Source organism: Streptomyces gardneri (assembly GCF_006539185.1).
In the GTDB taxonomy this organism is placed as follows: domain Bacteria; phylum Actinomycetota; class Actinomycetes; order Streptomycetales; family Streptomycetaceae; genus Streptomyces; species Streptomyces gardneri.
This window is the reverse complement of sequence record NZ_BJMN01000011.1, coordinates 284,624-340,385: the sequence shown is the minus strand read 5'-3', so window position 1 is coordinate 340,385 and position 55,762 is coordinate 284,624. Positions and strand designations below refer to the sequence as shown.

The following is a 55,762-nucleotide window of genomic DNA, read 5'->3' as shown; positions in this document are numbered from 1 at the left end:
CGTCCGGCAGTCGGACGAGGGCGATGCGGCCCTGGACTCCGGCGGCCTTGAGCTCCTCCGGGGTGCCGGTTCCGGCGTCGACGAGGCGGGCGGAGCCGGTCCCGTCGAGGTTGTCGGAGGCGATGGAGGCGGTGAGCGGGTGCAGGGTCAGACCGTCGGCGGTGCGCAGCGAGGTGATCTGCGGGGCGGCGGCGCGCCAGTAGCTGCCGAACTCGAAGTCGCCTTCGTCGGCCCGCCCTTCGACCGAGGCGTAGTAGCCGCGGATGGTCCGCGGTCCCGCGGCGGTTCCGGCGTGCAGCCAGAAGTCGTCCCAGGAGCGGGAGAACGCGAGGGTGGCGCCGCGGAGTTCGGAGCTCTTGTCGGTCTTGACCGACAGCTTGTGGGCCTGGCGGGCGTCGAGGACGACGGTGGTGTCCTTCTTCAGCTCCATCTGCGGGCGGCCGAGGTAGCTGAGCGAGTCGTTCAGCGTGGCGCCCTCGCCGGCGTCGGGCGTGGTGACGAAGGAGGAGAGGAAGTAGCTGCCGGGGCGCAGGCGGTAGACCTGGTCGGCGGCGCCTTCGTTGAAGCGGCGCTCGCCGCTGGCGACGTCGGTGCCGATGACGTCGAGGGAGGACGCGCCGTCGGCGGGCTTGCCCTGACGGTCGATCAACTTGACGCGCAGGGTGACGGTTTCGGGCTCGACGTAGAGCGAGAAGGGGGTCGAGACATGGACGCCGCCGGGGCCGGTGGCGAGGACGCGGCCGGTGACGTCGCCGTACTGGGCGCGGTCCAGGCGGGCGGTGGGGTCGAGCTCCAGCGGGACCTGGACGGTGGCGCCGGCCGGTACGGTGACGGTGCGCTTGGCGAGGCGGGCGACCGAACTCCGTACGCGGGAGCCGTCGTTGCCGGTGACCTTCTCGACCGAGAGGTTCAGGGTGACGGGGGCGTCGGAGGTGTTGGTGTACGGGACGGAGACCGTGGTGCGGTCGGTCCTGTCCTGCGGCCAGTTGAACGTACCGCCCTGGACCGCGGAAGCGCCGAGGACCGTCTGGTCGATGGCCGCCTTGACGTCGAGGCGGCCGCCGCCGACCTCGCGGACGTCGCCGGGGAGGTCGCTCTCGGCGGAGGAGACGAGGGCGGCCTTGATCTGCTGGGCGGTCCAGTCGGGGTGGCGCTGCTTGACGATGGCGGCGGCGCCCGCGACGTGCGGGGTGGCCATCGACGTACCGGACATGGACTGGTAGGCGTAGACGCCCCGGCCACCGGCCGCGGCGGCGGAGATGCCCACGCCGGGCGCGGCTATCTCCGGCTTGAGGGTGTGGTTGACGATCGTCGGGCCGCGGCTGGAGAAGTACGCGGTGGAGTCGTCGCGGTCGGTGGCTCCGACGGTGAGGACGCTGGGCGCGCAGCCGGGCGAGGAGACCGTGTTGAGGGTCGGGCCCGAGTTTCCGGCGGCGATGACGAACAACGTGCCCTTGCTGCGGCCGAGTTCCTCGGCGGCGACGCTCATCGGGTCGGTGCAGTCGGTGGGGACGGGGCTGCCGAGGCTCATGGAGACCACGTCGGCGCCCTGGGCGACGGCCCATTCCATTCCCGCGATGATCCAGGAGGCGGCGCCGGAGCCCGAGTCGTTGAGGACCTTGCCGTTGAGGAGGTCGGCGCCGGGGGCGACGCCCTTCTTCCTGCCGTCGCTCGCGGCGCCGGAGCCGCCGACGGTGGAGATGGTGTGGGTGCCGTGGCCCTGGCGGTCGTCGGCGGTCTCGGAGTCGGTGAAGTTCTCCGAGGCGGTGACGCGGCCCTTGAGGTCGGGGTGCTCGGTGTCGGCGCCGGTGTCGAGGACGGCGACCTTGGTGCCGGTGCCGTCGTAGCCGGCGGCCCAGGCCTCGGGGGCGTGGACCTGCTTCGTGGACTGCTCCAAAGTGGCCTGAACCTTGCGGTCCAGCCAGAGCTTCTCGATGCCGGCGGCGGAGCGGGCCTGCGGGGTGTTCACGTCGGCCCAGAAGGTGCCGGCCTGCTTCTTCTCCGCCTTGAGCGCGACGCCGTCGACGGTCCTGAGGACCTGGCCGCGCTTGGCGCCGCGCGGGGCGGCGGGCGTCGAGCGGGCGAGGTCGGAGCCGTAGACCGCGATGAGGGGCAGGGTGGTGGTGGAGGCGTCGTCGTAGCCCTGGCGGATGAGGCCGGTGACGTTGAAGAGCTCCTCGTCGACGCGGCCGGCGGCGAGCGCGTCGGTGGCGTCCTCGGGGTATACGTACAGGTCATGGCCGGAGCGGCGGGTCTGGACGAGGGGGACGGTGCCGTCCTCGCGGGGCAGCGCCGTGGCCGCCGGGTTCCCGTCGGCGTCGTGGCTGACCAGGACGCGGTCCCCGGTGACCAGGGTCACCGTGGCGGTCCGGTCCCCGGCGCTGGCCGAGGCCTCGCTGCCGACCAGCGGTCGCTTGCCGGCCGTGCCGTCCTGCGGCTCATTCGCCATGGACGGCGCGACCGCGGTGACGGCCAGGACGGCGGCGGTCGCCGCCCCCAGTGCCGTACGCGAAATCGGGCGCATCGCTCTCCCCATCTGATTCCGGAAAAAGGGCACAAGACGCCCGTCTCCGGAGGCTGTTGGTGCTGCGGTGGCGCCACATTGGCAGAGGTGAGGGCGGTACAGGGATGATGGGCAAGGCGGGAATACGCCGTGGCCGTTTCCCGCCAGGTCACCAACGGAACGAATGCCTCCGGTGAAGGTCCCGGGAAGATCCGGGGTGCCCGATCGGATGCACGGCGAGGGGTGGGGCAACCATGCTGGGAGCGATAGGGCTCGACGAACGCCAGGAGTCCGCGTACCGCGCCCTGGTCGCGCTGGGCGCGGCCGAGGTCACCGATCTCGCGCACCGGCTCGCCCTGCCCGAGCGGGACACCGAGCGGGCGCTGCGCCGGCTGGAGTCCCAGGGGCTCGCCGCGCAGTCCTCGGCCAGGACCGGACGGTGGGTGGCGGCGCCGCCCGGGGTGGCGCTGGGCGCCCTGCTGACCCAGCAGCGCCACGAGCTGGAGCAGGCGGAGCTGGCGGCGAAGCTGCTGGCCGAGGAGTACCGGGCGGAGGCGGCGGAGTCGGCCGTCCACGACCTGGTGGAGGTGGTGACCGGTGCGAGCGCCGTCACCCACCGCTTCCTCCAGCTCCAGCTGGGCGCGCAGGAGGAGGTCTGCGCCCTGGTCACGGGGAAGCCGATCGCGGTCTCCGGGATGGAGAACGACGCGGAGGAGCAGGCCGCCGGGCGCGGGGTGCGCTACCGGGTGGTGCTCGAACGCGAGGTGCTCACGCTCCCTACGGGGCTGCTCGAACTCTCGGCCGCGCTCGGCCGTGAGGAGCGCGTCCGGGTCGCGGACCGGGTCCCCACGAAGCTGGTGGTCGCCGACCGCTCCCTGGCCATGGTGCCGCTGACCGGACGGGGCGCGGAACCCGCGGCGATCGTCGTCCACGCGAGCGGGCTCCTCGAATCGCTGATGGGCCTCTTCGAGTCGGTGTGGCGGGAGGCCCTGCCGCTACGGCTCGGCGCGGGCGCCCAGATCACCGAGGACGAGGCCCCGGGCCCCGACGTGATGGACCTGGAGATCCTGTCGCTGCTCCTCGCCGGGATGACGGACGCGAGCGTGGCCAAGCAGCTGGACCTGGGCCTGCGGACGGTCCAGCGCCGGGTCAAGGGCCTGATGGAACTGACCGGCGTGACGACCCGCCTCCAGCTGGGCTGGCACGCGTACGAGAAGGGCTGGGTGGCCCGCGGCTAGGCCCTGTCCGGCGGATCAGGGTCGGGGCCCTCAGGGGGTGTGCCGGGCGTCGCGGAATCCGCGCAGCCGGGGGTGGCGTACGGCGGGCAGTCGCACCAGGGTGCCCTCGAAGGCGTGGCGGTCGGCCGCCAGCAGGCGCCAAGGGCGCTGCGGCAGGGGGTAGTCGTCACGGAGGACGCCCTCCGGGAGCACCCCGGTCGCGGGCAGCGGAGAGGTCTCGCCCGGGTGCGCGAGGTATGCCCAGACCCCGCTGTCCAGCGGGACCACGGCCCCTTCGTCGCCGGGCGGGCTCCAGGGGTCACCCGTGAGGGGGTGGCGGGGGACGAGGAGGACGTCGGGGCGGGGCCGAGGTGCACCGATCCCCGGACCGGCCAGCCCGACGGACCAGGTCGCGAGCCCGGATTCGGGACCGAGCCCTGATTCGGAACCGAGCCCGGCTTCGGAACCGAGCCCTGCTTCGGCACCCAGCCCTGATGCGGTACCGAGCCCGACTTCGCGCCCGGCCGCGGTCCCTGACCCGGACACGGGCCCGGACACGGGCCCGGGCCCGACGGGCAGGCGCCGGGCGACTGCGTGGCCGAGCAGCTCGGCGACCGGGCCGGCGGGGAGGGTCACCGGGCGGTTCCCGGTGACCGCCACGAGGTGGGCCAGCGCGACCCCGAGCGCCGCCTCCCACCGGGGGCTCCACGACCCGTCGGGGTCGACGGGCGGGACGCGGTGCTCGGCGCACTCCAGGTCGTCCCAGTCGGGAGGCGGACCGGCCGGGAGCCCCGAGGGGCGGCGCTCGACCGCGTCGGGCTCCAGCCACACCGTCTGCCACATGCCGCAGTCGTCCCTGCGGGTCGCCACGGCCCGCCCGCAGCCCTCGCACGCCAGGTTGGGGCCGTCCCGGCCGTCCACGCCCCGGCAGTCGCCCGCGCACTTCTCGGGGATCAGGGACATGGACCGGGAGTCTCCGGGGGCGATGACGATCCTGTTCCGCGCGCCGAACGAGACGGAGTACACCGGCGCGTACACGCCCTGCCGGGCGGCCTCGTCCTCGCCGACCTCCCCCCACCTCCGCCAGGGCGGTCCGGTGGGCAGGGGCTCGACGGCGTACGTCGCGGGCTCCATCAGCGGAGGGTGGAGTTCCTCCCACGCCCCGTAGTGGGTGTGGACGGGGAGGGCGACCCGGGACACCGGCGCCGTCAGCTCCGTGCCGCACCCGGCACACGTGAACACGTACAAACAAGCTCCCCCTCGCCCCGATTCCTCGGGGATTGTGCCTCGCCCGCCGCGGCGGATCCACCGGATTTCCGCACCGGCCCTAGGGCCTGTCCGGCGGATCAGGGTCGGCCCCCGGCCATGATCCGCCGGACAGGCCCTAGGCGCCCTCCTGACCCGTACGGGTCCTGCGACCTGCGGGGACGCGGTTTCTGGGGGACGCTGGGCAGCGTGGGTGTGTGGCAGCTCCTGATGGTCGCGACGGTGATGCTGCTCGGTCTGTTCGGGGTGCTGACCCCCGGCGTGCCGGGAACGTGGCTGGTGTGGGCCGCGATGCTCTGGTGGTCGCTGCACGAGCGGTCGGACCTCGCCTGGATCCTGCTGGCCTCCTCGACCGGTCTGCTGCTCCTCACACAGGTGGTCGTCTGGCAGCTCCCGCCACGCCGGTTCCGGGGGGTCGGCATCACCCGGCGGATGATCGTGTACGCGGGTCTGGGCGCGCTCCTGGGCTTCGTCCTGGTCCCCGTCCTCGGCGCGATCCCCGGCTTCGTCGGCGGGGTCTACCTCTCGGAGCGGCTCCGGCTCGGCGGCCACGGCCAGGCCAGGGCGGCGACCCGGACGGTCATGCGGGCGGCCGGTACGAGCGTCCTCGTCGAGCTCTTCTCGTGCCTGCTGATCGTGGGGGCGTGGGCGGGTGCGGTGATCTGGGGCTGAGACCTCAGGCCGCGGTCGCGAGGTAGCGCGCCGCGTACGAGCGCCAGGGGCGCCACTCCTCCGCCTCCGGGGCGTCTCCGGGGAGGACGTCCGGGTCGCCGAGGGCCCGCATCCGGATGAGGGCGGCTGCTTCGGGGCCCACACCGGGGACGGCGAGCAGGGCGCGCTCGGCCTCGTCGCGGTCGGCGCCGGGGTCGAGGCGTACGGCGCCGTCGGCGAGCGCGCGGGCCAGCGGCCCCGCGACGGGGTGGCCGGTCAAGTCGGCCGGGGCGGGGAAGAGGTGGGTGAGGCCGCCGCAGGCGGTGGCCAGGGGCGTACCGTGCGCCTCGACGAGCCGGGCCGACTCCGCGGGCCCGAGGAGGGTCCGCAGCGCGAACTCCTCCGGTTCGGCCGTCCCCGGGGACCGCACGCCGGGCCGGGCCGTCACCTCGGCGGCGAGCCCCGGGTCGGCGCCGAGCCGCTCGGCGACCGCGTACGGGTCGGCGTCGAGGTCGAAGAGGCGGCGCAGCCGGTGCACGGCGGTGGTCAGGTCGCGCAGCTCGGTGAGGTGGATGCGGGCGTCGAGCCAGCGGCCGGCGGACCCCTCGTCGACGGAGACGATCCCGGTGCCGTACGGAAGGCGGAGCGTGCGCCGGTAGGTGCGGGCGCCGTGGGGGCCGACGACCTCCTCGACGCGGGGCACGGCCTCGGCGGCGAGCAGGTCGAAGACCTCCCCCGCGGCGTACGGCCCCCGGTGGGCGAGCCGCAGCGGGACCCCGGCGGCGAGCGCGGTACGGCCTCCGGCGCCGCTGCCCGCCTCTTCCCGCAGGGCGGTGGGGGTGCGGGCGTAGACGGCGCGGATGGTCTCGTTGAACTGGCGGACGCTGGCGAAGCCGGCCGCGAAGGCGATCTCGGTGACGGGCAGGCCCGTCGTCTGGAGCAGCAGCCGCGCGGTGTGCGCACGCTGGGCGCGGGCGAGGGCCACAGGTCCGGCGCCGAGCTCGGCGGTGAGCTGGCGCTGCACCTGGCGGGTGCTGTAGCCGAGACGCCCGGCGAGGCCGGGCACGCCCTCGCGGTCGACGACCCCGTCGCCGATCATGCGCATGGCCCGGCCGACGACGTCGGCCCGTACGTCCCACGCGGCGGAGCCAGGCACGGCGTCCGGCCTGCAGCGGCGGCAGGCGCGGAAGCCGTGGCCCTGGGCGGCGGCCGCCGTGGGGAAGAACGAGACGTTCCGCCGCTTCGGGGTGACGGCGGGGCAGCTGGGCCGGCAGTAGATGCCGGTGGTGCGGACGGCGAAGAAGAACTCTCCGTCGAACCGCGCGTCCCTGCTGCTGACCGCCTCGTAGCGGGTGTCGTCGTCCGTCATGTCTCCCAGTGTGCGGGACCCGACGGGACCCGACTCGCGGGTTTCGGACATGGCGCTGCGGCCCGGGAGCGGGTCCGGACCGCGGCGCACCGCCGTGGGCCCTGTCCGGCGGATCATGACCGGACAGGCCCCGGAACGCCCGCTAGCGGACGCGTCCGCGCTTGGCGTCCATGGCGGCGCGTCCCTCGGCGCCCTTGCGCTTCCAGTCCTTGAGGATCTCGGAGCGCACGCGCGCGTCGGTCTTGGCCACGATCCGCTGGTTCTCGCGGAGCAGCTTGCGGTAGCTCTCCAGTCGGCGCACGGGCAGCGAGCCGTCCTCGATCGCCGCCGCGACCGCGCAGCCGGGCTCCGACTCGTGGGCGCAGTCGTGGAAGCGGCACTCCGCCGACAGCTCTTCGATCTCGGAGAAGACCTGGCCGACGCCGGTCTCGGCGTCCCAGAGGCCGACCCCGCGCAGCCCGGGGGTGTCGATGAGGACTCCCCCGCCCGGCAGGACGAAGAGGTTGCGGGTGGTCGTGGTGTGGCGGCCCTTGCCGTCGATGTCCCGGGCGGCCTGGACGGTCATCACGTCCGCGCCGACGAGCGCGTTGGCGAGGGTCGACTTGCCGGCGCCGGAGACGCCGAGCAGGACGGTCGTGCCGCCCGCGACCACCGCGGACAGCACGTCGATTCCCTCGCCCGTCTCGGAGCTGAGGGGCACGACCTGGACGCCGGGTGCGACGGTCTCCACGTCCTCGACGAGGTAGGAGAGACCGACGGGGTCGGGCACGAGGTCCGCCTTGCTGAGGACGATCGTCGGCTGGGCGCCGGACTCCCAGGCCAGGGCCAGGAAGCGCTCGATCCGGCCGAGGTCCAGCTCGACGGCGAGCGAGACGGTGATGACCGCGTGGTCGACGTTGGCCGCGAGGATCTGCCCCTCGGACCGCTGGGAGGAGGTGGAGCGCGCGAAGGCCGTACGGCGCGGCAGCAGCGTCCGTACGTAGCGGGGGTCGCTGACGCCCTCGGGGTCGACGGCGGCCCAGTCGCCGGTGCAGACGACCCGCAGCGGGTCGTGCGGGGTCACGAACGCCGTGTCGGCGCGCACGATCCCCTCGGGGGTGGCGATGTCGCACTGTCCTCGGTCGACGCGGACGACCCGGCCGGGGAGCAGTCCCTGAGCCGCGTACGGAGCGAAGGCCTCGGCCCAGCCGGCGTCCCAGCCGTGGGCGTCGAGCAGCGAGGAAGAGGAAGACGAAGCAGAAGAAGACGAAACGGAAGAACCGAAAGACAAGGGGGACCCTTCACAGGGGCGGCCCCGGCGCTGAAAGACGGAGAGTGAGGTCAGCCGGTGGCCGCGGAGGTGGTGTGGACGAACATCCGCGAGTGGGCGAGGCCCTTCGTGATGACAGCCATCGGTCACACCTCCTGTGTCTTTTCGCGATCTTGTACGAGAAGCACCTTAGCGGGAGCCTCGGAGAACCCGCCACGGGTTTTTTCGCGGCGGATTTCCCGGGGCGCCCGTGGGCGTCAGGTCAGGGTCACGACCGTCAGCAGGACGGCTGCGAGGACCGTTCCGGCGACGAGGGCCGGGGTCCCGGGGGCCGGGGCGCCGATCCGGGGTGCCGTCGGCAGGTCGTCCGTGCGGACGGCGGCGCGGGCGCGGGCCAGTTCGGCGGCCGGCGGGTGCTGGGGGAGGTCGACGAGCCAGGGGCGGCGCGGGTCGTGGCGGACGAGCGCCGCGCGGTGGACCCGCACGTCCTGGAGGTCGAGGGGGTGCTCGACCTCGATCCGGTACGGGGCGCCCCCTTCGGGGAGCACGGTCAGGTCGAAGACGAAGTCGGTGCCGCGCGTGGTGAGGGAGTGGAGCCGGGCCGGCGCGTGCACGGCCCCCTCGCCGGAGAGGAGCCGCCCGGCCACGCCGGGGCGGTGCCGCAGCCGTACCGTGCCGAGCGCGAAGAGCAGGGCGACCGTGCCGTTGAGGCCGAGCATCATGACCCAGCGCGGCCCGTCGAGCGCCCCGTGGACGAAGCCGGTGACGACGACGGCGGCCGACGCGGCCACGAGGAGGGTGCCGGGGGCGAGGACCCGGCGGAGCAGGGCCCGGACGGGGACGCCACCGCCGCCCTGGGCCGGAGCCTCGGCCTCGGGGTCCCGGCGCCCGAGCGACCGCACGGCTCCCGCGACGACGAGGACGACGCCGAGCCCGGCGAGGCCGTACGCGGCGACGACCGCGTGGTCGTCCTCCCGGCCCACGAGGAGCCCGAAGGCGGCGAGCAGCACCGCGAGACCGGCCCCCCAGAGGCCCAGGAAGGGCGCCGCGAACACGGCGGCGCCCAGGGCCGAGGGGGCGGCGAGGAAGAGCGCCCCGCCCGCGAGCTGGTCGGTGCCGCAGCCCTCGGTGTCGCAGGCCCAGCGGACGCCCGAGCGCTCGGTGGCGTGGACGTGGCAGAGGAACCAGGTCTGCCAGAACAGCAGGACGGCCGCGGCGGCCCAGGGCCAGGACGTCCTGCCGTACGCGCGCGTGGTCATGGCCCCGACCGTAGCCCGCGGCTCGGACGGTCCGACAGACCCGGGCGTCGACGGCTCGGACGGTCGGCGCGCGTCCGTTTCGTTCAAGACGGGGCCGTCCTGCAGGTCCTAGCGTGCGGGACATGGACACAGCACCTCGCCTCACGCCCCGCCTCGACCTCGTCGGCATCGTCGTCTCGGACATGGCCGCCTCGCTCGCCTTCTACCGCCGTCTCGGCCTGGACGTCCCGGCCGGGGCGGAGACCGCCCCGCACGTGGAGGCCGCCCTGCCCGGTGGACTGCGTGTCGCCTGGGACACGGAGGAGACCGTGCGCTCCTTCGATCCTTCCTGGCGGCGGCCCGAGGGCGGGACCCGGATCGAGCTCGCCTTCCGGTGCGCCACGCCCGCGGACGTGGACGCGGTGTACGAGGAGCTCGTGGGCGCGGGCCACGGCGGGCATCTGAAGCCCTGGGACGCCGTCTGGGGCCAGCGTTACGCGGTGGTCCGGGACCCGGACGGCAACGGGGTGTCCCTGTTCGCGGACGCGCCGGCGGACGCCTCGTAACCGCTCAGGCCGATGCCACGTACTCGCTCAGCGTCGTACCGGCCAGGGCTCTCGTCTCGCGCGCGAGATGGGCCTGGTCGGCGCAGCCCGCGCGGACGGCGGCCTCGGCGTACGGCAGCCCGGCCCTGACCAGGGTCAGGGCGCGCTGGAGGCGGAGGATCCTGGCGAGTGTCTTGGGGCCGTAGCCGAAGGCCTCCAGCGAGCGCCGGTGCAGCTGTCGGGCGCCGAGTCCGACCGCGTCGGCGGTCTCGGCGACCGGGCGGCCCGCGTCCAGGCGGGCGACGACGGCCCGCAGCAGCGGGTCGGGGGCGGGGGCGCGGGCCGCCGTGCGCAGGGCCAGGGCCTCCAGGGCGGCGGCCGGGTCGGGCGCCTCCGAGATCCGCTCGCCGAGCCGCCGCGCCTCGGCCTCGCCCCAGAGCGTGCCGAGGGCGACCCGCCGGTCGCGCAGTTCGTGGGCCGGTACGCCGAGGATCGCCGGTGCCTCTCCCGGGGCGAAGCGGATGCCCGCGTACCGCGTGGCGGTCTCCCCCGGTACGTACGCCCGCGTGTCGGGTCCGGCGACGAGGAGCCGGCCGTCGGCCCAGATCAGGTCCATGCAGCCGTCGGGCAGGACGGGGCGGTCGGGGCGGTCGGGAAGGTCGAGGCGGGCTGGAGCGTCGAGGGAGCCGGGAGGATCGGGGCGGTCGGGGCGGGAGGCCGTCGTCAGGGTCCTCGTCCACAGGACGGCTCCGTCGAGCAGGGCCGGGCGCTCCTCGTACATCCTCCGAGCCTACGACCGGAGGGTGCGCCGCCTCATTCCTTCTCCCAGCCCGAGTGGATCCGCGACTTCACGTCGTCCGGGGGCAGGAACTTGGACCAGCGTTCGGGGAACTCGGAGGGCATGTCCGGGTCGTCCTCGTCGACGTCCTCCGCCTCAGCGCGGACGCGGGCGACCAGCTCGGCGGCCTGGACGGCGCGGGCGCGTTCGTTGGCCTCGCGGGCCGCGGCGGTGGCGACGGAGGGCCAGACGCGGTCGATGGCGGCGTTGACCGCGGCGCCGACGAGGACCGCGAAGGCGGAGATGCCGATCCAGAGGAGGACGGCGATGGGCGCGGCGAGGGAGCCGTAGATGGTCGGTCCCTCGACCTGGCTGGTGAGGTAGATCCGCAGGAGGAAGCTGCCGAGGACCCACATGCCGAGCGCGACGAGGGCGCCGGGGATGTCCTCGATCCACGGCGATCTGACGGGTACGGACACGTGGTAGAGCGTCGTGAGGAAGGCGATGGAGAGCAGGATGACGGCCGGCCAGTACAGGACGGCGACGACCTCTGTCCCCCAGGGCACCAGTTCGACGACGCGGTCGGGGCCGACGACCGCGAGGGGCAGGACGACGGCTCCGATGATCAGGGCCACGATGTAGAGCAGGAAGGCCAGGAGCCGGGTCTTGACGATGCCGCGATGGCCGTCGAGCCCGTACATGACGGTGATGGTGTCGATGAAGACGTTCACCGCGCGCGAGCCGGACCAGAGGGCGATGGCGAAGCCGAGGGAGACGAGTTCGGGCCGTTTCCCCTGGGTGACGTCGTCGAGGAGGGGCTTGGCGATGTCGTGGACGCCCCGGTCGGAGAGGACCGTTCCGGCGGCGCGGAGGATGTTCTCCTCGATGCTCGCGACGGTGTCGGTGTTGGTCCAGTCGTCGGCGTAGCCGAGGAGGGCGATCATGCCGAGGAGCAGGGGCGGCAGCGACAGCAGCGTGAAGAACGCGGCCTCGGCGGCGAGGCCGAGGATCCGGTACTCGATGCACGAGTTGACGGTGTCCTTGAGGAGGAGCCAGGCCATCTTCCGCTTGGAGACGTTGCGGTAGAGGACGCGCGCTCGGTGGAGCCTGCTCCAGGGCCGCCGCTCGGGCCGATCGGGTGTTTCGCTTGCTGCCTGCACCTGCTTACCGTATCGGCATGGCAGCGAGCACCCACACCGTGACCAACCAGGCTCCGCCCCTGGTGGGATACGACGTCTTCACGTGCGATCGGACGCTGGCGGAGGCGGTCGAGCGGCACCTCGCGCCCGAGGTCCTGACGGAGGCCCGCGAGGAGCTGAGCCTGCTGGGCAGGGCGTGGGGATCCGAGCAGGTCAGGGAGTGGGGAGAGCTCGCGAACACGAACGCGCCGCGGCTGCGGACCCACGACCGGTACGGGAACCGGATCGACGAGGTCGAGTTCCATCCGTCCTGGCACCGGCTGCTCGGCAAGTCGGTGGGGGCGGGGCTCACGGATGCGTGGGGCCGTCCGGGTGGTCATGTGCGGCGCGCCGCCGGACTCCTGGTGGTGTCGCAGGCGGAGGCGGGGCACGTCTGTCCGCTGTCGATGACGCACGCGTCGGTGCCCGCGCTGCGCGCCGAGCCGGAGCTCGCGGAGGTGTGGGAGCCGGCGGCGACCTCGCACGTGTACGAGCGGGAGCTGCGTCCCGTCGCCGAGAAGCCGGGGGCGCTGCTAGGGATGGCGCTGACGGAGAAGCAGGGCGGCAGCGACGTACGCGCGAACACGACGGAGGCGCGTCCGCTGGGGACGGACGGGGAGTACGTCCTGACGGGGCACAAGTGGTTCTGCTCGGCTCCGATGTCGGACGCCTTCCTGGTCCTGGCGCAGGCACCGGCCGGGCTGACCTGCTTCCTGCTGCCGCGGGTGCTCCCCGACGGCTCGCGCAACGCGTTCGCGATCCAGCGGCTGAAGGACAAGCTGGGCAACCGCTCGAACGCCTCCGCCGAGGTGGAGTTCGACGGGACGACCTGGGCGCGCCGGGTCGGCGAGGAGGGGCGCGGGGTCCGGGCCGTCATCGGCATGGTGGCGGCGACACGCCTCGACTGTGTGCTCGGCTCGGCGGCGCTGATGCGGCAGGCGGTGGCGCAGGCCGTGCACCACTGCGCGTACCGCGAGGCCTTCGGCGGGGTGCTGATCGAGAAGCCGCTCATGCGGAACGTCCTCGCCGATCTGGCCCTGGAGTCGGAGGCGGCGACGGTACTGGGGATGCGCCTGGCGGCGGCGTACGACGCCGTCGAAGGCACCACAGCAACCGACCGCGCCGGTGAAACCGACGGCAACAACCACGTCGAGCGTGAGCGGGCCTTCCTCCGTATCGCCGTTCCGGTGGCGAAGTACTGGGTGACGAAGCGGTGTACGCCGGTGGTGGCGGAGGCCCTGGAGTGCCTGGGCGGCAACGGGTACGTGGAGGAGTCGGGGCTGCCGCGGCTGTTGCGCGAGTCGCCGCTCAACTCGGTCTGGGAGGGGTCGGGAAACGTCCAGGCGCTCGACGTGCTGCGGGCGCTGCGGACCGGGCCCGGGGCGTTCGACGCGTTCCTGCGGGAGGTGGGGGCGGCGCGCGGCGCGGACCACCGGCTCGACCGGGCGATCCGGGACCTGCTGGGCGAACTGGCCGACCTGGAGGGGATCGAGGCACGGGCGCGACGGCTCGTGGAGCGGATGGCGCTGGTGCTGCAGGGGTCGCTGCTCGTGCGGTGGGCGCCGCCGGAGGTGGCGGACGCGTACTGCGCGTCGCGGCTCGGCGGGGACGGGGGATCGACGTTCGGGACGCTGGCGCACACGCTCGACCTGCGGGCGGTGGTGGAGCGGGCGCGGGTGACGGTCTGACACGTCGCACTCGTTCGCAGCCGCTGTGTCGGGGCGTCGTGCCGTCGCGTCGTATCGGCTCACGCGGGCCGGAGTGTTGAGCCGCGCGTACCAGGGGTGGGCCCGTCAAGGCCGGCACGCGCGGAGAGCGGGGGTGGTGCTGCGCCGACACGGCACCACCCACCGCTCACTCCACCCTCGGGCACGGGACGGGGAGGTCGCCAGAGTTGCAAAGGGTTGCAGGATTACCCGAACCGGGCCGCGCCGGGCGGCCCCGAACGGCACCATGGGCACCGACACTCCGGACATCTGCCCTATGCAGAACCGATACAGCACCACGGGTGGCTGGGAGAGACCGATGAAGAACACGCAGCTCGACATGAAGCGGCTGGCCGCCATGGACGCCGCTCAGGCCGCCCGCCTGCTGCACCGGGTCCGCGACGAGACCCTCGCGGGCCGTACGCCACCGATCGCGCCCCGCGCGGTGATCGACGCGTCCTGGCAGCGGATGGCCCGGCTGGGACTCGACCCCGACCAGAGCACGAGCAGCGTGCTGCTCCAGCGGGACGAGCTGGAGCAGCGGCGCAGGAGCACGCTCCTGGCCGAGGTGATGCAGACGCTCAGCGGCGGCCTCGCCGGTATCGCCGACACCTCTCTCCAGATCATGGTGGTCACCGACGAGCACGGCCGGGTGCTGTGGCGCCAGGGGAACCTCGCGGTGCTGCGCCAGGCGAACGGCATCTGTCTGGAGGAGGGCGCGGCCTGGACCGAGCACGCGACCGGGACGAACGCGGTCGGCACGGCGCTCGCCATGGGCCGGGCCGTGCAGGTGCACTCCGCCGAGCACTACGTGCACACCCTGCACAACTGGACCTGTGCCGCCGCGCCCGTGCACGATCCGCGCGATCAGCGGCTCCTGGGGATCCTGGACGTGAGCGGTCCCGCGTCCAGTTTCCATCCGGCGATGCTGGCGCTGGTCGCCTCGGTCGCCCAGCTCGCCGAGGCCGAGATGCGGGAGCGGCACCGGCGGTCGGTAGAGCGGCTGCGGGCGGTGGCCGCGCCGATCCTGTGCCGGGTGGGCGGCCGGGCCGTGGCGGTCGACATCCACGGCTGGACGGCGGCGGTGACCGGCCTCGCGCCGATGGACCGGATCCCGCTGCCCAAGTCCTTCCGCGCGGGCCGGGTGTGGCTGCCCTCGCTGGGCCTGTGCGCGGTGGAGCCGCTGCCCGGCGGCTGGCTGCTGCGGGTGGAGGAGGAGACCCGGCCGGTGGAGTCCGGCGCGGCCGCGGCGAGCCGGGTGGTCCTCGACCTGAGCCGGCCGCGCCGCTGGACGGTGGCCGTCTCGGGGGAGGCGGGCAGCTGGCAGCAGGAGCTCAGCCCCCGGCACGCGGAGCTCCTCTACGTCCTGGCGCTGCACCGCGACGGCCGGACGGCGGCGGAGCTGGCGGACGACGTCTTCGGCGACCGTACGAGGACGGTGACCGTGCGGGCGGAGATGTCCCGGGTACGCCGGAACCTGGCGGGTGTCCTGGCGCACCGCCCGTACCGCTTCCGCGAGGAGGTGGCGGTGGAGCTCCTCCGCCCGGAACGCCCGGCGGACCTCCTGCCCCACTCGACGGCCCCGGCGGTCAGAGCGGCCCGGACGGCCACGGAGGCGTGAGCCGGACGGCCGGGAAGAGCAGAGGCCGAACGGAACCGCGCGGACCCCCGTCCCACTCCTTGGACACCCTGCCCACCGGGCCCCGGAACGCGGCCTCCGACCCCGGTCGCCTCCCCGTCGGGGCTCGTGATGCGATGGGCCCATGCACATCACGCTCACCACCTGGTCCCTCGAACAGACCTCGCCGTCCGATCTCCGTCCCTCCCGGGTCCCCGAGGGCGACGACATCACGATCGCCCGGGCCGCGGTGCCCTCGGCGGAGTACAGCCGCTTCCTCTATACGGCGGTCGGTGGCGACATCCGCTGGAACGACCGGCTGGCGCTCACGTACAAGCAGTGGCAGGAGATCGTCGAGAAGCCGGGCGCCGAGATCTGGGTGGCGTACGACCGGGGGACGCCGGCCGGGTACGTGGAGCTCGACCCGCAGCCCGACGGTGTCGTGGAGATCGTCTACTTCGGCCTGGTCCCCGCCTTCCGCGGACGCGGGATCGGCGGCCACCTCCTCTCCGAGGGCGTCCGGCGCGCCTGGGACCTGGCCGAGCGCTGGCCGGACCGTGAGGCCACGACGCGGGTGTGGCTGCACACCTGCTCGCTCGACGGTCCGCACGCGATGGACAACTACGAGCGGCGCGGCTTCCGGCTCTTCGACACGAAGGTGGAGGAGGTCGAGGAGTCGGAGACCCCCGGCCCCTGGCCCGGCGCCCATGCCTGAACCACGCACCGACTACGTTGAAGGGGCCCCCGCCGGGGCCCCTTTTACGTGACCTGGAACACAGCATCTCGCGCATCGAGACAGTTCTGTCCAAATTACGGACGATGCTGGACTGGGTCCAAAGTCCCGTGACACGCTTCCGTCATGTCTGGAACTGGAACTGCCTTGGTGAGTCGGCGGCACGTCGACCTCGGCCGCATGTCCAGCGCCATCTGTCCGGCGCGCTGAGACCACCAGCACCGCCGCGATCTCTCTTCTGCCCGACCCTGCTGCGCACTGACGCGCCACCCTCTGACCTCAGCGCGAGTGTGCAGGTCAGAGCCGCCCTCTCGCAGTCCCGAAGGACAAAACGCCATGGCCGCCACCCCGGAAAACCCCACACCCGCCGCCGCCCGCCGCAAGACCGGGCGCCACCGTGGCGAGGGTCAGTGGGCCGTGGGGCACTTCACCCCGCTGAACGGCAATGAGCAGTTCAAGAAGGACGACGACGGTCTCAATGTGCGGACACGCATTGAGACGGTCTACTCGAAGCGCGGTTTCGACTCCATCGACCCCAACGACCTGCGCGGCCGCATGCGCTGGTGGGGCCTCTACACCCAGCGCAAGCAGGGTCTGGACGGCACCAAGACGGGCGTCCTGGAGCCGGAGGAGCTGGACGACGAGTACTTCATGCTCCGGGTGCGCATCGACGGCGGCCGGCTGACCACGCAGCAGCTCCGGGTGATCGGCGAGATCTCCGAGGAGTTCGCCCGCGGCACCGCCGACATCACCGACCGGCAGAACGTCCAGTACCACTGGATCCGCATCGAGGACGTCCCCGAGATCTGGAACCGCCTGGAGGCGGTCGGCCTGTCGACCACCGAGGCCTGCGGCGACACCCCGCGTGTCGTCCTCGGCTCGCCCGTGGCCGGGATCGCCGAGGACGAGATCATCGACGGCACGCCCGCCATCGACGAGATCTACCGGCGGATCGTGGGCAACAAGGACTTCTCCAACCTGCCCCGCAAGTTCAAGTCCGCGATCTCCGGCTCGCCGCTGCTCGACGTGGCGCACGAGATCAACGACATCGCGTTCGTCGGCGTGCGTCACCCCGAGCACGGCCCCGGCTTCGACGTGTGGGTCGGCGGCGGCCTCTCCACCAACCCGAAGCTCGGCGTCCGGCTCGGCACCTGGGTCTCGCTCGACGAGGTCCCGGACGTGTACGAGGGCGTCATCTCGATCTTCCGCGACTACGGCTACCGCCGGCTGCGCAACCGCGCCCGTCTGAAGTTCCTCGTCGCCGACTGGGGCCCGGAGAAGTTCCGCCAGGTCCTGGAGGACGAGTACCTGAAGCGCAAGCTGACGGACGGCCCCGCCCCCGAGCAGCCTGCCGGCCAGTGGCGTGACCACGTCGGCGTCCACCGCCAGAACGACGGCCGGTTCTACGTCGGTTTCGCGCCGCGCGTCGGCCGGGTCGACGGCGCCACCCTGACGAAGATCGCCGAGATCGCCGAGACGCACGGCTCCGGCCGGGTCCGTACGACCGCCGAGCAGAAGATGCTCGTCCTCGACATCGAGGAGTCGCAGGTCGACGGCATCGTCTCCGCCCTGGAGGCGCTGGACCTGCGGGTCACCCCCTCGCCGTTCCGGCGCGGCACGATGGCCTGCACCGGCATCGAGTTCTGCAAGCTCGCGATCGTCGAGACGAAGGGCCGCGGCTCCTCGCTCATCGACGAACTGGAGCGCCGCATCCCGGAGTTCGACGAGCCGCTGACGATCAACATCAACGGCTGCCCGAACGCCTGCGCCCGTATCCAGGTCGCGGACATCGGTCTCAAGGGCCAGCTGGTGCTGGACGACGAGGGCAACCGCGTCGAGGGCTACCAGGTGCACCTGGGCGGCGCGCTCGGCCTTGAGGCCGGCTTCGGCCGCAAGGTCCGCGGCCTGAAGGTCACCGCCGCCGAGCTCCCGGACTACGTGGAGCGGGTCCTCAAGCGCTTCCAGGCGGAGCGCGAGGACGGCGAGCGCTTCGCGACCTGGACGGCCCGCGCCTCGGAGGAATCCCTCTCATGAGCGAGCGAGCCGCACCGTTCCACTGCCCCTACTGCGGGGACGAGGACCTGCGTCCGAACGAGCAGGGTCATGGCGCCTGGGAATGCGCCGCGTGCAGCCGGGCCTTCCAGTTGAAGTTCCTGGGGCTGCTCGCCCCGGGCGCTTCGGGCACCACCCCTGGGAGGGAAGAGATATGACGGTCACTCAGCACGAAGAAGGCAGCCAGGACGACACTGCCGACGCCGCCGACACCGCGGCCGACCTCAAGGCACTCGCCGAGCAGGCCGGCCGCGACCTGGAGGACGCCTCGCCCCTGGAGATCCTCCGGTGGGCCGTAGACACCTTCGGAGCGCGCTTCTGCGTCACGTCCTCCATGGAGGACGCCGTCGTCGCCCATCTCGCCTCGCGGGTCCGGCCCGGCGTGGACGTCGTCTTCCTCGACACGGGCTACCACTTCGAGGAGACCATCGGCACCCGGGACGCCGTCGACGCCGTCATGGACGTCAACGTCATCACCCTGACCCCGCGTCAGACCGTGGCCGAGCAGGACGCCGAGCACGGCGCGAAGCTGCACGACCGCGACCCCGACCTGTGCTGCGCGCTGCGCAAGGTCAAGCCGCTGGAGGAGGGCCTGACCGCGTACAGCGCCTGGGCCACCGGCCTGCGCCGCGACGAGTCCCCGACCCGGGCGAACACCCCGGTCGTCGGCTGGGACGAGAAGCGGCGGAAGGTCAAGGTCTCCCCCATCGCCCGCTGGACGCAGGACGACGTCGACGCGTACGTCATGGAGCACGGTGTCCTCACCAACCCGCTCCTGATGGACGGTTACGCCTCCGTCGGCTGCTCCCCCTGCACCCGTCGCGTACTGGAGGGCGAGGACGCCCGCGCCGGACGCTGGGCGGGCCGCACCAAGACCGAGTGCGGGCTGCACGGCTGATGACCCCCACCCCTCAGACCTCCCCCGAGATCTCCCACACCTCCCAGGAGAACCACGTGACCGGTGCCACCATCTGGCTCACCGGCCTGCCGAGCGCCGGAAAGACCACCATCGCGTACGAGCTGGCCGGCCGCCTCCGCGAGGAAGGCCACCGCGTCGAGATCCTCGACGGCGACGAGATCCGCGAGTTCCTCTCCGCGGGCCTCGGCTTCACCCGCGAGGACCGGCACACCAACGTGCAGCGCATCGGCTTCGTCGCCGAGCTGCTCGCCTCGCACGGCGTGCAGGTCCTGGTGCCGGTCATCGCCCCGTACGCCGACAGCCGCGAGGCGGTCCGCAAGCGCCACGCCGCCGAGGGCACCGCCTTCGTCGAGGTGCACGTGGCCACCCCCGTCGAGGTCTGCTCGGTCCGCGACGTCAAGGGCCTCTACGCCAAGCAGGCCGCCGGCGAGATCAGCGGCCTGACCGGCGTCGACGACCCGTACGAGGCCCCCGAGACGCCCGATCTCCGGATCGAGTCCCAGAACCAGACCGTGCAGGAGTCCGCGGCGCAGCTCCACGCGCTGCTCACCGAGAGGGGTCTGCTGTGACCACCGTCGTCAACGTCCACGAGACGACCGACAGCCCGTTCGCGCTGTCGCACCTCGACTCCCTGGAGTCGGAGGCCGTCCACATCTTCCGCGAGGTGGCGGGCGAGTTCGAGCGGCCGGTGATCCTCTTCTCCGGCGGCAAGGACTCCATCGTCATGCTGCACCTGGCGCTGAAGGCCTTCGCCCCGGCGCCGGTCCCCTTCACGCTGCTGCACGTCGACACCGGGCACAACTTCCCCGAGGTCCTCGCCTACCGCGACCGGGTCGTGGCCGAGCACGGGCTGCGACTGCACGTCGCCTCCGTGCAGGAGTACATCGACGCGGGCAAGCTGCGCGAGCGCCCGGACGGCACCCGCAACCCGCTGCAGACCGTCCCGCTGACCGAGGCGATCCAGCAGCACCGCTTCGACGCGGTCTTCGGCGGCGGCCGCCGCGACGAGGAGAAGGCCCGCGCCAAGGAGCGGGTGTTCTCGCTGCGCGACGAGTTCTCCCAGTGGGACCCGCGCCGCCAGCGCCCCGAGCTGTGGCAGCTCTACAACGGCCGCCACGCGCCCGGCGAGCACGTCCGGGTCTTCCCGCTCTCCAACTGGACCGAGCTGGACGTCTGGCAGTACATCGCCCGCGAGGGCATCGAGCTGCCGGAGATCTACTTCGCGCACGAGCGCGAGGTCTTCGCGCGCAGCGGCATGTGGCTGACCGCCGGCGAGTGGGGCGGCCCCAAGGACACCGAGACGGTCGAGAAGCGGCTCATCCGCTACCGCACCGTCGGTGACATGTCCTGCACCGGTGCCGTCGACTCCGACGCCACCACGCTCGACGCCGTCATCGCCGAGATCGCCGCCTCCCGCCTCACCGAGCGGGGCGCGACCCGCGCCGACGACAAGATGTCCGAGGCCGCGATGGAAGACCGCAAGCGCGAAGGGTACTTCTAGCCATGACGAACACGACCGAACAGTTCGCCGAGTTCGCCGACGTCTCGGCGACCACCCTGCTGCGCTTCGCCACGGCCGGCTCCGTCGACGACGGCAAGTCCACGCTCGTGGGCCGTCTCCTGCACGACTCCAAGTCGGTCCTCACCGACCAGCTGGAGGCCGTCGAGGCCGCGTCCATCAAGCGCGGCCAGGAGGCGCCCGACCTCGCGCTCCTCACCGACGGACTGCGGGCCGAGCGCGAGCAGGGCATCACGATCGACGTGGCCTACCGCTACTTCGCCACCGCCCGCCGCCGCTTCATCCTCGCGGACACCCCCGGCCACGTGCAGTACACCCGGAACATGGTCACCGGCGCCTCCACCGCCGAGCTGGCCGTCGTCCTGGTCGATGCCCGCAACGGCGTGGTCGAGCAGACCCGCCGGCACGCCGCCGTCGCCGCGCTGCTCCGCGTCCCGCACGTGGTCCTGGCCGTGAACAAGATGGACCTGGTCGACTACCGGGAGCCCGTCTTCGCCGCGATCGCCGAGGAGTTCACGACGTACGCCTCCGAGCTGGGCGTCCCGGAGATCACCGCGATCCCGATCTCGGCGCTCGCCGGCGACAACGTCGTGGAGCCCTCCGCGAACATGGACTGGTACGGCGGCCCGACCGTCCTGGAGCACCTGGAGACCGTCCCGGTCAGCCACGACCTGACGGCCTGCCACGCGCGCTTCCCGGTCCAGTACGTGATCCGCCCGCAGACCGCCGAGCACCCCGACTACCGGGGCTACGCCGGTCAGATCGCGGCGGGCGCCTTCCGCGTCGGCGAGCAGATCACCGTCCTGCCGTCGGGCAGGACCTCCACGATCAGCGGGATCGACGCGCTCGGCGAGTCCGTGGACATCGCCTGGGCCCCGCAGTCGGTCACGATCCGGCTCGCCGACGACATCGACATCTCGCGCGGCGACCTGCTCGCCCCGGTCGGTGACGCCCCGGCGACCAGCCAGGACGTCGAGGCGACGGTCTGCCACGTGGCCGACCAGCCGCTCGCCGTGGGTCAGCGGGTGCTGCTCAAGCACACGACCCGCACGGTCAAGGCCATCGTCAAGGAGATCCCCTCGCGGCTGACCCTGGACGATCTCTCCCAGCACCCGAACCCCGGGCAGCTGGTCGCCAACGACATCGGCCGGGTCGTCGTGCGCACGGCCGAGCCGCTCGCGCTCGACGCGTACGCGGACTCGCGCCGTACCGGTTCCTTCCTGCTGATCGACCCGGCGGACGGCACCACGCTCGCGGCGGGCATGGCGGGCGAGTCCTTCGCCACCACCAAGGCCGTCGCGGTCGTCGAGGACGAGGAGGGGTGGGACTTCTGATGTTCCAGGACATCTACGCCACCTTCGCCAAGGAGGGTGGACGCGTGGGCGGCGGCACCCTCGGCACGGGCCAGGGAGGTGTTGCGCGATGTTGCGCGCCGACCTCCACGCACCGCGCGAGCGGTGCGACGCGGCTCCACCCGATCCACCCCGAACGACATAAACGCAGACTTCGCAGAAGTTGACATCGAGGGGAACACTTCCCGTGCCTGCCACCACCCGTACCACCCTGCGCCGCGGCCTGGCCGCCGCCGCCCTGCCGCTGCTGATCGGCGCTCTCGCCTCCTGCGGCTACGGCTCCGACGCCAAGAACGACGAGAAGAAGGTGGCCGCCGAGGGCGAGAAGCTCTCCGCCGACACCGTACGGCTCGGGTACTTCCCCAACCTCACGCACGCCACCGCGCTGGTGGGCGACCAGGAGGGCATCCTCCAGAAGGAGCTGGGCGGCACGAAGCTGGTGCCCACCACCTTCAACGCCGGCCCCTCCGAGATCGAGGCGCTGAACGCCGACTCGATCGACATCGGCTTCATCGGCCCCTCGCCGTCCATCAACGGCTACGTCAAGACCAAGGGCACCAACCTCCGCATCATCGGCGGCTCGGCCTCCGGCGGCGTGAAGCTCGTGGTGAACCCGGCGAAGATCAAGACCCTGGACGACCTCAAGGGCAAGAAGATCGCCACGCCGCAGCTCGGCAACACGCAGGACGTGGCCTTCCTCAACTGGATCTCCGAGAAGGGCTGGAAGGTCGACGCCCAGAGCGGCAAGGGCGACGTCTCCGTGGTCCGCACGGACAACAAGGTGACCCCGAACGCCTACGCCTCCGGCGCCATCGACGGTGCCTGGGTGCCGGAGCCGACCGCATCGAAGCTGGTCAGCGACGGGGCGAAGGTCCTGCTCGACGAGTCCGACCTGTGGCCGAACAAGAAGTTCGTCATCACGAACATCATCGTGTCGCAGAAGTTCCTCAAGGCCCACCCGGACGTCGTCGAGGCCTTCCTGCGCGGCGCGGTGAAGACCAACGAGTGGATCAACGCCAACCCGGACAAGGCGAAGGCCTCGGCCAACGCCAAGCTGAAGGGCCTCTCGGGCAAGGCGCTGGGCGACAAGGTGATCGACGCCGCGTGGCCGTCCATCCAGTTCACCAACGACCCGCTGGCGGCCACCCTCCAGTCGCAGGCCGACCACGCGGTGAAGGCCGGTCTCCTGAAGAAGCCCGAGCTCGCCGGGATCTACGACCTGAAGCCGCTCAACAAGGTCCTGAAGGCCGCGGGGCAGCCCGAGGTCTCCGACGCCGGTCTCGGCGCGAAGTAACCAGCCCGCAGCTCATACCCAGGAGGTGACGACCATGGCCACGACCGCGACGCTCGCCAAGGCCGAGGACCGCACGGCGGTGACGCATGCCGCCCGTATCGAGCATGTCTCCAAGTCCTTCGGCGGACCCGCCGGCGGACAGCTCGTCCTCGACGACATCTCGCTCGATGTCGCTCCCGGCGAGTTCGTCACCCTCCTGGGTGCCTCGGGCTGCGGCAAGTCCACGCTGCTCAACCTGGTCGCCGGGCTCGACCGGCCGTCCGCGGGGTCCATCGAGACCCCCGGCGGCCGGCCGGCCCTGATGTTCCAGGAGCACGCCCTCTTCCCGTGGCTCACCGCGGGCAAGAACATCGAACTGGCCCTGCGACTGCGCGGGGTGCCCAAGGCCGAGCGGCGCGAGGAGGCCGAGCGGCTGCTCGACCTCGTGCGGCTCGGCGGCTCGTACGGCAAGCGGGTCCACGAGCTGTCCGGCGGCATGCGCCAGCGGGTCGCCCTGGCGCGCGCGCTCGCCCAGGACAGCGACCTGCTCCTCATGGACGAGCCGTTCGCCGCGCTCGACGCCATCACCCGGGACGTGCTGCACGACGAGCTGACCCGGATCTGGCGGGAGACGAACGTGTCGGTGCTCTTCGTCACCCACAACGTCCGCGAGGCCGTGCGGCTGGCCGAGCGCGTCGTCCTCCTCTCGTCCCGGCCCGGCCGGATCGCCCACGAGTGGAAGATCGACATCCCGCAGCCGCGCCGCATCGAGGACTCCGACGTCGCGGAACTGTCCCTCGAGATCACCGAGCACCTGCGTGGGGAGATCCGCCGTCATGGCCAGCACTGACACCACTCCTAAGGCCCCGAGCAGGGGGAAGGCCGACGACCTCGCCGGCCTGGAAGCCGGTCTGGACGCCCTGGACAGCGTGCAGATCCGGCGGACCCCGGTCCGTGAGGTCCTCCTCAAGAAGGTGTTCCCGCCGGTCATCGCGGTCGCGCTGATCCTGGTCGTGTGGCAGCTGCTGGTCTGGGGCAAGGTCACCGACGAGTACAAGCTCCCCGCCCCGTCCGCGGTCTGGGACAGCCTGACCACGATGTGGCTGGAGGGCACGCTCCTCGAAGTCCTGTGGACCAGCGTGTCCCGGGCCCTGCTCGGCTTCCTCATGGCGCTCGCCATCGGCACCCCGCTGGGACTGCTGGTCTCCCGGGTGAAGTTCGTGCGCGCGGCGATCGGCCCCATCCTCTCCGGTCTCCAGTCGCTGCCCTCGGTGGCCTGGGTGGCACCGGCCGTGCTCTGGCTCGGCCTGAACGACAGCATGATGTTCGCGGTCATCCTGCTCGGCGCCGTCCCGTCGATCGCCAACGGCCTCGTCGCGGGCGTCGACCAGGTCCCGCCGCTCTACCTGCGGGCCGGCCAGACGCTCGGCGCGACCGGGCTCAAGGGCGCCTGGCACATCGTGATGCCGGCCGCGCTGCCCGGCTACCTCGCCGGTCTCAAGCAGGGCTGGGCGTTCTCGTGGCGCTCGCTGATGGCCGCGGAGATCATCGCCTCCTCGCCCGACCTGGGCCTCGGCCTCGGCCAGCTCCTGGAGAACGGCCGCAACAACATCGACATGGCGGGCATCTTCCTGGCGATCATCCTGATCCTGATCGTCGGCATCGCCATCGACCTGCTGATCTTCAGCCCGCTGGAGCGTGCGGTCCTGCGCCGCCGTGGCCTGCTCACGAAGAGCTGAGTCGCACCATGAACAGGCCTGTCCTCCTCGTCATCGCCCACGGCAGCCGCGACCCGCGGCACGCGGCGACCGTCCAGGCGCTCGTGCGCCGGGCCGGCGCGCTGCGGCCGGGGCTGCGCGTGGAGACGGCGTTCCTGGACTTCAACCTGCCGTCGGTGCCGGGCGTGCTCGACCGGCTCGCCGCCGACGGGGTACGGGACGTGGTGGCCCTCCCCCTCCTCCTCACCCGCGCCTTCCACGCGAAGGCCGACATCCCCGCCGTCCTGCGCCAGGCGCCTCCGTCCCTGAGCATCCGCCAGGCGGAGGTCCTCGGCCCCTCGCCGCTGCTGATCGCGGCGGTGGAGCGGCGGCTGTACGAGGCCGGGCTCACCCCCGGCGACAAGAGCGCGACCGGGGTCGTCCTGGCCTCGGCGGGCTCCACCGACCCGGAGGCGATCGCGGTGATCGCAGAAACGGCGCGGGAGCTGCGGCGCACCGGTTGGTGCTCCGTGCGGCCCGCGTTCGCCTCCGCATCTCTCCCGCGCACGGAAGAGGCCGTACGGCTCGTCCGTACCGACCCGGGTGTCCGCCGGGTCGCCGTCGCCCCGTACGTGATCGCCCCCGGCCGCCTCCCGGACCGCATCGCGGCGGGCGCGGCCGAGGCGGACGTCCTGGCGGACGTCCTGGGCCCGTCGCCCGAACTGGCCGCGCTGCTCGTGGAGCGGTACGACGGCGCGACGGCGCGCGCGACGGACCGCGTGGCCGCGGCCGTCTGACCCCTGCCGCCGGAACCGCGCCGGACGTTTCCGCGTTCTCCCGTACGTCTGTCCTGCCTAGCCGAAGTCGAGCCCGCCCGTGCGGGTCCTCTTCAGTTCGAAGAGGTCGGGGTGGGCGGCCAGGACGCGGAAGCTGTCGAAGAGTTCGGCGGCCTTCTCGCCGCGCGGGATCGCCCGGAGGACCGGGCCGAACCAGACCGTGCCGTCGACGTGGATCGTCGGCGTACCGACGTACGCCCCGGCGTCGGGGTCCTTGCCCGCGTCGTGGCTGCGGCGGACGGTCTCGTCGTACGCCGGGTCGTGGGCGGCGGCGGCGAGTTCGGGCGGCAGGCCGAGTTCGGTGAGGGACTCGGCGATCACGGCGTCGAAGTCCTTCTGCTTCTTCTCGTGGATGCGGGTGCCGTAAGCGGTGTACAGCGGGCGCAGGATCTCCTCGCCGTGCTGCTCGGCGGCGGCCGCCGCCACGCGGACCGGGCCGATCGAGGCGTCGACGAGCTCGCGGTACCAGTCGGGCAGGGTGTTGCCCTCGTTGTGGAAGTACAGGCTCATGACCTTGAAGCGGAGGTCGATCGGCCGGTGGCTTTCGACCTCCAGGATCCAGCGGGAGGTGATCCAGGCGAAGGGGCAGGCGGGGTCGAAGTAGAAGTCGACGGTGGTGCGGGGCTCGGTGGCGGTCTCGGTGCTCGTGCTCACGCTCGTGCTCGTCATACGACCGAATCTAGTCAGCGGGTGGCCCGTCGCCCTGGGCCAATGGGCGGCCCTTCGGCTGGGCCACTTAACCTCTGTCAGTCCTCGTGGGTCATCTCGACGAGCTTGACGACGGTGTTCCAGTTCCGGGCCGTGGCCACGAGCCCCTTCACCACCGACGGGCGGGTCACCACGTCGCCCAGCTTGGAGCGGCCGAGGCCCTCGGGGACGTAGAGGTAGAGCACGCGGTCGCCGAGGGCGAACTCCTCCGGGAGGTACGCCTCCCGGTCGATCGCGGCGAAGCGTTCGGGCTCGGCGGGTCCGGAGTAGTAGATCGCGTGGAGTTGCTTGCCCTCCAGCTCGGCGGCCGGGAAGGGGCAGGCCTCGGCGACGGCCGCGAGGTAGGCGCCGTCGCGGACGAGGCAGTCGACGCGGAAGCCGAAGCGTTGCTCGATGGCGTCCTCGAGCGCGGTGGTGAGCTCGGCGTCGGAGGCGGTCGAGTCCGTGGTGAAGACGGCGTTCCCGCTCTGGAGGTAGGTGCGGACGTCCCGGTGGCCGAGGTCTTCGAGGACGGAACGGAGCTCCGCCATGGGGACCTTGCGGTGTCCGCTCACGTTGATGCCGCGGAGCAGGGCCGCGTATGTCTTCGCCATGGGGTTCACCTTAGGGCGGCCACCGCGCCTCGTGGGGGGCGGCACGGTGGCCGGTTCGAACACTCGCGGATGGGAGCGATCCGGGAGAAGACCCTTCACCCATCTGTGACTTATTCAACAAGGTTTCGTAATGACGAATCCATCATTTGCGTTGATAGCGGGCGAGCACCCGATTGCCGTCCTCCACCAGTCGTCTGCGGAGCTCGGCGCCGTCGATGGCCCCGCTGTAGTACTCCTGGAAGGCCGGTGTCGCCACCTTGTCCTTCCATTCCGGATAGCCGCGCACCCCCTGGGCGGGGGCGGGCCGCAGCCGCTCGGCCACCTCCGCTCCGACGGCCCAGCCGTCGCGGGCGGTGCGCAGGGACGGGTCGGCGAGCGCCGCCGTGCCGGTGGGCAGCATCCAGTCGCCACGGGCGAGCCGCACCATGTTCGCCGGCCGCAGGAAGAAGTCGAGGAACTCCATCGCCTCCTTCTTGTACGGGCTGTCCTCGGCGATCGACAGGGTCTGCGGGGAGACGCCCTGGGCGAGCCCCTCGCTCCCTGCGGGGGCGGGCAGCACCGTCCAGTCGAAGCCCTTGGGCGCCTGCTGGGCGATCTGCTGCCGGTAGGCGAAGCCCAGCGGGACCATGGCGTACTTGCCGGCGAAGAAGCCGGGCAGGGTGTCGGAGCCGCCGCTGCCGAGGGTCGTGCGCGGGGCGGTCCGGTCGGTGACCACCTGGTCGTGGACGGTGCCGGGGACGACGGCGTCGGCCTCGGCGAAGTCGACGGTGACCCGGCCGTCCGCGCCGCGGTGGAACAGGCCGCCGCCGGTCGAGACGCCGAGGTTGAGGCTGACGGAGACGGGCTCCTTGAGCGGCCAGGCGACCGCGTACCGGCCGGGGCCCATGGCGGTGGTGAGGTCCCGGGCGATCTGCCGGAACTCGGTCCAGGTCCAGGGCTTCCCGGGGGTGGGGACACGGACGCCGGAGGACTCCAGGATCTTCCGGTTGGCGATGATCATGCGGGGTTCCTGGAGGAACGGGATGCCGTGGATGCCCTCGCCGAAGGTGGTGGTCTCCCAGCTGCGGGCGGGGATGTCGGCGCGCAGCCGCTCGGACAGGAGCGGGCGCAGATCGGCGAGGTCGCCGCCGTAGGCGAAGTCGGCCAGGTCGTCGGAGGCGTCGTGGATGATGTCCGGCGCCTCGCCGCCCTCGAAGGAGGTGAGGAGCTGGTCGTGGACGGAGTCCCAGCTGCCCTGGACGTAGTCGACCTGGACCTTCGGGTGGGCGGCGTTCCACTCCGCCACGAGCTGCTTGTTGGCGTCGACGGACTCCTTCTGCCAGGCGAGGGACTGGAAGCGGAGCCGGACGACGCCGTCGTCGGGGCGCTCGTCGCCGCCGGCGCAGCCGGTGAGGAGCAGGGCGAGCGCGGCGGCGCAGGTCAGAAGGCGTCTCATGACTTCACCGCCCCGGCCAGCATGCCGCCGGCGATCCGGCGTTGGAGGACGCCGAAGACGACGAGGGAGGGCAGGGTGGCGAGGAAGGCCGCGGCGGCCAGCGGGCCGAGGTCGGCGACTCCCTCGGCGCCGAGGAAGTGGGTGAGGACGACCGGCAGGGTCTGCTTCTCGGGGGTCTTGAGCAGGACGAGCGCGAAGAAGAACTCGTTCCAGGCGGTGACGAAGGCGAAGAGGGCGGTGGCGACGATGCCGGGGACGAGCAGCGGGGCGGTGACGGAGACGAGGGTACGGAGCCGGCCGGCGCCGTCGACGGCCGCGGCCTCCTCCAGCTCGGCCGGCACGGCCCTGACGTACCCCATGAGCATCCAGAGCGCGAAGGGCAGCGACCACACCACGTAGACCATGACGAGGCCGAGGACGCTGTTGATCAGGTGCAGGTTCTTGAGGACCAGGAAGAGCGGGATGATCACCAGCACGAAGGGGAAGGCCTGGCTGATCACGACCCAGCCGGTGGCCGCCGTCGCGAGCCGGCCCCGGTGGCGGGCGGTGACATAGGCGAGCGGGGTCGCGACGACGACCGCGATCAGGGCCGCGGCGAGCGCGGCGACCAGGCTGTTCCCGGCCGCCCGGAGCAGCGGCTGCTCGTCGAAGGCCTGCCGGAAGTTGGCGAGGGTCGGCTCCTCCGGGATCCAGGTGGGGTGGAGCGAGGCCAGCTCGGGGGCGGGCTTGAAGGCGGTGGAGACCAGCCAGAGGAAGGGGAAGGCGAGGAAGACCAGGTAGGCGAGGAGGGCGAGGTACTGGCCGATCCGCGCGGGTCTGCTCGTCCGGAGGGCGCTCACCGGTCCTGGTCCCCTTTCAGCCGGCGTACGAGGGAGAGGGCGATGAGCACCGACACGGCGGCGACCATCACGCAGCCCATCGCGGCGGCGTAGCCGAACTGTCCGTACCGGAAGGCCTCTTCGTAGGCGAAGAGCATGGGGAGCCGGGTGCGGCCGCCCGGTCCGCCGCTGGTCAGGACGTAGACCAGGGCGAAGGAGTTGAAGTTCCAGATGAGGTTGAGCGCGGTGATGGCGAGGGCCACGGGTCTCAGCGCGGGCCAGGTGACGGTGCGGAAGCGGCGCCAGGCGCCGGCGCCGTCGAGGGCGGCGGCCTCGTGGAGTTCGCGCGGGGTGTTCTGGAGTCCGGCGAGCAGGGCGACGGTGGTCTGCGGCATGCCGGCCCAGACGCCGACGACGATCACGGCGGGCAGGGCGGTGGCGAGGCCGGAGAGCCAGTCGTGGCCCTGGCCGAGGCCGAGGTCGCGGAGGGTCTCGTTGAGGACGCCCGCGTCGGGGTTGTAGACGAGCCGCCACATGATGCCGACGACGACCTCGGGCATCGCCCAGGGGACGATCGCGAGGGCCCTCGCCAGCCAGCGGAAGCGGAGCTTCTCGTTGAGGAGGAGGGCGAGGCCGAGGGCCAGCAGGAACTGGGGGACGGTGACACCGACGGCCCAGACCAGGCCGATGCGGAAGGAGTCCCAGAAGAGGGTGTCGTGCAGCAGGTCCTGGAAGTTGAGGGTGCCGACCCAGCTGGTGGCCTGGGTGCGGCCCGACTGGGCGTCGGTGAAGGCGAGCGCGATGCCGTAGAGGAGCGGGCCGACGCTGAGGACGAGGATCGGCAGGAGCGCCGGGAGCACCAGGAACCAGGCGCCGAAGTCGGGCCCCCGGGGTCGTGCCGAGCGGACGGTCCGCGGTGTCCGCGTCCCGCCCGGCCGCTTCGTCGCGGTCGCCGAGCTCATCGATCCGATCCCCCGTCTGCCGCCGGTGAGGAACCCCGTCATGGTCCTGACGGGCCGTAAAGCCGTCAAGGCGACCAGCGCGGCGACCTGGACGGATGCGAGACTTTGGCTCAAACGCACAGGTAGGGAGTGGTCGATGGACGAGGCGCGGGCGCGGGAGATCCTGGCGGCGGCGGGGCTGCCGGTCGCGGAGGCGCGGTTGCTGGCGCTCGGGGAGAACGCGGTCCTCGCCGTGGGCGACCTGGTGGTGAAGGTCGGCAGGGACGCCGAGCTGTTCGAGCGGGCCGAGCGGGAGATGGCGCTGGCCGGCTGGCTCGCCGAGGCGGGGGTGCCGGCTCCGCGGGCCGCCGAGGAGAAGCCGCGGCTCGTCGAGGGGCACCCGGTCACCTTCTGGCACCGGCTGCCCGATCCGGTCCGGCCCGCGGAGCCCCGTGATCTGGCCCCGCTGCTGCGGGCCGTGCACGCCCTGCCCGAGCCGGTGGGGTTCACGCTCCCCCGGCGTGAGCTGCTCGGCGGGGTCGAGCGGTGGCTGCGGCTCGCGGGCGAGGCGATCGACCCGGCGGACGCGGCCTTCCTCCGGGAGCGTCGCGACGCCTTCGCCCCGGCGGCCGCCGCGCTCACCCCGCGTCTGGCGCCGGGTCCGATCCACGGCGACGCCCTCCCCAGGAACGTGCTCGTCGGCCCCGAAGGCCCGGTCCTGATGGACCTGGAGACCTTCTCCTCCGACCTGCGCGAGCACGACCTCGTGGTGCTCGCGCTCTCCCGGGACCGCTACGGGCTCGACCCGGCGGCCTACGAGGCCTTCACGGAGGCGTACGGCTGGGACGTCCGGGAGTGGGAGGGGTGCGCCGTGCTGCGGGGCGCGCGGGAGACCGCGAGCTGCGCGTGGGTGGCCCAGCACGCGCCGGCGAACCCGAAGGCGCTGGCCGAATTCGAGCGGCGGGTGCGCTCGCTGCGGGACGGTGACCCGGAGGTCCGCTGGTACCCGTTCTGACATCATGTCCGGGCCGGGTGACCGGCCCGGATTCCTGCTGTGGAACGGGGTGTTGCGATGCGTGTGGAACTTTCCGAGGTGACGCTCGACGTCCAGGTGACCGGCGAAGGCCCGGCCGTCCTCCTGGTGCACGGCTTCCCTGACAGCCATGACCTCTGGCGGCATCAGGTCCCGGCGCTGACCGCGGCCGGCTTCTCCTGTGTCGTGCCCACCCTGCGGGGCTTCGGCGGCTCGGACCGGCCCGAGGGCGGTCCGGAGGCGTACCACCCGGGCAAGCACGTCCGCGACCTTCTCGAACTGCTCGCCCGGCTGGAGCTCGACCGGGTCCATCTGGTCGGCCACGACTGGGGCTCGGGCATCGCCCAGGGGCTCGCGCAGTTCGCGCCGGACCGGGTGCGGAGCCTGAGCCTGCTGTCGGTGGGGCACCTCGGTGCGATCCGGGCGGCGGGCTGGGAGCAGCGGCAGCTGTCCTGGTACATGGTGCTGTTCCAGCTGGCCGGGGTGGCCGAGGAGTGGCTCGTGCGGGACGACTGGGCCAACTTCCGCGAGATGCTCGCCGAGCACCCGGACGCGGAGGCCGTCCTCGAACCGCTGCGCGCGCCGGGCGCGCTGACGGCGGCGCTGGACATCTACCGCTCGGGCCTGCCGCCGGAGGTGCAGTTCGGACCCGATCCGGTGCTGTCGCCGCTGGCGGAGTCGATCCCGGTGATGGGCGTCTGGTCGACGGGCGACCGCTTCCTCACGGAGCGCTCGATGTCGGGCACGAGCGAGTACGTCGCCGGGTCCTGGCGCTACGAGCGCGTCGAGGAGGCGGGTCACTGGCTCCAGCTGGACCAGCCGGAGAGGGTCAACGAGCTGCTGCTCTCCTTCTTCAAGGAGAACTCCTAGCCGGCCGCCAGGACCGCCGGGCGCAGGGGCCAGGTGGATTCGACGACCGCTTCCGGGTCTCCCTTGCGGCGCAGGAAGGCCTGGAAGTCCTCGGCCCAGACGCGGTACCAGGAGATCTGCCGCTCGTGCAGCTCGGCCGGGTGCAGTTCGGCCACCTGGCGGTGCCGCTCGGCTATCGCGACGGCGACCCGGACGGCGGCGAGCGCGTCGGCGGCGGCCTGGTGGGCGGCTTCGAGGACCACGCCGTACTCCCCGCAGACCGCCTCCAGGGTCCGCTTGCCGCGCCGGTAGCGGTCGACGGCCCGGTCGATCGTGTAGGGGTCGACGACGGGGCCGATGTCGACGCCGCCGAGCCGCTCGCTCAGCGAGGGCAGCCCGTGGCGGCGCAGCTCGGCGGAGAGGAGCGTGAGGTCGAAGGAGGCGTTGTACGCCACGATCGGGACGCCGTCCTCCCAGTAAGCGGCGAGGGTCTTCGCGATCTCGTCGGCGACCTCGCGCACCGGCCGGCCCTCGGCCGCCGCGCGCTCGGTGCTGATGCCGTGGATCGCGGAGGCCTGCTCCGGGATGCGGATGCCGGGGTCGGCGAGCCAGTCCCGTCGTCGTACGACGTCTCCCCCGCCGTCGACCTCGATGATCGAGGCCGTGACGATACGGGCCTCCAGCGGATCGGTGCCGGTCGTCTCCAGGTCGAAGCCGACCAGCGTGTCGCCGTGCCAGGCCATCGGGTCCTCCTTACGTGATCTCCCCCGTGGTGGTGACCACCCTCGCACGCACCACTGACAACGCCTCCGGCGGCGGTCCCGGACCGGTCAGGAGACCGGGCGGGAGTCGAGCCACACCGACTCGAACTCCTCCCGGTATGTCGCGAAAAGTCCGTGTTCGCCGTCACCGCCCGGCTGGCCGTGGCGGACCACACTCCGGCCGCCGCCGCGCAGGACGAGGACCGGGGCCTCCATGCCGCGGGCCTTGCGCAGGTAGGACTGCACGACGCCCACTCCGTCCGGGCCGTCGCCGTCCACCAGGTACGCGGTGAAGCGGGGGGTCTCGTCGAAGACGTGGATCTGGAAGGCGCCCGGGTCGCGCAGCTTCGAGCGCACCCGCCGCATGTGCAGGATGTTCATCTCGACGGAGCGGCTGAGCTCGCCCTTCTTGAGGCCGAGTTCCCGCTCACGCCGCTTGACCGCGCTGCTCGCCGGGTTGAGGAAGAGCAGCCGCGTCCGGCAGCCGGACTCCGCGAGCCGGACCATGCGGCGGCCGGAGAAGTTCTGCACGAGGAGGTTCAGGCCTATGCCGGTGGCGTCGAGGCGCCGGGCCCCGCCGAACAGGTCCTCGGCGGGCAGCTGCCGCTGGAGCCGCACCCGGTCGGGGTGGACGGAGACCACGTCCGCGTACCGGTCGCCGACGAGGTCCTCGACCGCGTCCACGGGCAGCCGGTCGGCGGACGGCACGCCCGCCCCGCTGCCGAGGATCTCCAGGAGCCGCGCCGACGCCCGCTCGGACTGGGCGAGCACGGTCAGCGAGAGCGCCCGGTTGCGGGAGACGACATTGCGCGTGACCTCCAGCTCGTCCAGGGCGAGTTCGACCTCGCGCCGGTCGTCGAAGTAGGGCTCGAAGCAGGGCCAGTGCTGCACCATCAGCTCGCGCAGCTGCGGCAGCGTGAGGAAGCTCAGGACGTTGTCGTCGGCCGGGTCGAGGAGGTAGCCCTTGCGCCGGGAGACCTCGCGGACGGCGACCGCCCGCTGCACCCACTCCTGGCCGGCGGGGCCGGCCGCGGCCACGACCCAGTCCTCGCCGTGCACGGGCTCGTACACGGGCCGGAGGACGGCCGCGACCACGGCCCGCAGGCGCTGTTCGACCAGGTTGAGCCAGATGTAGGCGCGCCCCGCGCGCTGGGCGCGGGTGCGCACCTCGCCCCAGGCCTCGGCGCCCCAGTCGAGCTCGGCCCCGATCTCCACCGGCCGGGTGACGGAGACCGTCCCGGGCGGCACGACCGTCCCCGGCGGGATCGCCGCGCCGGGCGGGATCACCGCTCCGGGCGGCGCCTCGGCGGGGTCGGCCGGACCCCCCTCGCGACCCGCGTCACCTGGGGGCAGCTCCAGACCTCCCGAGCTCACCCGCGCACCGCCTTCTGCTCCTGGAAGCCCGCTTCTTCGACCATTCCGACAACGATCAAGGAAGGGTACTCCGCGAGCGGGAGGCGGTGCAGCAGGATCGTCAGGCTGCTTGCTCAACTACCCAGATCGGGCTGCCCGTTCTGGGAGGCGAGATCGGCCGGAGTGAGCGGATTCATAGCGGTTAGGTCCCGGGGCGCCAGCTGGAAGCCCTGCCAGTGGACCGGCATCGGCTGCTGGTCCTCGTCCCGGGCGATGTGGTGGAACCCGATGTTGACCCAGACCGACGGCTTGGTCAGGGTCTCACCGTTGACCCATTTGTCCACGCTGTCACCGGCGTTGGTCCCGCAGTTGCCGATGTTGTTGCTCGCGAACTGCTCGCAGGCCCGCGACTGGGTGAAGTACACGTCGTGCTTGGTGAAGCCACGGCCGGCGTGGGTGTTGGTGTGGCCGGGCACGATCTCGTACGAACGGGCGTGGCCGTCGGCGTTCTTGCCGGTGCCGCTGACCACCCGCCACCAGCGCATGTTCTTCGCGTCGCCGGCGAGTTCCTTGGTGACGACGGTGCGCTTCGTCTTCACGGTCGGTCCGCCGCCCGTGGCGGGCGGCGCGGTGACGGTGGAGTCGAACTGCTCGATCCGGTCCTTGGTGGAGCCGTCGAGGCCGAAGTCGAGCTTCCAGAAGACGTTGTGGGCGTGGCTGGTGGCGTAGGCGCGGGCGCCCTTGCCGATGGGCCAGCCGCGGCCGTCGGTCGCGTTGTAGTCGACGGGCGAAAGGCTGCCGGTGGCCCCGACGTTGGCGCCGATGGTGCCGTCGGCGGAGAAACGCCACTCGGAGATGTACTCGTACCAGCCGACCTTGTTCACGGTGTAGACGAGCAGGTCCTTGCCCTGCACCTGGTAGACCTTGTCGCCGCCGTCCGCGGCCATGCGGTACGCGTGGCCGCGCGCCCTGGTCGTGGTGCACAGCCCCTTGACCTGGCCGACCTCGGGCACCTTGACGGTGGAGATGGTGCCGCCGGGGCACTCGGCGGCCTTGAGGTTCTGCAGGCCCCAGCCGAAGCCGGCGCCGGTGAGGTCGTCGTACTCGGCGACGCCGTCGTCGTACGGCACGTGGATCTGGGCGAGCCGGGCGCTGGTGAGGACCTTGACGGGCGCGGCGCCGGGCGCCTGGTAGGTGACGCCGTCGAGCGTGAGCCCGGCGTCGGTGTTGTAGCGCCAGCACATGTTCCAGACGGCGCCGCCTTCGAGCTTCTGCGTGATGCGGTAGGCGGCCGAGCAGGCGGGCTGGACGGGCGGTTGCGGCGTGGCCGTCGGCGGCGGGGCGGGCGCGCGGGGCGCGGCGGTCGCGGGTCCGGCGGCGGCCGTGGCGGCGCCGAGCAGGACGGCCGCGGTCAGGGCTGCGCCCCTTCGGCGGGTTCGCGTGGTTCGCTGGGTGGACATGGGAACGTACTCCCTCGTACGGAGATGTCGTGGAACGGGAGGACCGTCGGCGGTGGTCAGCCGACGCGCGTGACGGTCCTCGCGGAGAGGTCGACGATGATGTTCCGGGTGTCGATCCAGGCCCCGTTGAGGACCTTGGTGACGAGGCGGACGCAGCGGTGCTTGCCGCACTCCTTGAGCTGCGCGGGCACCTTCGCCTCTCGGTAGGGGCGGTAGACGTCGCCGTTGAACCACAGCTGCTCGGTGGAGGTGAGCTGCTTGCCCGTGGCGTCCTTGTAGTCCTCCTTGACGCCCTTGCCGAGCGGGCTCGCGAGGATCAGTTCCAGGGCCTCGCGGAGCTCCTCGGGGTGGGCGGAGGGCTGGACCCCGCGCTGCGCCGCGGACCTCTCGATCTTCCCCGTGCCGAGGTTGACGGTGCGGGTGACGAGCTCGTCCCGCGCGTAGTCGTAGAACCGGACCTCGGCGCGGCGCGAGCCGTCGCCCGGCAGCGGGTCGGCGAGGACGGTGCCCAGGTGCTGCGGGCCGCGGCCTCCCTCGACGTTCTCCTGGGCGGCGGAGGCCGGCGGGGTCAGCGCCAGCTGCTCGGCCTTCGTGAGCTCGTCGTCGGTGAGCGGGTCGCTTCCGACGCCCTTCCGCCCCTCGGCCGCCGGCGGGGCCACGGTCGCGGGCGGCGGCGCGGAGCCGGCCGCCTGGGCGCCGGCCTCCGCCGCGCCGTCGGCCGCGGTCCCGGGCTGACCCTGGCCGGTCGCGCCGGCCGATCCGTTCCCCGCCGACGTACCGGCGGTTCCCGCGGTACCGGCGACTCCCGCCGTGCCGGCGGATCCCGCGACGCCGTTCGCTCCCGCGCTCCCCGGCAGGCTGATCGCGACCGCGACGGCGGTTCCCGTCACCGCCATGGCCGCTCCGGCCACCACCTTCCCCAGGTGGCGGCGCGCTATTTCGTACACACTTCCCCCTCTATCCCCCTCTTGATGTGCGGTCACCCGGTAGGACGGGGCGAAGTCCTAGGAGGTTGCGCCTCTTTCGGGCAGGATCTGGCCGAGGAACACCCCCTAAACCCGGACAGAAGAGGAAGAGTCGTATCCATGCAGGTCTGGCCGGGACAGGCGTATCCCTTGGGCGCCACCTATGACGGAGCGGGAACCAACTTCGCGGTCTTCTCGGAGGCCGCCCACAGGATCGAGCTGTGTCTGCTCCATGACGACGGCTCGGAGACGGCGGTGGAGCTGCGCGAGACGGACGCCTTCGTCCGGCACGCCTATCTGCCGGGCGTGATGCCGGGACAGCGGTACGGGTTCCGGGTCCACGGCCCGTACGCCCCCGAGCGCGGGCTCCGCTGCAACGCGGCGAAGCTGCTCCTCGACCCCTACGCGCGGGCCGTGTCGGGCCGGGTCCGCTGGGGCGAGGCGGTGTACGGCTATCCGTTCGGGCGGCCCGACGCGCGCAACGACCTCGACTCCGCCCCGGACACGATGACCTCGGTCGTGGTCAATCCGTACTTCGACTGGGGCGACGACCGGCGCCCGCGCACCGAGTACCACCACACGGTGATCTACGAGGCCCATGTGAAGGGCCTGACGATGCTCCACCCGGATCTTCCGGAGGAGCTGCGCGGTACGTACGCGGGGCTCGCGCACCCCTCGGTGATCGGCCATCTGAGGGAACTCGGCGTCACCGCGCTGGAACTGATGCCCGTTCACCAGTTCGTGAACGACCACCGGCTCGTGGACGCCGGGCTCTCGAACTACTGGGGCTACAACACGATCGGCTTCTTCGCCCCGCACAACGCCTACGCGTCCTGGGGCGACCGGGGCCAGCAGGTCCTGGAGTTCAAGTCGGCGGTCCGGGCACTGCACAAGGCGGGCATCGAGGTCATCCTCGACGTGGTCTACAACCACACCGCCGAGGGCAACCACCTGGGCCCGACGCTCTCCATGCGGGGCCTGGACAACCCCTCGTACTACCGGCTAGCCGACGACCCCCGCTACTACATGGACACCACCGGCACGGGGAACTCGCTGCTCATGCGCTCCCCGCACGTGCTCCAGCTCATCATGGACAGCCTGCGGTACTGGGTGACCGAGATGCACGTGGACGGCTTCCGCTTCGACCTGGCGGCCACCCTGGCCCGGCAGTTCCACGAGGTGGACCGGCTGTCCTCGTTCTTCGACCTCGTCCAGCAGGACCCGGTGGTGAGCCAGGTGAAGCTGATCGCCGAGCCCTGGGACGTCGGCGAGGGCGGCTACCAGGTGGGCAACTTCCCGCCGCTGTGGACCGAGTGGAACGGCAAGTACCGCGACTGCGTACGGGACTTGTGGCGGGGCGAGCCCCGCACGCTCGCCGAGTTCGCGTCCCGCCTGACGGGCTCGTCCGACCTCTACCAGGACGACGGCCGCCGCCCCCTCGCCTCGGTCAACTTCGTGACCTGCCACGACGGTTTCACGCTGCGCGACCTCGTCTCGTACAACGAGAAGCGCAACGAGGCGAACGGTGAGGGCAATCGGGACGGCGAGAACTACAACCGCTCGTGGAACTGCGGCGAGGAAGGAGAGACGGAGGACGTCGGGATCACCGAGCTGCGCGCCCGCCAGATGCGCAACTTCCTCGCCACGCTGATGCTTTCGCAGGGCGTGCCGATGCTGAGCCACGGCGACGAGTTCGGGCGGACGCAGGGCGGCAACAACAACGCCTACTGCCAGGACAACGAGGTGTCCTGGGTGCGGTGGCCGAAGGAGAACAGCGAGGCGGAGGCCACGCTCCTGCGCTTCACCCGGTCGATGGTGCGGCTGCGGCGGGAGCATCCGGTCTTCCGGCGGCGCCGCTTCTTCCACGGGCGGCCGGTGGAGGGCACCCACGACGAGCTGACCGACATCGCCTGGTTCACGCCCGAGGGCGAGGAGATGACGTCGAGGGACTGGCAGGCGGCGCACGCCCAGGCGCTGACGGTCTTCCTCAATGGCAACGCCATCTCGGAGCCGGGCACTCAGGGCGAGCGGATCGCCGACGACTCCTTCCTGCTGATGTTCAACGCCTCCGCGAAGGAGCTGGAGTTCGTGGTGCCGGACAGCCACGGCCGCTACTGGCGGATGGTGGTGGACACCTCCGACCCGGAGGGCATGCCGCCGCAGCAGGGGCCGGAGCTCGCGGGCGGCGAGCGGGTGACGCTGGCGCCGCTCAGCCTGACCGTTCTGCGCCGACCGGCCTGAGCTCCCGTACCGGAATCACGGGAGCCGTCACCCGTACCGACCAGGACAGCACCGCGCAGGCCACGGCCGCCCCCACCGCCACCCCGAAGGCGGCGGGGGCGCCGTGGCTCTCGGCGAGGCGGCCGGAGACGGCGAGGGCGAGGGCCTGGCCGGCGACGATTCCGCTGGTGAGGAAAGCCATGGACTCGCCGAGCCGGGCGGCCGGCACGGTCTGCTCGGTGAGCCCGAAGACCGTGATCAGATGAGGGGCGTAGGCGGCGCCGAGGACGACCACGACCGCGTACAGCGCACCGAGCGAGCCGACGAAGAGCAGGGGCACGGAGAGGACCACGAGCGCGACAGTGGCCGCGCGCCAGCGGGTGGTGAGCCCGATACGCGCGGGCAGGGCGGCGAGGGAGAGGCCGACGGCGGCGCTCATCACGCCCATCGCCGCATAGACGAGACCCGCCTGGGCGGGCGCGCCGAGCTCCTCGGTGAGCGCGGTGATCCCGGCCTGGGAGGCGCCGAACATCGCGCCCTGGAGGACCATCGTGCCGCGCAGCGCGTACGCGGACCGGGGCAGCCGCGCCCGCTCGGCCGCGTCCGTACGGGTGGCCCGGCCCGGGTCCGGCGCAGTGGCCTCCGCGGTGGGGTGCAGGGCGAAGGCGGAGCCGCAGACGGCGAGCAGGAGCGCGGCCATGAGGAGCGCGGCGGCGGGGTGGGCGAGGGAGGCGGCGAGGCCGACGAGGGCCGGACCGAGGACGAAGGACACCTCGTCGAGGGTGCCCTCGAAGGAGAGGATCGCGCCGACGGTCCGCTCGTCGCGACCCCCGGAACGGCGGGCGAGGGCCACGGCGCGGGTCCGGGCGAGCGGCCCGATCTGGGGGACGGTGGCGCCGGCGAGCGCGCCGGCCAGCATCAGCCAGCCGGTGGCCGCGTGGGCGAGCGCGGCGGCGACCAGGACGGCGACGGCGACCGCGTTGGCGAGGGAGGCGGCGAGGACGACTCCGCGCTGGCCGTGCCGGTCGGCGAGGCGGCCGATGACCGGACCCGCGACGGTCTGCCCGGCGGCGAGCGCGCCGCCGGCGAGCCCGGCCGTGGCGAGCGAGCCGCTGGTCTCGGCGACCAGGAGAAGGCTGCCGAGCTGACACATGGCGGTCGGCAGCCGCCCGAGGAAGGAGATCGCCGGCAGGGCCGGGCCGAGCAGGGACAACGTGTCGCGATACATCCGGAGCATCACGCGACCGTAACGCGATGCACACGAACGAGTGCATAGGGCGATGACACAGAAGCCCTCGCGCGGGGTACGTACGTTCGCATGACCTCCTCCTCGGCCCCTTCCGCGCTCCCCACCGCCACCTACCGGCTCCAGCTCCAGCCGGAGTTCCCCTTCGCCGCCGCCGAGCGGGCCGTGCCCCACCTCGCCGGGCTCGGGGTCTCGCACCTCCACCTCTCCCCCGTCCTGGAGGCGGCGCCCGGCTCGACCCACGGCTACGACGTCACCGACCACCGGTCCGTACGGGCCGAGCTGGGCGGCGAGGAGGGGCTGCGGGCCCTGGCGGCGACCGCGCGGGCCCACGGCCTCGGCCTGGTCGTGGACCTGGTCCCCAACCACATGGCGGCCTCCCCCCGGCACAACCACGCGCTGCGCTCGGTGCTCCAGGAGGGTCCGGACTCGCCGTACGCCCGCTGGTTCGACGTCGACTGGGCGGCCGGGGACGGCCGGCTGCTGCTGCCGGTGCTGCCCGCGCGGCTCCCCGAGGTACGGGACCGGCTGCGGGTCTCGGGCGGGGCGCTGCTCCTCGACGGGCAGGAGTTCCCGCTGCGGGCGGGCACGGAGGGGCTGCCGCTCGACGAGCTGCTCGACGCCCAGTGGTACCGCCTCGCCTGGTGGCGACTGGCCCGCACCGAGCTCAACTACCGACGCTTCTTCACCATTTCGGAGCTCATCGGGGTGCGGGTGGAGGACCCGGAGGTGTTCGCCGCGACCCACGCGAAGATCGTGGAGCTGGTGGCGGACGGGGTGGTCGAGGGGCTGCGCATCGACCACCCGGACGGGCTCGCCGACCCGCAGGGATATCTGGAGGACCTGGCGGCGGCGACCGACGGGCGCTGCTGGACGGTGGTCGAGAAGATCCTCACGGGGACGGAGCCCCTGCCCGCCGACTGGCCGGTCGCGGGGACCACCGGTTACGACGCGCTGCGACAGGTCGAGGGAGTCCTCACGGACCCGGTCGGCGCCGATGAACTGGCTGATGTGTACCGGGAGTTCACGGGCGCCGCCGGGGACCGTGGCGGCCGGTGGGAGGCGACCGCTCGGCGCGCCGCGTACGAGGTGGTGACGCACGACCTGGCCGCCGAGACGGCCGTGCTGACCCGGCTCGCGGAGCGGATCTGCGCGGCCGACCCCTCGCTGCGGGACCACGCGCCCTGGGCCGTGCGGACGGCGGTCCGGGAGCTGCTCGTCCGGGTGCCGGTCTACCGCACCTACCGGACGGGCGGCGAGGAGGTGCTGACCCCGGCGGCGGCGCGGGGCGCGCAGGCCGCGTTCGCCGTACCGGAGGAGGCCTCGGCCGTCGACCTCGTACGGGGGCTGGCGCTCGGTTCACTGGGCGACGGTCCGGAACACCGGGCGTTCCGGGCGCGGTTCGCGCAGACGTCCTCGGCGCTGCGGGCCAAGTCCGTGGAGGACACGGCCTTCTACCGGTACACGCCGTTGCTCTCGGCGAACGAGGTGGGCGGGGACGCGGGGCGCCCGGCGGTGTCGGTCGACGAGTTCCACGCGTACTGCCTGCGGATCGCCCGGGACTGGCCGGCCACCGGGACCGTGCTGTCCACGCACGACACCAAGCGCAGTGCGGACGTGCGGGCCGCGATCGCGGTGCTCGCCCAGTGCCCGGAGGTGTGGGCGTCGCTCCTGACGGAGGTCTCGGGGGTCCCGGCGCCCGATCCGCACCTGGCCTGGACGGCCTGGCAGACGGCCTTCGGCTTCGGCGAGCCGGACGCGGAGCGGCTCGGCCCCGCGGTGCTCAAGTCCGTGCGGGAGGCGGGACTCCGGACGAGCTGGACCGAGCCGGACGTGGCGTACGAGCGGGCGGTGGCCGAGTTCACGGCGGCTGGGCCCGGCCGGATCCCGCTGCGGTCGGCCTCGGAGGCGGCCTTCGCCCTCGAACCGCACATCCGGGCCCACGCGCTGGGCGCGGCGCTCGTGCAGCTGACGATGCCGGGCGTGCCGGAGCTGTACCAGAACACGGAGCGGGAGTACCGGGCGCTCGTCGACCCGGACAACCGGGCCCCGTTCGTGACGGGCCCGGACGACGACCGGACGGTCCTGGTCCGGGCGGCGCTGGGGCTGCGCAGGGAGCGCCCGGAGGCCTTCGGCCCGGGCGGGGGGTACGCACCGCTGACGGCGAGCGGCCCCGCCGCGGCACACTGCCTGGCGTTCGCCCGTTCCGGCGCGGTGGTGACGGCCGTGACCCGGCTCTCCCTGCGGCTCGCGGAGGCGGGCGGCTGGCAGGACACGGAGCTGGTCCTGCCGGACGGCCGCTGGGCCGATCTCCTCGACGGCGTACGGGAGTTCACGGGCGGTCCGGCGACGGAGCTCAAGCTCGCGGAGCTCTTCGCGGACCGGCCGGTGGCGCTGCTCGCCCGGTTGGGCGACTGAGCGCTCCCGGGTGCCCGGGAGCGCCCCGTCGATCAGAAGCGGGAGACTCGCGAGACCTCGCACTCGGCGTACTCGGAGCCGTCGCCGGTTCCGATGTACGGGGTGGTCACCTCGACGCTCTGGGAGGCGCCCGCGGCGACCGCGATGCCGGCCTTGAACGCGGTCCGCGGGGTGACGCTGCCGCCCGTGGCGCCCTTGAACTTCACGCTGACGCTGTAGTCGTAGTCCATCGAGCCGTCGTTCTTGACGGTGATCCGGGCGACGAGGTTCTTGGTCGCCTGGTCGTACTTGCACTCGTCGATGGTCACGTCGCGGATCGCCTTGTCGGCGCTGCCGGAGCCGCCGGACACGGAACCGCCGGAGGTGCTGCCGCCGTCGTTGTCGCTGTGGTTGCTGCCGCTGGAGCTGCTGGAGCTGCTGCTGCCGCCACAGCTGGCGCCGTTCGAGCCGCGGGCACCGGTCAGGGCGACGACGGCGACGGCGGCGACAGCGATGGCGCGGACATGACGCTTATTCATGTTTCAATCCCCGTTGAAAGTGGTAAAGAGAAGGGCCCTTTTGACGAGCGCACGTCACCCTAGCAGCGGTGCCGGACAGCTCGTTCCACTCTCGGATCAGCCGCCCGGGCGGACGATCAGGCTGCGCGGGGCCCGGGTGATGAGGCCGGTGGCGTCGGGCCGGAAGCCGTCGGCGAGGCGCAGCCGGGGCATCGCCGAGAAGAGCGCGCGCAGGGCGTACTCGGCCTCCAGGCCGGCGAGCAGCACGGCGGGACAGAAGCCGCTGCCGTAGGTGAGCTGGCCCGGGTCGTCGCGGAACGGGTCGAAGCGGTCGGGTTCGCGGAAGCGCTCCGGGTCACGGCCGGCGGAGCCGACGAGCAGGGCGACGGACGCGCCTGCCGGGATGATGCCGCCGCTGACCCGGACCTCGGCGCGGGTGCGGCGCACGGCGATCTGCACGGGCGGGTCGCGCCGCAGGGACTCGGCCCAGGCGCGGGCGACGAGCGCGGTCGGGGCGTCGCGGAGGGCGGCGACCTGGTCGGGGTCGGCGAGGACGTTGCCGAGGAAGGAGGCGAGCGCCTTCTCCCGTACGGCGATCTGGCCGCCGCACTCGCCGGCGAGCGCCCCGGCGGCCCGGCCGCGCACGAGCCGCATCATGTCGCGGTAGGGCACGCCGACGGCGGCGGCGACGGTCCCGGCGGGCAGCCAGTGGCAGAAGTCGGCGACGAGGTCGGCCTGCGGGCGTTCGGCGATGCGGCGGGCGAGGACGTACGCCGTGCGTTCGGTGACGGATCTCAACTCGGCCATGTCGACGTCGACATGGGCCCGGGAGCAGGGCGGGTCGCCCGGCCGGTGCCCGTGGGTGAAGCGGGTGTCGGTGAGGGCGGTGGCGACGTCCGCGTACCGGCTGAGGACCCAGGCGCGCAGCAGCGGGTCGTACGTGAGCGGGAACTCCTCGCGCAGGGTCCGGTGGATCGCGTGCGGGTCGCGGGTGGCGCCGGGATCGAGGGGGCTCGGCGCGACGGTCCGCCCGGTGTGCACGAAGGGTCCGTCGACCGGGCCCGCGGATCCGGCCGGGCCCGTCGGCCCCGCGGCGGTCGGCTCGGCGACGGTCCGCACGCGGCCCGCCGAGGTGTTCCGCACGGGGGCCGCGCCGGAGGGCACGTTCGGGGTCGCGGCGGAGGCCGTGCCCGGGGCCATGGACGGCAGCCGCGTCCAGGGGTCCCCGGAATCCTCCGACCGGGCGTTCCGTATGCCTCGGTCCGGTGCTCCGCGGTTCGGCTCGTCGCTCATCGCGCGCCCCCTGTCGATCGGCGGTGGGTGCCGCGGCCGGAGAGTGTGGCGCGCGTCTCCCCACCCCATCACCGGGCGGCCCGCGCGGCGCGTCATGTACCGCCGAACGGGTGAAGGGCAACAGGCGGTGACGTGCGGTGTCAGCCGTGGGAGAGCTACGAGCCGCGGGAAAGCTGCGAGCCGCCGGAGAGAGCTGTCAGCCGTGGGAGAGCTCAGCCGTGGGAGAGCTCAGCCGTGGGAGAGCCGGAAGGACATCTGGCCGAAGCCGACGACGTCCCCGGGCCGTACGACCACCGCGCCGGTGACCCGTCGGCCGTTGACGGTCGTCCCGTTCGTCGAGCCGAGGTCGCGCAGCACCCACATCCCGCTCTGGATCGAGAGCTCGGCGTGCAGCCGGGACGCGGTCTCGTGGCTGAGCCGCAGACCGTTGACCGGGTCGCGGCCGATTCGCAGCGGATGCGGGCCCGGGAGCGGCAGCAGCAGCTTCGGCAGCCGCTCCGCGTGCCAGGCGCGCCCCAGCCGCGCCGTGAACGCGGACATCCGCTCGACCGCCCCGACGACCCGCTTGGTCCAGGTGCTCTCGGTCCGCAGGTCGGCGACGAGCACGTCGAGCTCGTCCGGCCGGCGGGCCTGGAGCGCGCGCTCCATCCGGTAGACGAAGGTGTCGTGCGAGAGGCGTCCCTGAGCGGCGCCCTCACGGAGCAGCCCGAGCGCACGGTCCCGCTCGGCGTCTGTCAGCCGAGGGGAGTTCGCCGGAAGCTCGAAGGGGGTCGTCACACACGTGATTGTCGGCCCGTCGGGCCCGAAGTGTCCAGAAGGGCCCCCGACCTGGGAACTCCGTACCCGCCCGACAAGATCGCTGCTACGGTCTGCGGTCTCCACACCAGAGATGATTCCCAGGGGGAACCACGACGTGACCGCGTCTTCTTCTAGCACCGCTCCGGCCTCCGCGCAGACCGCCGCCACTCCGGACCTCGTCATACGTCCGCTCGCCGGGCCCGAGGAACTCGACCTGTTCCTCCGCCTCACGTACTCGCTCGACCACGAGCTGGCGGACGACCTCGCCACCGGCCGCCGCGTCCCCGAGTGGATGTGGGTGGCGCTCGACGGCGACCGGCTGCTCGGCAGGATCGCCTGGTGGACGAACAAGGCGGGCGCCGAGCCGCTGGCGCTCGACTTCTTCGACCTCGCCCCGGAGCTGGCCGAGGAGGAGCGCGCCGACATCGGTCTGCGGCTCCTGGAGACCGCGGCGGCCTCGGTCGTCCCGGCGGGGACGCAGCGCCCGGAGTTCGGCCGGTTCATGCCGGCGGACTGGCGCGAGGTCCCGGAGACCCGGTCCGTCCTGGAGTCCCTCTTCGACGTCCTGGAGCGCTCGGGGGCCCGCCCGCTGGTCGAGCGGCTCCGGCTGGAGTGGCGCCCCGGCACGCCCGTCCCGGAGCCGAAGGGCCGTCTGGAGTTCCGGCCGGTCCGGGACCGCGAGGACCTGGTCGCGCTGATGACGCCCGTCATGGAGGGCACCCTCGACGCGCACGGGCAGGCCGACATGGCGTCCGGGCTCTCGGCCCGTGAGGCGGCGGAGCTGCACTACGACGAGGAGTTCGCGCACTACACCTCGCCCCAGGAGTGGTGGCAGGTCGCGCAGCTGCCGGAGACGGGCGAGCCGGTCGGCTTCGTCGTCCCCGCCCGGAACAACTACCACCACACCATCGCGTACATCGGCGTGCTGCCCGCCCACCGCGGCCACGGCTACATCGACGACATCCTGGCGGAGGGCACCCGGATCCTGGCGGCCACGGACGTGCCCCGGATCAGGGCGGCGACGGACCTGGGGAACGTCCCGATGGCGGCGTCGTTCGGCCGGACGGGGTACGTCACCTTCGAGCGGGCGATCAACTACGTGTGGGACGCGCCGGGCGCGTCGGAGTCCTGACTGCCAGGATGGACGCGGTAGTCAGTCGTTGAGTGGTGGAACCGTCGACGAGGGGATGCGCGTGCTCTTCGAGGTGTGGGCGCCGAGCGCCCGGGACCAGGTCACGCTGGAGCTGAACGGCACCGGCCACGCCCTGGAAAGGGACGCCGAACGGGACGGCTGGTGGTCCGGGGTCGTCCCCGCGGAGGACGGCGACCGCTACGGCTTCGCCCTCGACGGCGGGCACGTCCTGCCGGACCCGCGCTCGCGCCGCATGCCCGACGGACCCGACGGCCTGAGCGCGGTCGTCGACCACTCCTCGTACGCCTGGCGGCACGAGTCCCCGCGGCTGCGGCTGCGCAGCGCGGTCCTGTACGAGCTGCACGTCGGCACCTTCACCCCCGAGGGGACGCTCGACGCGGCGACGGCGCGCCTCGGGGAGCTCGCGGGCCTCGGCGTCACCCATGTGGAGCTGATGCCGCTGTGCCCGTTCCCCGGGGTACGGGGCTGGGGGTACGACGGGGTCGCGCCGTGGGCGGTCCACGAGCCGTACGGGGGGCCCGAGTCCCTCAAGCGGTTCGTGGACGCGGCGCACGGTCTCGGCATGGGCGTGGTCCTCGACGTGGTGCACAACCACCTGGGCCCGTCCGGCAACCATCTCCCGTTCTTCGGCCCGTACTTCACGGACACGCACCACACACCGTGGGGCGCGGCGGTGAACCTGGACGCACCGGGTTCGGACGAGGTCCGGGCGTACTTCCTGGGGAGCGCGCTCGCGTGGCTGCGGGACTACAGGATCGACGGGCTGCGGCTCGACGCGGTCCACGCGCTCGCCGACACCCGGGCGCTGACCTTCCTCGAAGAACTCTCCGCCGCCGTGGACGAGTTGGCGAAGGAGCAGGCCCGCCAGCACTTCCTGATCGCCGAGTCCGACCTCGCCGACCCGCGCACGACGACCCCGCGCACGCTCGGCGGCCTCGGTGTCCACGCCCAGTGGAACGACGACTTCCACCATGCGCTGCACACGGCTCTGACCGGTGAATCCCAGAGCTACTACGGTGACTTCGCGCAGGCCCCGATGGCGGCGCTCGCCAAGACCCTCACGCACGTCTTCTTCCACGACGGCACGTTCTCGACCTTCCGGGGCCGCCGGCACGGCCGCCCGGTGGACCGGGAGCGCACCCCCGCCCACCGCTTCCTGGGATACGCCCAGACCCACGACCAGATCGGCAACCGAGCGCTGGGCGACCGCCTTTCGGCCACCGTCTCCCCCGGTCTGCTCGCCTGCGCGGCGACGCTCGTCCTGACCGGACCCTCCGTGCCAATGCTCTTCATGGGCGAGGAGTGGGGGGCGACCACGCCCTGGCAGTACTTCACCGACCACACCGACCCCGAGCTCGCGGAAGCCGTACGGCGGGGCAGGCGTCGGGAGTTCGCGGAGCACGGCTGGTCCGAGAACGAGGTCCCCGACCCGCAGGAGCCGGCCACCCGCGACCGCTCGGTCCTCGATCGCACCGAGCGGGAGCGGGACCCCCACAAGAGCCTGCTGGCCTGGCACCGCCAGCTCATCGCCCTCCGCCGGACCCTGCCGGACCTGACGGACCCGGATCTGGGGGGCGTGAAGGTCGCCTTCGACGAGGAGTCCCGCTGGCTGGCCTTCCGCCGGGGCGACCTGAGGGTCGCGGTCAACATGGGCCACGAGACGGCGATGATCCCCCTCGGCTCGAACGGCCGTGACCGGGTCCTCGCGGCCTGGGACCCGGTCGCGTCGCTCGGGGCGGACGGGGTGCTGCGCCTGCCGGGCGAGTCGGCGGTCGTCCTGACGGACGGCTGACCGGCCCGGGGCCGCGTCCTACTCGACGATCGCCATCTCGTGCGGGGTGTTGTTGAAGCGGCGCCCCGCACCGTCCTCCGTCGCCGTCACGATGTCCTCGATGCGGACGCCGAAGCGGCCCGGGAGGTAGACGCCCGGTTCGATCGAGAAGCACATGCCGGGGACGACGGGGAGTTCCTCGCCCTCGATCATGTACGGCGGCTCGTGCGTCGTGACGCCGATGCCGTGGCCCGTGCGGTGGATGAAGTACTCGCCGTAGCCGGCGTCCGTGATGACCTTGCGGGCCGCGCGGTCGATCTCCTGGCAGGCGACGCCGGGCCGGACCGCCTCGAAGCCGGCCTGCTGGGCCTCGCGGACGAGGTCGTGGACCCGCTGCTCCTCGTCGGTCGGTTCGCCGACGTGGACGGTACGGGTGGTGTCGGAGCCGTAGCCGTGCTTGAGGCCGCCGAAGTCGAGGACGACCATGTCGCCGCGCTCGATGGTCCGGTCGCCCGCCTCGTGGTGCGGGTTCGCGCCGTTGGGCCCCGAGCCGACGACGGTGAAGTCGACCTGGGAGTGGCCGAAGCGCATGAGGAGCGCGGCGAGGTCGGCGGCGACGTCGGTCTCCTTGCGGCCGGCGAAGCGGACCTTGAGGATCTCGCCGTACGCCTGGTCGGCCGCGGCCCCGGCCGCCGCGATCCGCGCGAGCTCGTGCGCGTCCTTGACACCGCGGAGCATCGGCAGGGCCTCGGTGAGGGAGACGTACGAGGTGCCGGGCAGGGCCTGCTGGAGGCCGAGCAGATGCATGGCCCAGGCGTTGTCGCTGACGCCGAAGCGGCCTCCGACGTCAAGGAGCGGGGCGGTGACGGTGTACGGGTCCTTGCCGTCCGTCCAGTCGCGCAGCGTGAGCGCCGCCGCCCCCGTCGCCCGCTCCGCGTCGGGCGCCTCCAGGGTGGGGACGACGAGGACCGGCTCCTGGCCCGCGGCGAGGACGAGGACGGTCAGCCGTTCGGTGATCGCGGTCGGCTGGTAGCCGGTGAGATAGACGAGGTCGGGGCCGGGGGCGACGAGGACACCCGCGAGCCCGGCGTCCGCCGCGGACTCGGCCGCGCGGGTCATCCGGGCCCGGTAGTCGTCCGCGGTGAAGGGCGTGACCTCTTCGGCGGATGCGTGGGGAGTGCTCGGCATGGGGGCTCCTTCGCGGCGGCAGCGGCGGCGTCGACGTACAGCATCCTGCCCCCGGGCGGAGCCCGACGCGACCGCTCAGCGGCGGTCCGGGCCCTGCGCGATGAGCCGCTCAAGGAGCTCCTGGAAGTCGTCGCCGACGACGATCCGCAGATCGCCGCGCTCCTCGTCGTGCTCGCTGAGCTGGGTGAGCGTGCCACCGCGCCACCAGAAGACGTACGGGCTGATGGCGCCCGGCGTGTCCTCGTACCCGGAGGCCGCGAAGGAGGCCATCGCGCCGAGCGCCGGGATGATCGAGGTGTCGCGGATGGGGTGGAAGGCGAGCTGGTGGCGGAAGGGCATGGCGACGAGCGCGCCGTGCTCGCCGAGCGGCAGACCGGTGACGCGCCGGGCCACGCCGTCCAGGTCGAGGACGCGGCTCGCGGTGTAGAAGGAGTCGCCGAGGATGATCTCGAAGCACATGCCGTCGGCGTCGCGGACGGTCTCGTGCTCCTCCACGGGCAGCCCGCGCAGATTGCGCAGCGCCCGGTCGCGGAGCTGCGCGTGGTCGCCGAGCCGGTCCAGGGCCTCGTCGGTGAGCATCATGACGCTCTCCGGCAGGTCGAGGGCGAGGACCTCGTACAGCCCGGGGGCGACGGTCCTGGCGTAGCCGAAGGCGCCGGCGTCGATGCCGTCGCCGCTGACGACCCGGGGGTAGAGCTGGGCCCGGATCTGCTCGGGCGGGAGGGTCTCCAGGGCGGACGGACCCTCCATCGCCCGGACGACCAGGTCGACATGACGATGGATCAGCTCGGGCCAGACGCGGCTGCCGCGGCGGTCCTGGTGGCAGACGGCGGCGAGGTTGCCGAGGCCGAACCTCCGCTTCCTGTCGTCGACGACGTGGTCGGCGTAGACGGAGACCTCGAGGCCCAGCTCGGCGAAGGTGGAGCGGACCCGGCCGCGGAAGAGCGCGGCCTCCCGCTCCGAGAAGTACGCGAACTCGGGATCCCTCGGCGCGTCCTCGCCGTCCCGCTTGGGTCCTCGCCGTAGCCAGCCCACGTCAGCCCGCCTTCCGTCGCCGTTGCGCACAGGGTAGCGAGTACGGGTGTCAGCTCCCCAGCCGTCGCGTGAACTCGGCCACCGGCCCGGCGGGTTCACCGCGTCCACCGGGTGCGTCGCCGCCGAGACCGGGGAGGAGGAGCTCGATGCGGTGGACGAGCCGGGGCGCGACCAGCGGGACGGCGGTGGCGCCGGGGACGCCCGCGGCCACGGGGAGCGGCAGGAGCGCGAGGCCGTGCCCGGCGGCGGCGAGGGCCGCGAGGGTGCGGGTGTCGGTGCCCTCGTAGCGCAGGGCCGTACGGAAGCCGCGTCCTGCCGGTCCGGCGTGGACGGCCCGGAGCTGGCCGAGGGGGACGCCGGCGGCGGGCGCGTCGAGCCAGCGGGCGTCCACGAGGTCGTCGAGCCGGAGCCCGGCGCGTCCGGCGAGCGGATGGTCGGCGGGCAGGACGACGGCGAGCGGTTCCTCGGCGACGCCGGTCGCGGCGAGCGGCGCGACGTCGGGCAGCCGCAGCGGGTCGCTGGGCGCGGCGATCCCGTCGACGAGCCCGGCGTCGGCCTCGCCGGTGGCGACGGCCTCGGGCACCCGCTCGCGGGGCAGGCCGCGCAGGGTGACGCCGGTGGCGGGCAGGGCGGCGAGGGTACGGGGATGCAGGGCGAGCGGGGAGGCGGCGACGCTCAGTGTCGCGCGGGGCGCGACGGCGAACCGGCCGAGGTCGGCGCGGGCCGCGTCGAGGCGCAGGAGCAGCGCCCCGGCGTGTTCGAGGAGCCGCTGCCCGGCGGGGGTGGGGGCGACGGGTCGCCGGCCGAGGAGCGGCAGCCCGAGGTCGGTCTCCAGGGCGGCGATGTGCTGGGAGACGGCCGACTGGGTGTAGCCCAGCTCGCGGGCGGCCTCGGAGAAGGAGGCGAGCCGGGCGACGGTGACGTACGTACGGAGGAGGTGCGGGTCCACGAAGCCGCTCAGGAGCCGTCGGGGGCGGTGAGGAGAGCGCGCGCGTAGTGGGCGAGCGAGCGGTTGTAGCGGGGCAGCAGGGGCGCGAGGGCGCCGAGGGCGAGGGCGGCGGCCTCGCGGTCGCGGCCGGTGTCGGCGAGGGCGAGGGCCAGGAAGGCGTCGACGGCGCCGGAGAGCGCGAGCTCGTCGGCGTCGAGCCGGCCGGCGGGGATGTCCCGCTCTGCGGTGAGGAGTTCGACGCTGCGGTCGGGCCGGCCGAGGTTGCGGAGGCTGCTGGCGAGCTGGACGACGGCCCGGCGGCGGCGCAGCCCGGTGAGCCCGTGGTCGAGGGCGCGCTCGTAGAGGCGGACGGCCTCCGCGGGCAGGCCGGTGGAGTCGTGGGCGGCGCCCAGCTCGAAGAGGGCCGCGGGGTCGTCGTCGGCCCGCTCGGCGGCGAGGGCGGCGACGGCGGCGCGGAAGTCGGCGGGCTCGTGGTCGTCGATGCGCTCCCAGAGCGCGGCGACCCGACGCTCCCATTCCTGCTCCGGCTGCGTCGTGTGATCAGTCGTCATGCGGCCACCCTATCGACGGCGACATAAGTATTCGTGATGGAGAGTGCAGGAATCATCGTTGGACGTGAACAGGGGGCGCCGACCAGCATGGCCGTCATGAACACGAACACCTCCCGCCCCGTCCCCCGCATCGCCCTGGTCGGCGACCGCTCCCCGCACGTCAGGTCCCATGTCCGCATCCCCGTCCTCCTCGACGCCCTCGCCGAACGGGACGGGCTCGCGCTCGACGCGTACTGGATCCCGACGGGCGACGCGGAGGCGCCCGGCGCCGTGCGGGGCTTCGACGCGGTGTGGGTGCTGCCGGGAAGCCCGTACGTGAGCGAGGCGGGGGCGCTGGCCGCGATCCGTACGGCCCGAGAGGACGGCATCCCCTTCCTCGGTACCTGCGGCGGCTTCCAGCACGCCCTGCTTGAGTACGCGCGGAACGTCTGCGGCCTGTCCCGCGCGGCGCACGCCGAGAACGACCCGGCGGCCGATGCCGGCGATCTGCTGATCGCGCCGCTCGCCTGCTCGCTCGTCGGCCACGAGGGCGTCGTCCGGGTCACTCCCGGTTCGCTCGCCGAGCAGGCCCTCGGCGCGGAGCGGACCACCGAGCGCTACCACTGCAACTACGGCCCGGACAGCCGCCACCTCGACGCCCTGGGCGCCCACGGCCTGCGGTTCACCGGCGCCGACGAGGAGGGCGGGGTCCGCATCGCGGAACTCCCGGATCACCCCTTCTTCCTGGCGACCCTCTTCCAGCCGGAGCTCGCGGGCGACGGCAGCCGCCCGCACCCCCTGATCCGCGCCCTGGCGACGGCGGCGGTGCGGCACGCGGCAGGCGCCACGCTCTGAGCACCGCCAGAGAAGGCCTCAGACGCGGGGCAGGTGGTGGCCGACGAGGTCGAGGAGTCGCTCCGTGTCCTCCAGGGAGCGCAGCCCGCGCTTGGGCAGCACCTCCACGAGCAGGATGTTCGGGTCCCGGCTGAGCAGCACCACATGGTCACGGGTCTCGCGGTAGCCGCGGAAGACCGACCAGCGCTGGAGGAGCGTCACGTGCTCGCTCTCGGCCGAGACCCCCGTCTCGCTCACGGACACGCGGTACTCGCCCTGCCACGAGACCGTTTTCAGCGCGTGGTGGCTCTGGGCGTAGGGGAGCGACCAGATCAGCACGGCGAGGACGGCGGGCGCCAGGGACGACGACGGGGCACTCGTCGGTGAGGCCAGGATCAGCAGGGCCACGGCCGCCAGCAACCCCGCGAGGCCCCACCGGACCAGATGGAGGCGCCGGCAGCGCTCACGCACCAGGACGGCCGTGTGGATGTCGTCACGGGTCGGGCGGTACACCAAGTGGACCGTGCTCCGTATGTCGCCCTGCCTGCCGTCCCGCCCCGAGTTCATGACCATGGAACGGGATCGTACTGTTCCGCTAACTCATCCGGACGACCAGGTGCGCACGGTCCCGACTCCGGGCCACCAGGCGGGCGTTGACCTCGTCCGAGTCGTGGACCCAGCGCTCGGCCCCGGCCCGGTCCTTGCCGAAGCGGACGTGGCGCTCGACGAGCCGGGGTACGCGGCGGCGGTCGTCCAGGTCCAGGTACCAGACCTCGTCGAGGAGAGTCAGGGCGGCGGCCCAGGCGCCCTCGTCGTGGAGGAGGTAGTTGCCCTCGGTGACGACGAGCGGGACCTCGGGCGGGACGGCTATCGCTCCGGCGATCGGCTCCTCGAGGGAGCGGTCGAAGGCCGGGGCGTAGACGGTGGTGCCCGGTTCGGGGGCGCGCAGCCGGGTGAGGAGCGCGGTGTACCCGGCGGCGTCGAAGGTGTCGGGCGCGCCCTTGCGGCCGGCCCGGCCGAGACGCTCCAGCTCGGCCTGCGCGAGGTGGAAGCCGTCCATCGGGACGAGGACGGCGAGCCCGTCGAGGCGGGCGACGAGCCGCGCGGCCAGCGTGGACTTCCCGGCCCCGGGCGCGCCCGCGAGGCCGAGTATCCGCCGGTGGCGCGGTTCGGGCCCCGGCTCGGCGAGGGCACGCGCGCGTGCGGCGAGGCGCTCGAATTGTTGCGCGTCCATGTCGGGCATTCTCGCACCCCTCGCCACCCCTCCCCCGAACCCTCGCCCGACCCTCCCCGACCCCTCGTTGGCACCCTCGATGCGTCGAGGGTCGTACCTGCGACGACGCGGGTTGACGCGAGTAGATTCCTACCGCTTGCGCGTATTACGTTGGGGTAATGCCGTCCATCGCACTCGTCACCCTCGTCGTCCGTGATTACGACGAGGCCATCGCCTTCTTCACCGACGCCCTCGGCTTCGACCTCGTCGAGGACACCGACCGTGGCGACGGCAGTCGCTGGGTCGTCGTCCGTCCGCGCGGCGCGGCGGGCGTCGGCGGCCTCGGCAACGCCGGCCTGCTCCTGGCCCGCGCCAAGAACGAATCCGAGGCGGCCTCGGTCGGCAACCAGACGGGCGGCCGGGTCGGCTTCTTCCTCCACACCGAGGACTTCGCCCGCGACCACGCCCGGATGACGGCGGCGGGGGTCGTCTTCAAGGAGGAGCCGCGCCACGAGCCGTACGGCTCGGTCGCCGTCTTCGTGGACCTCTACGGCAACCGCTGGGACCTCCTCCAGCCGGCCGACGCCTCCGCCTGAGGGCGTGTGACGGAACGGCCGGGGAGATCGCCGGGAACCCCGTGCGGGTGAACGCCGTCGCGGCTCACATGCCGGGGGCGGCCGCCTCGGCGCCCCCCGCGTGCCGGCCGCCCAGAGACTGCCGGCGGAAGGCCGCCGGCGGCAGGCCGTAGGCGTCGCGGAACGCCCGGCTGAACGCGGACGCGTGGCTGAAGCCGCGCCGGGCGGCGATGAGGTGCACGGGCAGCCCCTGATGCAGGGGGTCGGCCAGGTCCCGGCGCGCCCGCGTGAGTCGCTGCCGCTGGAGGAAGCTCGCGGCCGTCGCTCCGCCGCCCTCCCGCTGGAACAGACGGTGGAGATAGCTGACGGATATGTGGTGCGCGGCGGCGATGGCGGGGATGTCCAGCCGCGGGTCGTCGGCGTTCCTCCGCGTCTCGCCGATCGTCAGCGTGCTGAGCTCCTGGTTCTGACGGCGAGGTCGGACTGACCGCACGCAGAGGCGGACCCGCCCGGGTGCCGGCGACAGCCCGTCGCCGGCACCCGGGCCGCTCCCACCCCTCCGTCCGGGCCGGACTCGGCATCGCGGAAAACCGCTGTCGCGCGGCCCGTTGCTCTCCCTACACTCACGTCTCGGCGGGCCGTTCGGTGCGCCGACCGGCACCTGATCGAGGGGGGAGACGACCGTGCGCAGCAACAGCAGCAGCCGTGGCGCCGTCGCCGTGTCGCCCTCCCGTGCCCGGTACGACGTGATCCTCGCCTCCTCGGCCGAGCGGTGGCGGCTGCGCGCCCGCCATCGCCGCCCGTGACGTCCTGATCCCTTCCGGTCGTCCGGGAATCGCGCTGCCCTGTTTCCACGCAGCAGCGAAAGGCACGAGACCGTGCGTACTCCCCTCACCACCAGCATCCGCAACCTCGGCATCCTCGCCCACGTCGACGCCGGCAAGACCACCGTCACCGAGCGGATCCTGTTCCTCACCGGCGCCATCCACAAGCGCGGCGAGGTCCACGACGGCACGACCGTCACCGACTTCGACCCGCAGGAGCGGGACCGGGGCATCACGATCTTCGCCGCGGCCGTCAGCTGCGACTGGGCGGGCCACCGGATCAACCTGATCGACACCCCGGGGCACGTCGACTTCTCCGACGAGGTCGAGCGTTCGCTGCGCGTCCTCGACGGCGCCGTCGCCGTCTTCGACGCCGTCGCGGGCGTCGAGCCGCAGAGCGAGACCGTGTGGCGGCAGGCGGACCGGCACGGTGTCCCGCGCATCGCGTTCGTCAACAAGCTGGACCGCGCGGGCGCGGAGCTCGACGGCGCCGTGGAGTCGATCCGTACGCGCCTCGGCACCGTCCCGCTCCCCGTCCAGCTCCCCATCGGGCGCGAGGACGGCTTCACCGGCGTCGTGGACCTGGTCCGGATGCGGGCGTAC

The 55,762-nt window shown here is 72.9% G+C and carries 54 protein-coding genes (2 of these 54 cut by a window edge); 27 read left to right on the top strand and 27 right to left on the bottom strand.

Translation table 11 applies throughout. From position 1 onward, the window contains the following. On the bottom strand, positions 1-2,524 hold the 5' portion of the coding sequence (locus SGA01_RS09630; RefSeq protein WP_141295282.1) for a S8 family peptidase. 1,238 nt of this gene lie to the left of the window's left edge; the window shows 2,524 of its 3,762 coding nt (coding positions 1-2,524); its start codon is at positions 2,522-2,524; its stop codon lies beyond the left edge, outside the window. A gap of 233 nt (positions 2,525-2,757) precedes the next feature. Here SGA01_RS09630 and SGA01_RS09625 point away from each other — a divergent pair, with 233 nt between their 5' ends. Next, a complete protein-coding gene (locus SGA01_RS09625; protein WP_055640768.1) occupies positions 2,758-3,741 on the top strand; it encodes a helix-turn-helix transcriptional regulator in 984 nt (327 codons plus the stop codon). Between the two features lie 30 nt (positions 3,742-3,771). Here SGA01_RS09625 and SGA01_RS09620 read toward each other — a convergent pair whose 3' ends face one another. Next, on the bottom strand, positions 3,772-4,962 hold the full coding sequence (locus SGA01_RS09620; protein ID WP_229918003.1) for a hypothetical protein: 1,191 nt from the start codon (positions 4,960-4,962) through the stop codon (positions 3,772-3,774). A gap of 213 nt (positions 4,963-5,175) precedes the next feature. On the opposite strand from SGA01_RS09620, the gene SGA01_RS09615 reads away from it, so the two are divergent. Next, positions 5,176-5,658 (top strand): DUF456 domain-containing protein, encoded by a 483-nt coding sequence (locus SGA01_RS09615; protein ID WP_055640770.1) that lies wholly within the window; start codon positions 5,176-5,178, stop codon positions 5,656-5,658. A gap of 4 nt (positions 5,659-5,662) precedes the next feature. On the opposite strand, the gene SGA01_RS09610 is transcribed toward SGA01_RS09615, so the two are convergent. The 3 genes from SGA01_RS09610 to SGA01_RS09600 all read right to left on the bottom strand — a co-directional run bounded on the left by SGA01_RS09610 (position 5,663) and on the right by SGA01_RS09600 (position 9,514). Beyond that, positions 5,663-7,057: a DNA-3-methyladenine glycosylase 2 family protein gene (locus SGA01_RS09610; RefSeq protein WP_141295279.1), complete on the bottom strand. Its 1,395-nt coding sequence runs from the start codon at positions 7,055-7,057 to the stop codon at positions 5,663-5,665. Between the two features lie 91 nt (positions 7,058-7,148). Further along, entirely contained in the window at positions 7,149-8,276 is a 1,128-nt protein-coding gene (gene rsgA, locus SGA01_RS09605; RefSeq protein ID WP_141295276.1) for a ribosome small subunit-dependent GTPase A, read from the bottom strand. A 236-nt stretch (positions 8,277-8,512) separates the two neighbouring features. After that, positions 8,513-9,514 (bottom strand): hypothetical protein, encoded by a 1,002-nt coding sequence (locus SGA01_RS09600; RefSeq protein ID WP_141295273.1) that lies wholly within the window; start codon positions 9,512-9,514, stop codon positions 8,513-8,515. Positions 9,515-9,636: 122 nt separating this feature from the next. Between SGA01_RS09600 and SGA01_RS09595 the strand changes: the two genes are divergently transcribed. Then, entirely contained in the window at positions 9,637-10,059 is a 423-nt protein-coding gene (locus SGA01_RS09595; protein ID WP_141295270.1) for a VOC family protein, read from the top strand. A 4-nt stretch (positions 10,060-10,063) separates the two neighbouring features. On the opposite strand, the gene SGA01_RS09590 is transcribed toward SGA01_RS09595, so the two are convergent. Both SGA01_RS09590 and SGA01_RS09585 read right to left on the bottom strand, forming a co-directional pair. Continuing rightward, positions 10,064-10,819, bottom strand: coding sequence for a helix-turn-helix domain-containing protein (locus SGA01_RS09590; protein WP_141295267.1), 756 nt, complete (start codon positions 10,817-10,819; stop codon positions 10,064-10,066). Between the two features lie 32 nt (positions 10,820-10,851). Continuing rightward, positions 10,852-11,976, bottom strand: a complete 1,125-nt coding sequence (locus SGA01_RS09585; RefSeq protein WP_141295264.1) for a YihY/virulence factor BrkB family protein — start codon at positions 11,974-11,976, stop codon at positions 10,852-10,854. A gap of 17 nt (positions 11,977-11,993) precedes the next feature. Between SGA01_RS09585 and SGA01_RS09580 the strand changes: the two genes are divergently transcribed. The 14 genes from SGA01_RS09580 (at position 11,994) to SGA01_RS09515 (ending at position 25,660) form a co-directional block, all read left to right on the top strand. Next, positions 11,994-13,682, top strand: a complete 1,689-nt coding sequence (locus SGA01_RS09580) for an acyl-CoA dehydrogenase family protein (RefSeq protein ID WP_141295261.1) — start codon at positions 11,994-11,996, stop codon at positions 13,680-13,682. 337 nt (positions 13,683-14,019) lie between these two features. Beyond that, positions 14,020-15,321, top strand: coding sequence for a GAF domain-containing protein (locus tag SGA01_RS09575; protein ID WP_055640795.1), 1,302 nt, complete (start codon positions 14,020-14,022; stop codon positions 15,319-15,321). A 142-nt stretch (positions 15,322-15,463) separates the two neighbouring features. Further along, complete coding sequence (locus SGA01_RS09570; RefSeq protein WP_141295258.1) at positions 15,464-16,033, top strand: GNAT family N-acetyltransferase; 570 nt, start codon at positions 15,464-15,466, stop codon at positions 16,031-16,033. A 144-nt stretch (positions 16,034-16,177) separates the two neighbouring features. Then, entirely contained in the window at positions 16,178-16,261 is an 84-nt protein-coding gene (locus SGA01_RS42810; RefSeq protein ID WP_312846743.1) for a putative leader peptide, read from the top strand. A 126-nt stretch (positions 16,262-16,387) separates the two neighbouring features. After that, complete coding sequence (locus SGA01_RS09565; protein WP_141295255.1) at positions 16,388-18,085, top strand: nitrite/sulfite reductase; 1,698 nt, start codon at positions 16,388-16,390, stop codon at positions 18,083-18,085. Then, a complete protein-coding gene (locus SGA01_RS09560; RefSeq protein ID WP_055640798.1) occupies positions 18,082-18,261 on the top strand; it encodes a hypothetical protein in 180 nt (59 codons plus the stop codon). The genes SGA01_RS09565 and SGA01_RS09560 overlap by 4 nt, the downstream gene beginning before the upstream one ends. Next, positions 18,258-19,001, top strand: a complete 744-nt coding sequence (locus SGA01_RS09555) for a phosphoadenylyl-sulfate reductase (RefSeq protein WP_141295253.1) — start codon at positions 18,258-18,260, stop codon at positions 18,999-19,001. Before SGA01_RS09560 ends, SGA01_RS09555 begins: the two co-directional genes overlap by 4 nt. Further along, complete coding sequence (gene cysC / locus SGA01_RS09550; protein WP_055640800.1) at positions 19,001-19,591, top strand: adenylyl-sulfate kinase; 591 nt, start codon at positions 19,001-19,003, stop codon at positions 19,589-19,591. The genes SGA01_RS09555 and cysC overlap by 1 nt, the downstream gene beginning before the upstream one ends. Next, positions 19,588-20,523, top strand: a complete 936-nt coding sequence (gene cysD / locus SGA01_RS09545; protein ID WP_141295251.1) for a sulfate adenylyltransferase subunit CysD — start codon at positions 19,588-19,590, stop codon at positions 20,521-20,523. Before cysC ends, cysD begins: the two co-directional genes overlap by 4 nt. 2 nt (positions 20,524-20,525) lie before the next feature. Further along, positions 20,526-21,875 carry a sulfate adenylyltransferase subunit 1 gene (locus SGA01_RS09540; RefSeq protein ID WP_141295248.1) on the top strand — a complete coding sequence of 450 codons (1,350 nt, stop codon included), beginning with the start codon at positions 20,526-20,528 and terminating at the stop codon, positions 21,873-21,875. A 205-nt stretch (positions 21,876-22,080) separates the two neighbouring features. Further along, on the top strand, positions 22,081-23,187 hold the full coding sequence (locus SGA01_RS09530; RefSeq protein ID WP_141295245.1) for an aliphatic sulfonate ABC transporter substrate-binding protein: 1,107 nt from the start codon (positions 22,081-22,083) through the stop codon (positions 23,185-23,187). Between the two features lie 34 nt (positions 23,188-23,221). Further along, positions 23,222-24,016, top strand: a complete 795-nt coding sequence (locus SGA01_RS09525) for an ABC transporter ATP-binding protein (protein WP_055640804.1) — start codon at positions 23,222-23,224, stop codon at positions 24,014-24,016. Beyond that, positions 24,003-24,905 carry an ABC transporter permease gene (locus tag SGA01_RS09520; protein ID WP_141295242.1) on the top strand — a complete coding sequence of 301 codons (903 nt, stop codon included), beginning with the start codon at positions 24,003-24,005 and terminating at the stop codon, positions 24,903-24,905. The genes SGA01_RS09525 and SGA01_RS09520 overlap by 14 nt, the downstream gene beginning before the upstream one ends. Before the next feature lie 8 nt (positions 24,906-24,913). After that, on the top strand, positions 24,914-25,660 hold the full coding sequence (locus SGA01_RS09515; RefSeq protein ID WP_141295240.1) for a sirohydrochlorin chelatase: 747 nt from the start codon (positions 24,914-24,916) through the stop codon (positions 25,658-25,660). Positions 25,661-25,717: 57 nt separating this feature from the next. Here the strand turns inward: SGA01_RS09515 and SGA01_RS09510 are convergent, their stop codons facing one another. From SGA01_RS09510 to SGA01_RS09490, 5 genes are all read right to left on the bottom strand, one after another. Beyond that, positions 25,718-26,368 (bottom strand): mycothiol-dependent nitroreductase Rv2466c family protein, encoded by a 651-nt coding sequence (locus SGA01_RS09510; RefSeq protein WP_141295237.1) that lies wholly within the window; start codon positions 26,366-26,368, stop codon positions 25,718-25,720. Positions 26,369-26,445: 77 nt separating this feature from the next. Next, positions 26,446-27,000 carry a DUF1697 domain-containing protein gene (locus tag SGA01_RS09505; protein WP_141295234.1) on the bottom strand — a complete coding sequence of 185 codons (555 nt, stop codon included), beginning with the start codon at positions 26,998-27,000 and terminating at the stop codon, positions 26,446-26,448. A gap of 142 nt (positions 27,001-27,142) precedes the next feature. Then, positions 27,143-28,435, bottom strand: coding sequence for an extracellular solute-binding protein (locus SGA01_RS09500; protein WP_141295231.1), 1,293 nt, complete (start codon positions 28,433-28,435; stop codon positions 27,143-27,145). After that, a complete protein-coding gene (locus SGA01_RS09495) occupies positions 28,432-29,274 on the bottom strand; it encodes a carbohydrate ABC transporter permease (protein ID WP_141295228.1) in 843 nt (280 codons plus the stop codon). The genes SGA01_RS09500 and SGA01_RS09495 overlap by 4 nt, the downstream gene beginning before the upstream one ends. Further along, entirely contained in the window at positions 29,271-30,215 is a 945-nt protein-coding gene (locus SGA01_RS09490; protein WP_141295225.1) for a carbohydrate ABC transporter permease, read from the bottom strand. The genes SGA01_RS09495 and SGA01_RS09490 overlap by 4 nt, the downstream gene beginning before the upstream one ends. Before the next feature lie 136 nt (positions 30,216-30,351). On the opposite strand from SGA01_RS09490, the gene SGA01_RS09485 reads away from it, so the two are divergent. Then, a complete protein-coding gene (locus SGA01_RS09485) occupies positions 30,352-31,209 on the top strand; it encodes a phosphotransferase enzyme family protein (RefSeq protein ID WP_141295222.1) in 858 nt (285 codons plus the stop codon). A 57-nt stretch (positions 31,210-31,266) separates the two neighbouring features. Next, positions 31,267-32,097 carry an alpha/beta fold hydrolase gene (locus tag SGA01_RS09480; RefSeq protein WP_141295219.1) on the top strand — a complete coding sequence of 277 codons (831 nt, stop codon included), beginning with the start codon at positions 31,267-31,269 and terminating at the stop codon, positions 32,095-32,097. Here SGA01_RS09480 and SGA01_RS09475 read toward each other — a convergent pair. The 4 genes from SGA01_RS09475 to SGA01_RS09460 form a co-directional block, all read right to left on the bottom strand. Further along, positions 32,094-32,819, bottom strand: coding sequence for a 3'-5' exonuclease (locus SGA01_RS09475; RefSeq protein ID WP_055640813.1), 726 nt, complete (start codon positions 32,817-32,819; stop codon positions 32,094-32,096). The genes SGA01_RS09480 and SGA01_RS09475 overlap by 4 nt on opposite strands. An 87-nt stretch (positions 32,820-32,906) precedes the next feature. Then, entirely contained in the window at positions 32,907-34,211 is a 1,305-nt protein-coding gene (locus SGA01_RS09470) for a DUF5919 domain-containing protein (RefSeq protein WP_141295216.1), read from the bottom strand. A gap of 113 nt (positions 34,212-34,324) precedes the next feature. Continuing rightward, positions 34,325-35,650, bottom strand: a complete 1,326-nt coding sequence (locus tag SGA01_RS09465; protein ID WP_141295214.1) for a copper amine oxidase — start codon at positions 35,648-35,650, stop codon at positions 34,325-34,327. Positions 35,651-35,706: 56 nt separating this feature from the next. Then, the gene (locus SGA01_RS09460) at positions 35,707-36,546 is read right to left on the bottom strand and encodes a Tat pathway signal sequence domain protein (protein WP_174867240.1); all 840 of its coding nucleotides are present in this window, start codon (positions 36,544-36,546) and stop codon (positions 35,707-35,709) included. Between the two features lie 189 nt (positions 36,547-36,735). On the opposite strand from SGA01_RS09460, the gene glgX reads away from it, so the two are divergent. Continuing rightward, positions 36,736-38,856 carry a glycogen debranching protein GlgX gene (glgX, locus tag SGA01_RS09455; RefSeq protein WP_141295208.1) on the top strand — a complete coding sequence of 707 codons (2,121 nt, stop codon included), beginning with the start codon at positions 36,736-36,738 and terminating at the stop codon, positions 38,854-38,856. Here the strand turns inward: glgX and SGA01_RS09450 are convergent. Further along, a complete protein-coding gene (locus tag SGA01_RS09450) occupies positions 38,825-40,063 on the bottom strand; it encodes an MFS transporter (protein ID WP_141295379.1) in 1,239 nt (412 codons plus the stop codon). The genes glgX and SGA01_RS09450 overlap by 32 nt on opposite strands. Before the next feature lie 90 nt (positions 40,064-40,153). On the opposite strand from SGA01_RS09450, the gene treY reads away from it, so the two are divergent. Then, positions 40,154-42,499 carry a malto-oligosyltrehalose synthase gene (gene treY, locus SGA01_RS09445; protein WP_141295204.1) on the top strand — a complete coding sequence of 782 codons (2,346 nt, stop codon included), beginning with the start codon at positions 40,154-40,156 and terminating at the stop codon, positions 42,497-42,499. A 32-nt stretch (positions 42,500-42,531) separates the two neighbouring features. Here treY and SGA01_RS09440 read toward each other — a convergent pair whose 3' ends face one another. From SGA01_RS09440 to SGA01_RS09430, 3 genes are all read right to left on the bottom strand, one after another. Beyond that, positions 42,532-43,017 carry a hypothetical protein gene (locus tag SGA01_RS09440; protein WP_141295202.1) on the bottom strand — a complete coding sequence of 162 codons (486 nt, stop codon included), beginning with the start codon at positions 43,015-43,017 and terminating at the stop codon, positions 42,532-42,534. 96 nt (positions 43,018-43,113) lie between these two features. Beyond that, a complete protein-coding gene (locus SGA01_RS09435) occupies positions 43,114-44,289 on the bottom strand; it encodes a cytochrome P450 (RefSeq protein ID WP_141295199.1) in 1,176 nt (391 codons plus the stop codon). Between the two features lie 228 nt (positions 44,290-44,517). Then, a complete protein-coding gene (locus SGA01_RS09430) occupies positions 44,518-45,066 on the bottom strand; it encodes an FHA domain-containing protein (RefSeq protein ID WP_141295196.1) in 549 nt (182 codons plus the stop codon). A 136-nt stretch (positions 45,067-45,202) separates the two neighbouring features. Here SGA01_RS09430 and SGA01_RS09425 point away from each other — a divergent pair, with 136 nt between their 5' ends. After that, positions 45,203-46,219 carry a GNAT family N-acetyltransferase gene (locus SGA01_RS09425; RefSeq protein ID WP_141295194.1) on the top strand — a complete coding sequence of 339 codons (1,017 nt, stop codon included), beginning with the start codon at positions 45,203-45,205 and terminating at the stop codon, positions 46,217-46,219. A 61-nt stretch (positions 46,220-46,280) separates the two neighbouring features. Continuing rightward, a complete protein-coding gene (gene treZ, locus SGA01_RS09420) occupies positions 46,281-48,032 on the top strand; it encodes a malto-oligosyltrehalose trehalohydrolase (protein ID WP_141295377.1) in 1,752 nt (583 codons plus the stop codon). Between the two features lie 18 nt (positions 48,033-48,050). Here treZ and SGA01_RS09415 read toward each other — a convergent pair whose 3' ends face one another. From SGA01_RS09415 to SGA01_RS09400, 4 genes are all read right to left on the bottom strand, one after another. Next, a complete protein-coding gene (locus SGA01_RS09415) occupies positions 48,051-49,199 on the bottom strand; it encodes an aminopeptidase P family protein (RefSeq protein ID WP_055645961.1) in 1,149 nt (382 codons plus the stop codon). A gap of 75 nt (positions 49,200-49,274) precedes the next feature. Beyond that, a complete protein-coding gene (locus tag SGA01_RS09410; RefSeq protein WP_141295192.1) occupies positions 49,275-50,234 on the bottom strand; it encodes a DUF1444 domain-containing protein in 960 nt (319 codons plus the stop codon). A gap of 49 nt (positions 50,235-50,283) precedes the next feature. Then, entirely contained in the window at positions 50,284-51,183 is a 900-nt protein-coding gene (locus SGA01_RS09405) for a LysR family transcriptional regulator (protein ID WP_141295189.1), read from the bottom strand. An 8-nt stretch (positions 51,184-51,191) separates the two neighbouring features. Then, on the bottom strand, positions 51,192-51,734 hold the full coding sequence (locus SGA01_RS09400; RefSeq protein WP_141295186.1) for a tetratricopeptide repeat protein: 543 nt from the start codon (positions 51,732-51,734) through the stop codon (positions 51,192-51,194). 96 nt (positions 51,735-51,830) lie between these two features. On the opposite strand from SGA01_RS09400, the gene SGA01_RS09395 reads away from it, so the two are divergent. Beyond that, a complete protein-coding gene (locus SGA01_RS09395; RefSeq protein WP_167534052.1) occupies positions 51,831-52,568 on the top strand; it encodes a CTP synthase C-terminal region-related (seleno)protein in 738 nt (245 codons plus the stop codon). An 18-nt stretch (positions 52,569-52,586) separates the two neighbouring features. Here the strand turns inward: SGA01_RS09395 and SGA01_RS09390 are convergent, their stop codons facing one another. Together SGA01_RS09390 and SGA01_RS09385 are read right to left on the bottom strand one after the other, a co-directional pair. After that, on the bottom strand, positions 52,587-53,120 hold the full coding sequence (locus tag SGA01_RS09390; RefSeq protein WP_141295181.1) for a YcxB family protein: 534 nt from the start codon (positions 53,118-53,120) through the stop codon (positions 52,587-52,589). 22 nt (positions 53,121-53,142) lie between these two features. Further along, a complete protein-coding gene (locus SGA01_RS09385; RefSeq protein WP_371866012.1) occupies positions 53,143-53,790 on the bottom strand; it encodes a nucleoside/nucleotide kinase family protein in 648 nt (215 codons plus the stop codon). A gap of 149 nt (positions 53,791-53,939) precedes the next feature. Between SGA01_RS09385 and SGA01_RS09380 the strand changes: the two genes are divergently transcribed. After that, on the top strand, positions 53,940-54,356 hold the full coding sequence (locus SGA01_RS09380; protein WP_141295176.1) for a VOC family protein: 417 nt from the start codon (positions 53,940-53,942) through the stop codon (positions 54,354-54,356). A 64-nt stretch (positions 54,357-54,420) separates the two neighbouring features. Here SGA01_RS09380 and SGA01_RS09375 read toward each other — a convergent pair whose 3' ends face one another. Further along, positions 54,421-54,828 carry a helix-turn-helix transcriptional regulator gene (locus tag SGA01_RS09375; RefSeq protein WP_229918001.1) on the bottom strand — a complete coding sequence of 136 codons (408 nt, stop codon included), beginning with the start codon at positions 54,826-54,828 and terminating at the stop codon, positions 54,421-54,423. Between the two features lie 190 nt (positions 54,829-55,018). Here SGA01_RS09375 and SGA01_RS41830 point away from each other — a divergent pair, with 190 nt between their 5' ends. Continuing rightward, positions 55,019-55,141, top strand: a complete 123-nt coding sequence (locus SGA01_RS41830; protein WP_255325172.1) for a hypothetical protein — start codon at positions 55,019-55,021, stop codon at positions 55,139-55,141. 72 nt (positions 55,142-55,213) lie between these two features. Beyond that, a protein-coding gene (gene fusA / locus SGA01_RS09370; RefSeq protein WP_141295173.1) for an elongation factor G crosses the window boundary here: on the top strand, positions 55,214-55,762 show its start. 1,467 nt of this gene lie beyond the right edge of the window; only the first 549 of its 2,016 coding nucleotides appear in the window; it begins with the start codon at positions 55,214-55,216; its stop codon lies off the right edge, out of view.

Excerpts from the sequence above, each read along its gene's own strand:
- SGA01_RS09625 (WP_055640768.1), top strand. The coding sequence starts at position 2,758 with ATGCTGGGAGCGATAGGGCTCGACGAACGCCAGGAGTCCGCGTACCGC.
- SGA01_RS09610 (WP_141295279.1), bottom strand. The coding sequence starts at position 7,057 with ATGTCCGAAACCCGCGAGTCGGGTCCCGTCGGGTCCCGCACACTGGGA.
- SGA01_RS09600 (WP_141295273.1), bottom strand. The coding sequence starts at position 9,514 with ATGACCACGCGCGCGTACGGCAGGACGTCCTGGCCCTGGGCCGCCGCG.
- SGA01_RS09595 (WP_141295270.1), top strand. The coding sequence starts at position 9,637 with ATGGACACAGCACCTCGCCTCACGCCCCGCCTCGACCTCGTCGGCATC.
- SGA01_RS09590 (WP_141295267.1), bottom strand. The coding sequence starts at position 10,819 with ATGTACGAGGAGCGCCCGGCCCTGCTCGACGGAGCCGTCCTGTGGACG.
- SGA01_RS09580 (WP_141295261.1), top strand. The coding sequence starts at position 11,994 with ATGGCAGCGAGCACCCACACCGTGACCAACCAGGCTCCGCCCCTGGTG.
- SGA01_RS09575 (WP_055640795.1), top strand. The coding sequence starts at position 14,020 with ATGAAGAACACGCAGCTCGACATGAAGCGGCTGGCCGCCATGGACGCC.
- SGA01_RS09570 (WP_141295258.1), top strand. The coding sequence starts at position 15,464 with ATGCACATCACGCTCACCACCTGGTCCCTCGAACAGACCTCGCCGTCC.
- SGA01_RS42810 (WP_312846743.1), top strand. The coding sequence starts at position 16,178 with ATGTCTGGAACTGGAACTGCCTTGGTGAGTCGGCGGCACGTCGACCTC.
- SGA01_RS09565 (WP_141295255.1), top strand. The coding sequence starts at position 16,388 with ATGGCCGCCACCCCGGAAAACCCCACACCCGCCGCCGCCCGCCGCAAG.
- SGA01_RS09560 (WP_055640798.1), top strand. The coding sequence starts at position 18,082 with ATGAGCGAGCGAGCCGCACCGTTCCACTGCCCCTACTGCGGGGACGAG.
- SGA01_RS09555 (WP_141295253.1), top strand. The coding sequence starts at position 18,258 with ATGACGGTCACTCAGCACGAAGAAGGCAGCCAGGACGACACTGCCGAC.
- cysC (WP_055640800.1), top strand. The coding sequence starts at position 19,001 with ATGACCCCCACCCCTCAGACCTCCCCCGAGATCTCCCACACCTCCCAG.
- SGA01_RS09540 (WP_141295248.1), top strand. The coding sequence starts at position 20,526 with ATGACGAACACGACCGAACAGTTCGCCGAGTTCGCCGACGTCTCGGCG.
- SGA01_RS09525 (WP_055640804.1), top strand. The coding sequence starts at position 23,222 with ATGGCCACGACCGCGACGCTCGCCAAGGCCGAGGACCGCACGGCGGTG.
- SGA01_RS09520 (WP_141295242.1), top strand. The coding sequence starts at position 24,003 with ATGGCCAGCACTGACACCACTCCTAAGGCCCCGAGCAGGGGGAAGGCC.
- SGA01_RS09515 (WP_141295240.1), top strand. The coding sequence starts at position 24,914 with ATGAACAGGCCTGTCCTCCTCGTCATCGCCCACGGCAGCCGCGACCCG.
- SGA01_RS09510 (WP_141295237.1), bottom strand. The coding sequence starts at position 26,368 with ATGACGAGCACGAGCGTGAGCACGAGCACCGAGACCGCCACCGAGCCC.
- SGA01_RS09505 (WP_141295234.1), bottom strand. The coding sequence starts at position 27,000 with ATGGCGAAGACATACGCGGCCCTGCTCCGCGGCATCAACGTGAGCGGA.
- SGA01_RS09500 (WP_141295231.1), bottom strand. The coding sequence starts at position 28,435 with ATGAGACGCCTTCTGACCTGCGCCGCCGCGCTCGCCCTGCTCCTCACC.
- SGA01_RS09490 (WP_141295225.1), bottom strand. The coding sequence starts at position 30,215 with ATGAGCTCGGCGACCGCGACGAAGCGGCCGGGCGGGACGCGGACACCG.
- SGA01_RS09485 (WP_141295222.1), top strand. The coding sequence starts at position 30,352 with ATGGACGAGGCGCGGGCGCGGGAGATCCTGGCGGCGGCGGGGCTGCCG.
- SGA01_RS09480 (WP_141295219.1), top strand. The coding sequence starts at position 31,267 with ATGCGTGTGGAACTTTCCGAGGTGACGCTCGACGTCCAGGTGACCGGC.
- SGA01_RS09475 (WP_055640813.1), bottom strand. The coding sequence starts at position 32,819 with ATGGCCTGGCACGGCGACACGCTGGTCGGCTTCGACCTGGAGACGACC.
- SGA01_RS09465 (WP_141295214.1), bottom strand. The coding sequence starts at position 35,650 with ATGTCCACCCAGCGAACCACGCGAACCCGCCGAAGGGGCGCAGCCCTG.
- SGA01_RS09460 (WP_174867240.1), bottom strand. The coding sequence starts at position 36,546 with ATGGCGGTGACGGGAACCGCCGTCGCGGTCGCGATCAGCCTGCCGGGG.
- glgX (WP_141295208.1), top strand. The coding sequence starts at position 36,736 with ATGCAGGTCTGGCCGGGACAGGCGTATCCCTTGGGCGCCACCTATGAC.
- SGA01_RS09450 (WP_141295379.1), bottom strand. The coding sequence starts at position 40,063 with ATGTATCGCGACACGTTGTCCCTGCTCGGCCCGGCCCTGCCGGCGATC.
- treY (WP_141295204.1), top strand. The coding sequence starts at position 40,154 with ATGACCTCCTCCTCGGCCCCTTCCGCGCTCCCCACCGCCACCTACCGG.
- SGA01_RS09440 (WP_141295202.1), bottom strand. The coding sequence starts at position 43,017 with ATGAATAAGCGTCATGTCCGCGCCATCGCTGTCGCCGCCGTCGCCGTC.
- SGA01_RS09435 (WP_141295199.1), bottom strand. The coding sequence starts at position 44,289 with ATGAGCGACGAGCCGAACCGCGGAGCACCGGACCGAGGCATACGGAAC.
- SGA01_RS09415 (WP_055645961.1), bottom strand. The coding sequence starts at position 49,199 with ATGCCGAGCACTCCCCACGCATCCGCCGAAGAGGTCACGCCCTTCACC.
- SGA01_RS09400 (WP_141295186.1), bottom strand. The coding sequence starts at position 51,734 with ATGACGACTGATCACACGACGCAGCCGGAGCAGGAATGGGAGCGTCGG.
- SGA01_RS09395 (WP_167534052.1), top strand. The coding sequence starts at position 51,831 with ATGAACACGAACACCTCCCGCCCCGTCCCCCGCATCGCCCTGGTCGGC.
- SGA01_RS09390 (WP_141295181.1), bottom strand. The coding sequence starts at position 53,120 with ATGGTCATGAACTCGGGGCGGGACGGCAGGCAGGGCGACATACGGAGC.
- SGA01_RS09385 (WP_371866012.1), bottom strand. The coding sequence starts at position 53,790 with ATGCCCGACATGGACGCGCAACAATTCGAGCGCCTCGCCGCACGCGCG.
- SGA01_RS09380 (WP_141295176.1), top strand. The coding sequence starts at position 53,940 with ATGCCGTCCATCGCACTCGTCACCCTCGTCGTCCGTGATTACGACGAG.